This is a genomic window from Paraburkholderia sediminicola, assembly GCF_046027825.1.
GTDB classification, from domain to species: domain Bacteria; phylum Pseudomonadota; class Gammaproteobacteria; order Burkholderiales; family Burkholderiaceae; genus Paraburkholderia; species Paraburkholderia sediminicola_D.
This window is the reverse complement of record NZ_JAQQDU010000063.1, coordinates 1-52,611: the sequence shown is the minus strand read 5'-3', so window position 1 is coordinate 52,611 and position 52,611 is coordinate 1. Positions and strand designations below refer to the sequence as shown.

Annotated in this window: 51 protein-coding genes and 3 tRNA genes; 22 read left to right on the top strand and 32 right to left on the bottom strand. The window is 60.5% G+C overall.

The features are described 5' to 3' along the window. Window positions 1–307: 307 nt before the first annotated feature. A complete protein-coding gene (locus PQQ96_RS28625) occupies window positions 308–1,843 on the top strand; it encodes a hypothetical protein (protein WP_408298883.1) in 1,536 nt (511 codons plus the stop codon). An 843-nt stretch (window positions 1,844–2,686) separates the two neighbouring features. Here PQQ96_RS28625 and PQQ96_RS28620 read toward each other — a convergent pair. From PQQ96_RS28620 to PQQ96_RS28600, 5 genes are all read right to left on the bottom strand, one after another. Then, the gene (locus PQQ96_RS28620) at window positions 2,687–2,881 is read right to left on the bottom strand and encodes a hypothetical protein (RefSeq protein ID WP_408298881.1); all 195 of its coding nucleotides are present in this window, start codon (window positions 2,879–2,881) and stop codon (window positions 2,687–2,689) included. 125 nt (window positions 2,882–3,006) lie between these two features. Beyond that, on the bottom strand, window positions 3,007–3,165 hold the full coding sequence (locus PQQ96_RS28615) for a hypothetical protein (protein ID WP_408298879.1): 159 nt from the start codon (window positions 3,163–3,165) through the stop codon (window positions 3,007–3,009). A 98-nt stretch (window positions 3,166–3,263) separates the two neighbouring features. Further along, window positions 3,264–4,007 (bottom strand): acetoacetyl-CoA reductase, encoded by a 744-nt coding sequence (phbB, locus tag PQQ96_RS28610; RefSeq protein WP_408298877.1) that lies wholly within the window; start codon window positions 4,005–4,007, stop codon window positions 3,264–3,266. Window positions 4,008–4,252: 245 nt separating this feature from the next. Next, window positions 4,253–4,804, bottom strand: coding sequence for a phasin family protein (locus tag PQQ96_RS28605; protein WP_408298875.1), 552 nt, complete (start codon window positions 4,802–4,804; stop codon window positions 4,253–4,255). A 1,153-nt stretch (window positions 4,805–5,957) separates the two neighbouring features. After that, window positions 5,958–6,314, bottom strand: coding sequence for a hypothetical protein (locus PQQ96_RS28600; RefSeq protein WP_408298873.1), 357 nt, complete (start codon window positions 6,312–6,314; stop codon window positions 5,958–5,960). Between the two features lie 195 nt (window positions 6,315–6,509). Between PQQ96_RS28600 and PQQ96_RS28595 the strand changes: the two genes are divergently transcribed. Genes PQQ96_RS28595 through PQQ96_RS28585 form a run of 3 tightly spaced genes read left to right on the top strand, consistent with a single transcriptional unit; the run spans window position 6,510 to window position 7,966 of the window. Further along, complete coding sequence (locus tag PQQ96_RS28595; RefSeq protein WP_408298871.1) at window positions 6,510–6,977, top strand: NUDIX hydrolase; 468 nt, start codon at window positions 6,510–6,512, stop codon at window positions 6,975–6,977. Between the two features lie 45 nt (window positions 6,978–7,022). Beyond that, on the top strand, window positions 7,023–7,679 hold the full coding sequence (locus PQQ96_RS28590; RefSeq protein ID WP_408298869.1) for an MgtC/SapB family protein: 657 nt from the start codon (window positions 7,023–7,025) through the stop codon (window positions 7,677–7,679). Then, window positions 7,676–7,966 carry a hypothetical protein gene (locus tag PQQ96_RS28585; protein WP_408298867.1) on the top strand — a complete coding sequence of 97 codons (291 nt, stop codon included), beginning with the start codon at window positions 7,676–7,678 and terminating at the stop codon, window positions 7,964–7,966. The genes PQQ96_RS28590 and PQQ96_RS28585 overlap by 4 nt, the downstream gene beginning before the upstream one ends. A gap of 510 nt (window positions 7,967–8,476) precedes the next feature. Here PQQ96_RS28585 and PQQ96_RS28580 read toward each other — a convergent pair. From PQQ96_RS28580 to PQQ96_RS28570, 3 genes are all read right to left on the bottom strand, one after another. After that, a complete protein-coding gene (locus PQQ96_RS28580; RefSeq protein WP_408298865.1) occupies window positions 8,477–9,091 on the bottom strand; it encodes an RES family NAD+ phosphorylase in 615 nt (204 codons plus the stop codon). Between the two features lie 9 nt (window positions 9,092–9,100). Then, on the bottom strand, window positions 9,101–9,577 hold the full coding sequence (locus PQQ96_RS28575) for a hypothetical protein (RefSeq protein WP_408298864.1): 477 nt from the start codon (window positions 9,575–9,577) through the stop codon (window positions 9,101–9,103). A gap of 682 nt (window positions 9,578–10,259) precedes the next feature. Continuing rightward, on the bottom strand, window positions 10,260–10,952 hold the full coding sequence (locus PQQ96_RS28570) for a M48 metallopeptidase family protein (protein WP_408298862.1): 693 nt from the start codon (window positions 10,950–10,952) through the stop codon (window positions 10,260–10,262). Between the two features lie 132 nt (window positions 10,953–11,084). On the opposite strand from PQQ96_RS28570, the gene PQQ96_RS28565 reads away from it, so the two are divergent. Continuing rightward, window positions 11,085–11,390: a hypothetical protein gene (locus PQQ96_RS28565; protein WP_408298860.1), complete on the top strand. Its 306-nt coding sequence runs from the start codon at window positions 11,085–11,087 to the stop codon at window positions 11,388–11,390. A gap of 84 nt (window positions 11,391–11,474) precedes the next feature. Here PQQ96_RS28565 and PQQ96_RS28560 read toward each other — a convergent pair. Continuing rightward, window positions 11,475–11,551 (bottom strand) — tRNA-Arg (locus tag PQQ96_RS28560). Between the two features lie 308 nt (window positions 11,552–11,859). After that, the gene (locus PQQ96_RS28555; RefSeq protein WP_408298859.1) at window positions 11,860–12,690 is read right to left on the bottom strand and encodes an undecaprenyl-diphosphate phosphatase; all 831 of its coding nucleotides are present in this window, start codon (window positions 12,688–12,690) and stop codon (window positions 11,860–11,862) included. A 580-nt stretch (window positions 12,691–13,270) separates the two neighbouring features. Here PQQ96_RS28555 and PQQ96_RS28550 point away from each other — a divergent pair. The 3 genes from PQQ96_RS28550 to PQQ96_RS28540 all read left to right on the top strand — a co-directional run bounded on the left by PQQ96_RS28550 (window position 13,271) and on the right by PQQ96_RS28540 (window position 15,591). Further along, window positions 13,271–14,179 (top strand): aldose epimerase family protein, encoded by a 909-nt coding sequence (locus tag PQQ96_RS28550; RefSeq protein ID WP_408298857.1) that lies wholly within the window; start codon window positions 13,271–13,273, stop codon window positions 14,177–14,179. A 195-nt stretch (window positions 14,180–14,374) separates the two neighbouring features. Then, complete coding sequence (locus PQQ96_RS28545; protein ID WP_408298855.1) at window positions 14,375–15,100, top strand: peptidoglycan DD-metalloendopeptidase family protein; 726 nt, start codon at window positions 14,375–14,377, stop codon at window positions 15,098–15,100. Window positions 15,101–15,264: 164 nt separating this feature from the next. Beyond that, a complete protein-coding gene (locus tag PQQ96_RS28540) occupies window positions 15,265–15,591 on the top strand; it encodes a hypothetical protein (RefSeq protein ID WP_408298853.1) in 327 nt (108 codons plus the stop codon). Between the two features lie 7 nt (window positions 15,592–15,598). Here PQQ96_RS28540 and PQQ96_RS28535 read toward each other — a convergent pair whose 3' ends face one another. Together PQQ96_RS28535 and PQQ96_RS28530 are read right to left on the bottom strand one after the other, a co-directional pair. After that, window positions 15,599–15,766: a hypothetical protein gene (locus PQQ96_RS28535; RefSeq protein WP_408298851.1), complete on the bottom strand. Its 168-nt coding sequence runs from the start codon at window positions 15,764–15,766 to the stop codon at window positions 15,599–15,601. Between the two features lie 674 nt (window positions 15,767–16,440). Then, window positions 16,441–17,169, bottom strand: a complete 729-nt coding sequence (locus PQQ96_RS28530) for a pentapeptide repeat-containing protein (protein WP_408298849.1) — start codon at window positions 17,167–17,169, stop codon at window positions 16,441–16,443. Window positions 17,170–17,277: 108 nt separating this feature from the next. Here PQQ96_RS28530 and PQQ96_RS28525 point away from each other — a divergent pair, with 108 nt between their 5' ends. Together PQQ96_RS28525 and PQQ96_RS28520 are read left to right on the top strand one after the other, a co-directional pair. Then, window positions 17,278–17,586 carry a DUF2288 domain-containing protein gene (locus tag PQQ96_RS28525; RefSeq protein WP_408298848.1) on the top strand — a complete coding sequence of 103 codons (309 nt, stop codon included), beginning with the start codon at window positions 17,278–17,280 and terminating at the stop codon, window positions 17,584–17,586. A gap of 98 nt (window positions 17,587–17,684) precedes the next feature. Continuing rightward, complete coding sequence (locus PQQ96_RS28520; RefSeq protein ID WP_408298887.1) at window positions 17,685–19,007, top strand: MATE family efflux transporter; 1,323 nt, start codon at window positions 17,685–17,687, stop codon at window positions 19,005–19,007. Between the two features lie 88 nt (window positions 19,008–19,095). Here PQQ96_RS28520 and PQQ96_RS28515 read toward each other — a convergent pair whose 3' ends face one another. After that, entirely contained in the window at window positions 19,096–19,266 is a 171-nt protein-coding gene (locus tag PQQ96_RS28515) for a hypothetical protein (protein WP_408298846.1), read from the bottom strand. Window positions 19,267–19,421: 155 nt separating this feature from the next. Here PQQ96_RS28515 and PQQ96_RS28510 point away from each other — a divergent pair, with 155 nt between their 5' ends. From PQQ96_RS28510 to PQQ96_RS28490, 5 genes are all read left to right on the top strand, one after another. Further along, a complete protein-coding gene (locus PQQ96_RS28510; RefSeq protein ID WP_172315757.1) occupies window positions 19,422–19,595 on the top strand; it encodes a hypothetical protein in 174 nt (57 codons plus the stop codon). Between the two features lie 114 nt (window positions 19,596–19,709). After that, on the top strand, window positions 19,710–19,949 hold the full coding sequence (locus PQQ96_RS28505) for a hypothetical protein (protein ID WP_408298844.1): 240 nt from the start codon (window positions 19,710–19,712) through the stop codon (window positions 19,947–19,949). A gap of 94 nt (window positions 19,950–20,043) precedes the next feature. After that, a tRNA-Pro gene (locus PQQ96_RS28500) sits at window positions 20,044–20,120 on the top strand. A 338-nt stretch (window positions 20,121–20,458) separates the two neighbouring features. Further along, on the top strand, window positions 20,459–20,917 hold the full coding sequence (locus PQQ96_RS28495) for a SixA phosphatase family protein (RefSeq protein WP_408298843.1): 459 nt from the start codon (window positions 20,459–20,461) through the stop codon (window positions 20,915–20,917). A gap of 174 nt (window positions 20,918–21,091) precedes the next feature. Further along, on the top strand, window positions 21,092–21,904 hold the full coding sequence (locus tag PQQ96_RS28490) for a GNAT family N-acetyltransferase (RefSeq protein WP_408298841.1): 813 nt from the start codon (window positions 21,092–21,094) through the stop codon (window positions 21,902–21,904). Window positions 21,905–22,000: 96 nt separating this feature from the next. Here PQQ96_RS28490 and ppx read toward each other — a convergent pair whose 3' ends face one another. Continuing rightward, window positions 22,001–23,626 (bottom strand): exopolyphosphatase, encoded by a 1,626-nt coding sequence (gene ppx / locus PQQ96_RS28485; protein ID WP_408298839.1) that lies wholly within the window; start codon window positions 23,624–23,626, stop codon window positions 22,001–22,003. A gap of 202 nt (window positions 23,627–23,828) precedes the next feature. On the opposite strand from ppx, the gene ppk1 reads away from it, so the two are divergent. Then, entirely contained in the window at window positions 23,829–25,892 is a 2,064-nt protein-coding gene (ppk1, locus tag PQQ96_RS28480; protein WP_408298837.1) for a polyphosphate kinase 1, read from the top strand. 106 nt (window positions 25,893–25,998) lie between these two features. On the opposite strand, the gene phoR is transcribed toward ppk1, so the two are convergent. From phoR to PQQ96_RS28425, 11 genes are all read right to left on the bottom strand, one after another. Further along, window positions 25,999–27,312, bottom strand: coding sequence for a phosphate regulon sensor histidine kinase PhoR (gene phoR / locus PQQ96_RS28475; protein ID WP_408298835.1), 1,314 nt, complete (start codon window positions 27,310–27,312; stop codon window positions 25,999–26,001). Between the two features lie 147 nt (window positions 27,313–27,459). Further along, the gene (phoB, locus tag PQQ96_RS28470; RefSeq protein ID WP_028199153.1) at window positions 27,460–28,161 is read right to left on the bottom strand and encodes a phosphate regulon transcriptional regulator PhoB; all 702 of its coding nucleotides are present in this window, start codon (window positions 28,159–28,161) and stop codon (window positions 27,460–27,462) included. A 26-nt stretch (window positions 28,162–28,187) separates the two neighbouring features. After that, window positions 28,188–28,892 carry a phosphate signaling complex protein PhoU gene (phoU, locus tag PQQ96_RS28465; RefSeq protein WP_408298833.1) on the bottom strand — a complete coding sequence of 235 codons (705 nt, stop codon included), beginning with the start codon at window positions 28,890–28,892 and terminating at the stop codon, window positions 28,188–28,190. Window positions 28,893–28,920: 28 nt separating this feature from the next. Next, on the bottom strand, window positions 28,921–29,769 hold the full coding sequence (gene pstB / locus PQQ96_RS28460; protein WP_074282688.1) for a phosphate ABC transporter ATP-binding protein PstB: 849 nt from the start codon (window positions 29,767–29,769) through the stop codon (window positions 28,921–28,923). Window positions 29,770–29,786: 17 nt separating this feature from the next. Continuing rightward, window positions 29,787–30,683 carry a phosphate ABC transporter permease PstA gene (gene pstA / locus PQQ96_RS28455; protein WP_408298831.1) on the bottom strand — a complete coding sequence of 299 codons (897 nt, stop codon included), beginning with the start codon at window positions 30,681–30,683 and terminating at the stop codon, window positions 29,787–29,789. Next, entirely contained in the window at window positions 30,680–31,681 is a 1,002-nt protein-coding gene (pstC, locus tag PQQ96_RS28450) for a phosphate ABC transporter permease PstC (protein WP_408298830.1), read from the bottom strand. The genes pstA and pstC overlap by 4 nt, the downstream gene beginning before the upstream one ends. Window positions 31,682–31,824: 143 nt before the next feature. Continuing rightward, on the bottom strand, window positions 31,825–32,856 hold the full coding sequence (pstS, locus tag PQQ96_RS28445) for a phosphate ABC transporter substrate-binding protein PstS (protein WP_408298828.1): 1,032 nt from the start codon (window positions 32,854–32,856) through the stop codon (window positions 31,825–31,827). Window positions 32,857–33,216: 360 nt separating this feature from the next. Continuing rightward, window positions 33,217–34,575, bottom strand: coding sequence for a phosphoglucosamine mutase (gene glmM / locus PQQ96_RS28440; RefSeq protein WP_408298826.1), 1,359 nt, complete (start codon window positions 34,573–34,575; stop codon window positions 33,217–33,219). 27 nt (window positions 34,576–34,602) lie between these two features. Continuing rightward, entirely contained in the window at window positions 34,603–35,415 is an 813-nt protein-coding gene (gene folP / locus PQQ96_RS28435; RefSeq protein ID WP_408298885.1) for a dihydropteroate synthase, read from the bottom strand. Window positions 35,416–35,585: 170 nt separating this feature from the next. Further along, window positions 35,586–37,475 (bottom strand): ATP-dependent zinc metalloprotease FtsH, encoded by a 1,890-nt coding sequence (gene ftsH / locus PQQ96_RS28430; protein ID WP_074282683.1) that lies wholly within the window; start codon window positions 37,473–37,475, stop codon window positions 35,586–35,588. A 188-nt stretch (window positions 37,476–37,663) separates the two neighbouring features. After that, window positions 37,664–38,326, bottom strand: coding sequence for an RlmE family RNA methyltransferase (locus PQQ96_RS28425; protein ID WP_074282682.1), 663 nt, complete (start codon window positions 38,324–38,326; stop codon window positions 37,664–37,666). A 182-nt stretch (window positions 38,327–38,508) separates the two neighbouring features. Here PQQ96_RS28425 and PQQ96_RS28420 point away from each other — a divergent pair, with 182 nt between their 5' ends. Then, entirely contained in the window at window positions 38,509–39,039 is a 531-nt protein-coding gene (locus PQQ96_RS28420; RefSeq protein WP_408298824.1) for a YhbY family RNA-binding protein, read from the top strand. Window positions 39,040–39,203: 164 nt separating this feature from the next. Here the strand turns inward: PQQ96_RS28420 and PQQ96_RS28415 are convergent, their stop codons facing one another. From PQQ96_RS28415 to gloB, 7 genes are all read right to left on the bottom strand, one after another. Further along, a complete protein-coding gene (locus PQQ96_RS28415) occupies window positions 39,204–39,713 on the bottom strand; it encodes a DUF4149 domain-containing protein (RefSeq protein ID WP_408298822.1) in 510 nt (169 codons plus the stop codon). Between the two features lie 20 nt (window positions 39,714–39,733). Beyond that, window positions 39,734–40,210 (bottom strand): transcription elongation factor GreA, encoded by a 477-nt coding sequence (gene greA / locus PQQ96_RS28410; protein ID WP_097389983.1) that lies wholly within the window; start codon window positions 40,208–40,210, stop codon window positions 39,734–39,736. Window positions 40,211–40,361: 151 nt separating this feature from the next. Beyond that, window positions 40,362–43,616, bottom strand: coding sequence for a carbamoyl-phosphate synthase large subunit (carB, locus tag PQQ96_RS28405; RefSeq protein ID WP_408298820.1), 3,255 nt, complete (start codon window positions 43,614–43,616; stop codon window positions 40,362–40,364). A 154-nt stretch (window positions 43,617–43,770) separates the two neighbouring features. Next, on the bottom strand, window positions 43,771–44,934 hold the full coding sequence (gene carA, locus PQQ96_RS28400) for a glutamine-hydrolyzing carbamoyl-phosphate synthase small subunit (protein WP_408298818.1): 1,164 nt from the start codon (window positions 44,932–44,934) through the stop codon (window positions 43,771–43,773). A 428-nt stretch (window positions 44,935–45,362) separates the two neighbouring features. Then, window positions 45,363–46,604 (bottom strand): MFS transporter, encoded by a 1,242-nt coding sequence (locus PQQ96_RS28395; RefSeq protein ID WP_408298816.1) that lies wholly within the window; start codon window positions 46,602–46,604, stop codon window positions 45,363–45,365. A gap of 201 nt (window positions 46,605–46,805) precedes the next feature. Beyond that, window positions 46,806–48,500, bottom strand: a complete 1,695-nt coding sequence (locus tag PQQ96_RS28390) for a transglycosylase SLT domain-containing protein (protein WP_408298814.1) — start codon at window positions 48,498–48,500, stop codon at window positions 46,806–46,808. 157 nt (window positions 48,501–48,657) lie between these two features. Next, window positions 48,658–49,449 (bottom strand): hydroxyacylglutathione hydrolase, encoded by a 792-nt coding sequence (gene gloB / locus PQQ96_RS28385; RefSeq protein WP_408298812.1) that lies wholly within the window; start codon window positions 49,447–49,449, stop codon window positions 48,658–48,660. A gap of 19 nt (window positions 49,450–49,468) precedes the next feature. Between gloB and PQQ96_RS28380 the strand changes: the two genes are divergently transcribed. The 5 genes from PQQ96_RS28380 to PQQ96_RS28360 form a co-directional block, all read left to right on the top strand. Next, window positions 49,469–50,320, top strand: coding sequence for a class I SAM-dependent methyltransferase (locus PQQ96_RS28380; protein WP_408298811.1), 852 nt, complete (start codon window positions 49,469–49,471; stop codon window positions 50,318–50,320). Further along, on the top strand, window positions 50,317–50,763 hold the full coding sequence (gene rnhA, locus PQQ96_RS28375) for a ribonuclease HI (protein WP_120303346.1): 447 nt from the start codon (window positions 50,317–50,319) through the stop codon (window positions 50,761–50,763). Before PQQ96_RS28380 ends, rnhA begins: the two co-directional genes overlap by 4 nt. Before the next feature lie 80 nt (window positions 50,764–50,843). Further along, window positions 50,844–51,578 (top strand): DNA polymerase III subunit epsilon, encoded by a 735-nt coding sequence (gene dnaQ / locus PQQ96_RS28370; protein WP_408298809.1) that lies wholly within the window; start codon window positions 50,844–50,846, stop codon window positions 51,576–51,578. Between the two features lie 48 nt (window positions 51,579–51,626). Beyond that, window positions 51,627–51,701, top strand: a tRNA-Val gene (locus PQQ96_RS28365). Between the two features lie 158 nt (window positions 51,702–51,859). After that, the coding region (locus PQQ96_RS28360) for a tyrosine-type recombinase/integrase (protein WP_408298808.1) at window positions 51,860–52,611 on the top strand (752 nt) is incomplete at its 3' end.

Below are 52,611 nucleotides of genomic sequence, written 5' to 3'. Positions count from 1 at the left end.
ACCTGAAGTGGCCGTACGGATTTCCGGTTAACTATCCGCGCCCACTTCGGAGTCGTCTCATCACAGAGTGCTTTCAAACGCCATTCCACGCCTTCCAAGGTTGTTAATTCAAGGAAGATAGAGTTGCGTCGTCCCACATCTCGCATTAGCAATTTCCCTACCATTGACGTTGCTTCGCGTTAACCTAGAATCGACTAACGTGGTACGACCTCGTAAAAAATATTGCGCGATCCGCTGGCACGAAACTCGCGTCCGGCCAACTTGCTCGTCGCGATTCACTCGCTGCCCACCCTAGACGGAGAAGGACATGCGTAACAAAGCGTCGTCATGGTCGTTACTGCTTTGCATGTTATTAATTTCTCAAAGCCCCATTGCAGTAGCGTCATCCCCAAAAGTTCAAATTCTGAGAACAGCAACAAGTTCTCAAAACAACACCGCGAGCTCACAAAGTAACACTACGGCGGCTTCCGCCCCTGGGGAAATACCGTCTGATCAAGATGCACGCCTAACGGTCGGAGCAGGGTACGATTCGACGAGCGGCGAAGTTCATCCTGCCTGTATAAACCAAACTGATGCGGACTTGCCCGCGCCCGATTCGACGGGGCAACGCGGCAATATGCTACTCAAGTACGTTACCTCTGAGGACGACGTCGCTAAATCTCTGGGAATCTCAGTTAACGCCTCCTTTGGTTTTGGTTTGTATAGTGGCGATGTAAATGTGCAATATCTGGATAGTGGAAAGATCAACCAATACACGTCCTATTTGTTAGTGACTTCTTCGAACGAAAATTCCAAACAAATGTTGCGCCGCTACACCCTTAACAGCGCGGCAAAAGCGGCGTTAAAGAAAGGAATTGAGGCCTTTGTTGAGCTCTGCGGCGATCAATTCGTGAGTGGAAAGATCACGGGTGGAAGCCTCACCGGAATGATCACCGCGACTTCGACGACGCAGCAGGAGCAAACGGATGCCGCCGCAACGCTCCAGGCGGCCGGATGGGGCGGAAGTATTGATGCGAGTGTCCAAAGTAAGTTGAGTTCGTATGAAAGCAATGGTCGACTGAGCGTCGAGATTATCCGAAGCGGACCTGCCGATCCGTGGCCGCACGGAACCGTCGACCAGATGATTGCCTATGCAGAACAATTTCCCACTGAGGTCCAGTCCGGCCAGCGTCAAGCGTGGATCATAGCTTACACCACAACCACCTATAATGAGATTCTCTCCAACTGGAATACTCCGGCTGGACAATTGAATTTTTTTAATCGGGAAAGCCCATATTTAAGTGCGCTCAATTCTGCCATGGACAATTTCACGTATATTCATCAAAATCCAGAGCAATTCGGGCCAACAAGCGATTCGAAGGTCATAAATGAAATATCTGCGCTAAATCAAGAAATTTCACGGGTTCGAGCGGCGGCGCAAGCTTGCGTAAACAACTCAGCATGCGATCCTCTTACTCATATCGCCATTCCTTTACCACCGGATCGTGCTCAGCCTTGGATCAAAATCGACTCAACGATAAACATACCGACTCTCTACGACACGGCCATGGGCAATGACCTCAAGGTTGTTCAAGTCCAAGGGGCTTGGTACACGCAGTGTGCTAATCACGATGCCGGAGTCTTTGACGCCTACACGACAAACGAATTAATGTTTAAAAATGTCAATACAGGAGCGATCGAGTTTTCCGGGGTTTACCCACATCCAATGGTTATTCCACCGAACACGCAGGTCTTCTTCAGAATCACGGATAAATGGCCGTCGGATAACTGCTCCCTTCCGCCGCCAAACGATTTCAAGCTGCGCATATTTACACCGGTTTTCTCCGATGACTATGCACACTGAAGCCGCTCGTTCAGTCGCAAACTCTGCCTTGGAGCATCTGTGGTTTCGACGGGGCAACGCGCCGTAAGGAGACGTAGGACGCCTCAGCGCGAATGCCTCCTTCTGGCCGACGCCGGAGGTTTGGCGACTCACGTTAGTCGCCTACCCAACCTCGGCACGAACTTCCCTTGCCTACCCGCTTCTGCCCTTCAACACAGCACGGCCGCACGGGCCGTTGTCAAGGTGCAACGGTCGTTAGTACAGTCAGGCTGACGGGTAAGTGTTCGACCGTTGCAGTCATCCGTGGCCCATCGGGTTCCGCACTCCACGAATGGCCGCTGACGGACGAAGCCCCAACGCAATGCGCCCTTCGAGATGCGAGCTTCATCAACCAGCGACGTTTGCCAACCGGCATTCGACGTGCTTGAAGGTATGGGTCTACGACGGCTCTTCGCCCCGAACCGGGGAAGGGAGAGACTCAAGCAGTCTCTCAAGCCTTGCCCGCTGCTGCGGAGTCAGCCCTCGTGTAGCGCTCACCTGCTGGACACGTCCGCGCCAGTAGGTCCGGCTGAACAGTGAATCTGCGCCATCCGCTGACAGGATCCGTTCGAGATGGGCAATCGCGTCCTCGGCTGTTTGGGGTGTATAAGGGCTCCCTGTCTCTCGGGACCCTTTTTTGATTATTGTTTTCATCCACGTCTCTCATGTGGTGACCGACTGGGTCCGGTCCGTACGCCTGGCTCTTGCAAACAATCAATGCGGGCTTGCCCTCGCTGAACAGCGACCATGCACACCCCGGAACCGTGACGCGCGCCGGCCGACGCCTCGGCTTGACCTATCACACGCACCCGGCACCGGGAATGGTTAGCAAAGCTCGGCGGTGGCGACCCACGTCATCTTCTCGAACTGCCCGAGAACGGTGTGCAGCGATCCGGAGAACGTTTCGGCAAACGATATCGTCATGTCCTCGAAACCACGCTCGCGGTTGGTCGCAATTCGGACGCGCTCCACGTCACGGGCGACCGGCATGAGCACCTGCCAGACTGCGGCGACCCGCATGCCGCCGCTCCTCGTACGAACCGTGATTCGATGGCCTGCGCCCTTTAATAGCCCGGCAATTTCGGGTGTCATCCTCCAACCCTCTCTCTGATGTGTTTGTCTGGTTATCCGCACGGGCGTTGCGATCACATCCGCCCATGCGTTTGATGCCACGACTCGTGATGATTCATGTGTCGTAGCATTCTTGCCCGCATCCGCTCCCGGCGATAGTGACCAATCACCATGAGCATCGCGATACTGATGGCCGAGCCCCCAATGATCAGGCCCATCCAGGTTTCACTCATGACACATTCCTCTCATGGAAAGCACAAGGGTGTTGCGTGAATGGTTCACGCCGGTTCGTGCGGTGTCCCTGCACGAACCGACAGGCGCGCGCCTCGGGTTACTGCATGTGCTGGCCGCCGTTGATTGCGATATTGGAGCCGGTCACGAAGCCGGCATCGTCCGAGCACAGGTAAAGCACGAGCGCCGCCACTTCTTCGGGCTTGCCGAGACGCCCCATCGGGATATGCGGCAGAACCTTCGTATCGAGGATCTCCTGCGGAATCGCCGTGACCATTTTCGTCGCCAGGTAGCCCGGCGAAATCGTGTTGACGGTGACCCCTTTGCGCGCCACTTCCAGCGCCAGCGATTTGGTAAAACCGTGCATGCCAGCCTTGGCTGCGGCGTAATTGGTCTGGCCGACCGAGCCTTTCGAACCGTTCACGGACGAGATGTTGACGATGCGTCCCCAACCGCGTGCGACCATGTCTTCGCACACCGGCTTGGTCATGTTGAATACGGAATCTAGATTGGTGCGAATGACCGCGTCCCAGTTGACCTTGTTCATCTTCCTGAGTGTCGTGTCCTGCGTGATCCCCGCATTGTTCACCAGAATGTCAACAGGGCCGACTTCAACCTGAATTCTGGCCACACAGTGCTGGCATGAGTCGTAGTCGGCCACGTCGACCGGGTACGCGCGAAAGTTCCGGCCTTGCGTTTCCATGCTCGCCAACCATTCGGCTGCGCCGGTGTTGTTCGGCGAGTGCGTGACTACAACCGCGTAACCCGCGTCATGCAGTTTCGTACTGATCGCTTCTCCAAGGCCGCCCATTCCGCCCGTTACTACAGCGATTCGTTTCGTCATCCTTTCCATCCGTGATCGTAATATCTGCGAGGATCATCAATACCCAATGGCCGGCTCGCACAACCCGCCATTGCTTTGCCACAGTGCATTGCCGCCTCCAGAATTGCGGGAGGCGGCAATGCACTGATTGAACTGCGCGGGTTTTTGTAGGCTTGTGGTATTGCGCGAATGGAGTCTGGTGCGCCGGCGAGCTATGACATGCCGCGCCGGCGGACCGCTCTAAAAAATCCAGATGCCCTGAATGATCAGGCGCGCGTGCCCGACTGCGACGCAACGTTCCTGCTGGCTCCGGCGGCCATCGCGGAGACATTGGCCTGCGCGGTTTCTACGACGCTACGGACCGACTTGCGCACCGTTTCCGCCGTGTTGCTGGCCGTCGAAAACGCCGACTTCACGGCGACGACAGCCGTCTCTGAACCCGCCGGCGCATGCTTTGCCCAGTTATCGATGCGGGCCAGTACGTCGCGGCTGAACTGGTCATACTGCGCGTCGATAATCTTCGCCGAAGCGGACTGGACCGCGACCGCAATGTCGTGGACATGCTGCTGGTACGACAACGTCTTCCCGGCAGCGGACTGGACAAGGCGCAACGGCGAAACCAGCCAGTCTGCGCCCGCCGCGTCGGGGTTCACTTCCCGCAGACGCGTGACGCTTTCTGACAGAACGGAGCGTCCCGCCTGCAAGTTCAGTTCGGCCAACTTCTGCACCCCTTCAAACGCTTCGCTGGCCAGCGAAAAGAAAGCCGAAACATTCGACTTGTAAAATTGCATCAGCTCTTCAGACGAAAATTCGTTCATTGATTCTCCTGAATTAATGTTTGAAACACCCGCTCCGCCGGTTGCGCACGCCATTAATTTTCTGGCTGCAGATCGAGCCGGATTTTCGATTTGAAATCTATCATTAGTATTACGAATTTATTGTGGTGCAGTCCAACCCGGATCGAAACCTCATGGCCCTGACATCCAACAGACGAAACATTGCGCGATTCTGACGACCGCGTCGCGGCCGCCCGGTTATGCGTGACACTTGATTGGTCCAGCCGTGCCGATGGTGTGGACATTTTCAGTTACGATAGATTCGGTGTATGTAGTTACATAAGAACAGAAATTAGAGTGTTTATTCTAACCAGTAAATGTTAAATCAAAATGCCGGATCGCTAGGTAGATACCCCTATTTTTCGTGCGCAACCACGCTCGTGGTTGTTGTCTGATCACTTTCGACGTTCGACCGTCCGGGTGAGAGCCCGAGTGAGTGGCTCTTCCTAGCCGCACTGAGCCCGATGACGACCGGCTCAGGCCCACCCTGACCCGCCCTTCGAAATGAGAACGTGCGTGTCCGGGATCCGTCGTTCAGTGGGCGCTCGACCAGCGTCTGAAATTCAGATGAGACAGCTGATTGCTTCAGAAACAGGAATGTGTAGGACGGAACCGACGTCAGCGCTCCTGCGCGGCGTGTGTGTTTGAGCCGCAGGAATGTCTGCGGTTTTTTTATGTATCCGGAATCGCTCCGGCATTTGCGCGAGCCATCCGGCGCCGCCAACTCCGACGGCACAAACGGCCGGCGCGGACTTATCGAAGGGAAAACGGCGGCCTCGGGCGTCGTCGACCGTCGATATGGGCTTTTGCATATTCAACGGCAAACCTGCATGCCGCGCTCTCGGATGCGAAGTAACCAAGAATGCCAAATGTTTCGCGTTTGCCGTTGCGGTGCGTGACTATCGCAGTTGCTGCGTAGCCTGGGATGGAAACCGGAGCAAGAGGCATGATCGTCGATGCCTTGTATTCCACGGGATCAGCGTGCATGGCATGTCGCTCCTTGTCGTCATTCGGCGAGCCAACGATTGCGCCTCAATTAGTTCATCGTAGGACAATTGTGTGACGATTAAAAGGTGCAGGATCGGCGGAGATCGATAGATTGGAGCGCGTCGCGGCCGTCTCTCTCCTCGCGCGTTCACTCACGATCGCCGTTTGACTGGTGGTCCGACGAGCTATCCGGTCCTTTCCCCCGCGATTTCTTCGCTTGACGCAGCGCCGCTCCGATCTGACCGGCGATGTCCCGGATGGACGAGCGCACGTACCAGGGCCACCACGCCAGGTGATAGAACCACACGAACGCTGAGCGATACCCCCGGAGCCATTCCTGGCGAATACCGGTTGAAGGAAAGCTCTCAAAGGTGCGGTGTCCGAGCGCCATCACGCCGACCGTCATCCAGACAACAGCAATCACGAAAGTGGGAGTGGACAGCAAGCAGGCGGCAAGGAACAGCGCGAGCGGCAAGCAGAGAATAAGTGGCGAGCGAGTTTTCATGTCGTTTTCGCGCCAGTAAAATCATTTCGATTTTTCAGCTTACAACAATTTGCGCGGCGCAACCGCCAAGGTTTTCTGTCATTTTTGAACCGCTAAGTACGGAAGTCCATGGTGGGCTATTCTGCACGTTGAAAACATTCAGCTGATTCACAATCGGCTCTAAACACAGAAGCATCACCTCGTAGACTAAATAGCATGAAAGATCGATCCACAATCGTATGCGTACGGGACAGCAAGGTGCTTCTGGTCGCCCGCGCACGCTCCCGGTGGTCGCTGCCCGGCGGTACGATAAAGCGGTCCGAATCGCCGCTGGAAGCGGCTCGTCGCGAGCTGGAAGAAGAGACTTCACTCGCTGGGATGGAGCTTACGTACATGTTCCAGTTTGGCGGTCTCAGCAAACGGCATCACGTTTTCCGTGCCGATATTCCTCGGGACGTGGCTCCCGAGGCGCGTAACGAAATTTCGCGTTGCCGGTGGTTCAAGCCGGGAAAAATTTCAACGCTAGTCGCGAGCATACCGACGCGGGAAATCGTCGATCTTTTTTGCGCGCACGAAAATCGCGCCGAAACTTCGCCGGAGGTCATCGGAAAACCGGATGGGAGCGTTAACCGGACGGCCCAACCGTATGCCAACGTCGTTGACACGGCTTCGCAGCAGGCGTAACACCAAACTACTAAAAGGCAAAGCGTGATAGGGAATATCGAGCTTTTGTCGCGCCTCGGCCTGGCTGCGCTCCTTGGGAGTGTGATCGGCTTTGAGCGCGAAAGATTGAACTGGGCGGCAGGCTTGCGGACGCACATGCTTGTATGCGTTGGCTCGTCGTTAATCATGCTCGTCTCCGCGTTCGGATTTGCCGATGTGCTGGGCGAGAAGAGCGTTGTGCTCGATCCTTCCCGGATGGCCGCCCAAGTAGTGTCCGGCATCGGTTTCCTGGGAGCAGGGGCGATCCTGATGCGAGGAGAGATCGTGCGCGGTTTGACGACCGCCGCCAGCCTCTGGTCGGTCGCAGGAGTCGGTCTCGCAGTCGGTGGCGGCATGTACACCGCAGCCATTGGCGCGACAGCCATTATGCTGATCATTCTCGCCGGGGTGAAGCCACTGGAACGTCGCTTCATTGCGGTCAAACAGGAGCGCAGCATACATCTGCTGGCCGAACGTGGCAGCGTATCGCTCGACAGTGTTCATACCGCCCTGGGGGCGGGAAGTGTTCGGGTCAAGCAGTTCATTGTCCAGCAATCGGAAGACGATCCTGAGCTCGATAGCGTGCAGATCGGGCTGTCGCGTGCGAGGGATAGCGAATTCGCCACGATTTGTATGCGGCTCGCCGCAATGCCCGGAGTTCGCGAGCGCCGCAATGGCGAATGAAAGCTGAGCAGGCCATGACGCGTACTTACGAATATCACGGTTACACCCTTGTGGTGGCCATCGAATCTGACTTTAGCTGGCCGGTGGGTGGCAATGCTGCTGCGCGCGTAGGCTACGTGGCGATAGTCAGAATTTTCCAGGCAGGCACCGCTGTAGCAGTGTTTTCACCACCGCGCTTCGGTGAGGCAGGTGGTCGCCCGTTTGCGACGGAAGCGGAGGCCTTGATGGGCGGTTACAGCGCAGCACGGCGAATCGTCGATGATCTTTTTAGTCACGAGAGTCATTAGCAGCGGCCGGGCGCTAACGGCGCGAGCTATCGGTGAGAACCGGCGGCATAACAATGTCCGTGGGAGTCCAGCTTTGAGACATTCGGTTCGCGCGAGCCACAGTCCCATCACGGCCGACCCCAAACCTGCGACGTTGTCGCCATTGATCGTTCTGCATCCGGCAGAAGTCGGCCCACAAGGGACAATGGCGCTTCTCTGAAGCGACCATTCAAAGGTAGGTATCCTTTTGTACCGCTTCCGGTTTTTCATTGTGGCGTCGAACTGCGGGCTGCCTTGTCGACAAATAGATCGATCACAGCCGTGGGCGCCGCGTGATTCGCCATCAAACCGTCGCAACTGGATACCGCTTCGGAGCACACTGGCAGCGAGCTGCAGGTCGTCGAGGATCACTTCGAGTTCGATGGCGGCCCGTGGCTTTGGCGAACAAAACCAAGGGGCTTCTACATGCATCTCGATGATTCGTGCGGCTTTTGCCACTGTTGAACGGCGACTAATTTCACACGCACATGGCTACGCCGGGACGACGTTGAATGCGGTTATCACGTTAGAGCTTCCCGGAACCAACGCAAACGGGGTGCTCGTAGCCTTAAAAAGCATGGGTTCAGCCCTCTCGAAGAGAACCACAGCGTGTGCTCCGTTGTCATTACGAGAGATATACCGGATTCCGTCAACCATCTGCGGATGGTCATGAATGGCTTGCGACCAGGCCTGTGGGATGTCGTAAGGTATACAGGTGTTAATACGTCCGTCGAGGTTGAGGAGGCGAAGTGGTGGGCCGTAGAACGGCACAACAGTGAGGGGCGCGTTTAAAAATGTGTGGACGTGCTGTGGGTCCAGGTCCTGTCTCGGGACCTTGAACTCACCAGCCACTGCCATCGCGTTGTGCAGCACGGACTCAGCAAATGCACATTGCAGCGTAAACGCGAGATAACAGGTGCCATAGCTATGGTCTGGAGCGTCGAAACGGTTCGTACCTCGACGGCCAAAGTGAGGCTCTCCGGAGTTGTAAGCCGATATTCGAAATAACGACTGAGACGGAATGGCCTCGGTCCGGAGGGGTTGGCCGTGAAGTTGCGCTACATCTGCAGGAGAGGGTCGGAGAAAAGGGATCGGCGGTCGGGCCACTGGTCGCCCCTATCGGCTGGGCTGGTCGGCCGCCAGCGCTTCGACCTTCCATCGCAACCGGATGTCGTCCCGGGCGTCGCTCTTTTCCAAGGCTTCAAGCGGGGAAATCCCGCCAAGTGCGGCATTGGGAAGCGTGAAGAAATAGAAAGCGCTCCAACCGCTCCTCGGAGAGAGTCTCCGCGTGACGTCCAGCAGACTGCGAAGCCTGGCTGACGACCGGGCGTAGAAGGCAGGCAAATAATTTTCCCCGTCGACCTCAACCGCACACAACGAAGCCACGTCCGGAAGACTTTCCCTGGGATGGGCATCGCGCAGAAGCTCCAGCAGTTCCAGAACAGGCAGAAGCTCGCCAGTGCGCACAAGCTGGCGGCGCCAAGGCAGCGCCCGAGCCTCGTATTCGTCTAGGTTTAGGGTCGCCGAGGCCGACGAGCCCATGCTTGCTGTAGCCGACAGCGCGCCGTCGTCACGTTTGCCCTGGTTAACCATCCTCATCTCCAGCAGGAATGCATTCTAGGATTTTACGCTCCGCGATGCGGCTCCGTGCGTCCGGCAGGACACGGAACCGGACCGTGAGCGGTAGTTGTATCACCAGTTTTAATATATACCGGACGCGCTGATATAGTTTGACAGGCTGACGCTACTGTCCACTCGCGCCGACTGTCTCCCTGATCACGCCCCGCGAACGACCGCCCATCAACGCTCATGCAGACCGACCGGTGGCATTTTTCCCGTCCCGAGCCGGCAGAAAACTATCTGAATCTGCTGGGTCTGGGCGTGTCCTCAGCGTGCACATCGTTTGCCCGCCTGTGCATGGGGAAAACCGAGTTTCTCAAGCCGGACCAGTCTCCAGCAGCCCAAGCGCTCGCCTAGCGCGCCGATGCCGCGCTCCCGTTGGGCAGGCCGGTCCATGATGCTTTGCGCCGACTACCATATGCCACGGACTGCCAATCGGAAATCGTAGCGTGATCTGCGCACTTTGCCAGCGATCTGACTCGCCTTGCCGATTGTCTCTTCTTGGCCGACTGCTGTCCGACGCGGTCGGCAGAAACAGACCCTGAACGCTCCTTCGACCAGGGTGACCTCGCTTAGCATTTCCTTTGGCGAAAAATGCTCGTCGGCCACATTGCCAACGCCGCAGAGTTCGCCTCGCGAGAATAGTTAGACAACGCTAGTCGTTAGTGTCGCTTTCGTGCGCCTGCCGTCTCTCGTTACGTTCGCTAGGATCTTTGTCGTCCGAGGGGCCCAATATCTCACTAGGAAGATGACCTGCGCGCGCGATAACAGTGTATTCAAGAATTGCAATGCACTGCGCCAGCAAACGGTCCACCCGCATGTCCTCGTCGTGTAGCACTGCGTGCGCAAGTCGCATGCTGCTGAGCCAATCTGTCAGAGATTTCTCGTGATAGATACGCCGATATATGTTGCGCATGAAGCGCCACGTGGATGGGTCGACTTCAGGTAGCGGATTTTTCATACCGATCTCCATCCGTGGATCAGCCGGGTCCGAACGGCGCCACGGATACTCGGCGCGGCCGCATGTTCCCCGACTAGTATATCGGGCCGGGCCGGAAGTAACTCTCCTTAGTGGCTGGTTAAACTCCCTCGATCTCGACGCCACGTTCACAAGCCAGGCGCATCGACGCTCAAAATCGGGCATTGCCCGCTCGACGCGGCGCCAGAACTCCAGCGTGTGATGACGTTCGTGAAGATGGGCCATTTCATGTACGACGACGTACTCGGCGATACGTGCCGGCAGTAGAATCGTTTTCGAGTGAAAGTAAAGCCGGGAACTCCGAGGCCACCGTATCCGCCTTCGGCAAAGGATTGAATGGAGTTCGTCCGAGATTACCCTGTGCGCCAATTAGCGCCGGGTGCCCGATATCAACATTTGTAACTATCTCAACTGTAACTATGGGTTTTTTTGCCGGAAAATCTATGGGCCACCATGGAAACCACCCCGCCCCTGCAATCGGCTAGCCCCCTCGGAGGGGGTATGCTGGAGAAAAGAATTCTTTCATCGAGCGACGGAGTGGCGCTGGCGTGGACCGTCACAATTCCGTTCACATCGAGATTGAAGCCCGTTCAAATCAGCCAGCTCAGGCTGCGCGAAGCGGGTATGAACGCCAACTGCACTGCGTGCGCCACTGGGATTGGCGCGGGTTTCGACCGTCTGGTCAAAATTAAGCCAATGGTGTTCGCGGATTTCTGCGTGCTCGCTAGCGCGCATTGCGTCGATATCGCGCCAAACGTTGTGGTGACGTTTGGCGAAGTGCGCGCGAGTCAGCTACGAGCGCGTTGACCGAAAATGCCTACACCGCGCCTACACGGACTCCATAAAGGAAAAATCCCGGTCACGATGACCAAGCTAAGTGCTTGATTTTATTGGTACGGCAGGAGGGACTCGAACCCCCCACCCTCGGCTTAGAAGGCCGATGCTCTATCCAGCTGAGCTACTGCCGTAATGACGTGAGGCGATGCTACACGAACGTGTACAACGTGCATCGCCCGCAATGAGAACCCTTGTCGGGCATTGGAACCTGTGCAATATCACTGCCACAGGGTTCGTGGGATACCGAAATTCTAACTGACCGGGCCGGGGACTGGAAATCTGATCCAGTGCGCGGCACCCCTGACGGGCAGTCACCTCGCCGCATCACAAAACAAACGGGCCCGGCGAGTTGAGCCGGGCCCGGATTATAACCGATCGCTTCTTACCTGCGAGTTGCCCGCCGCCACTCACCACGCAGTAGCGGGCGTGTCGAACACAATCAGACCGGCTGCGGATGCAACATGAACCAGCCGAGGAATACGATCCCCGCGATCACGCAGTACACGCCGAACGAAGCCAGACGTCCGCGGCCTTCAAAATAGCGCATCAGAAAACGCACGCTGAGATACGCAGCGATGGCGGTCAGCACGCCGCCGAGCAGTGCATCGGCGAGCTGGCCTGGTGCATGGAACAGTTTCGGCAATTCGAGCACGCCGGCCGCCAGGATGATCGGCGTGCCGAGCAGGAACGAGAACTCAGCGGCCTTCTCGGTCGTCAGACCGGCCGCATTACCGGCGATCATCGTCAGACCGCTGCGCGAGAAACCGGGAATCAACGCGCCGATCTGCGCGAGGCCGACGAAAAACGCCTGGCGGAAAGTCAGTTTCTCCGGCGCCAGATGCGTGCGCGAACGTTGCAGGCGATCGCCGAACCACAGCAGCACGCCGTTCACGATCAACGCGATTGCAACGATGCGCAGATCGTGAAACAGCCGTTCGAGGCGTTTCTCAAGGATCAACCCGACGAGGCCCGCCGGAATCGTGCCGATGATAAGCGCCCACATCATGTGCGCGTCATCGTTGCGACGGCCGCCGAACGAAGCGAAGAAACCTCGCACCAGTTCGCACCAACGCTTGCGGAAGTACCATAGCAGCGCGAACGCCGTACCAAGGTGCAACGCGACGAGGAACGGCAGCAACTGCGGCGCATGCTTGTCGATATGCATACCGAACAGTGCGGGCACGAGCAGCGTATGGCCGAGGCTGCTGACCGGGAACAGTTCGGTGACGCCTTGCAGCACGCTCAGAAAAATTAGAAACGACAGGTTCACGCGGCGGCCCTTGTAAGGAAAATGTCGGAAAACAGCGCGCCGCAATAGAAAATAGACGGCGCGTCAAAAGCGCACCGATTATGCCTGGCTGCAAAGTCAGCGCCAAGCGTTTGAACCGCATTCGGGGAAATATTGATGCGCTGCGTCACAACTGGAAACCGTTGTTACGCCGCAGAAAAGGATACGGGGCGCCGTCGGAGACCGCGCTGCCATCATGCGAAATTCAATGCGCGGGACGCGCGAGGCTCATGCCAGGCCCGCGTTGACGGCTGCCCAGCAGAGGGTGAAGCAGACGGTGGGATCAGCGCTCGAGCTTGTAGAAGAAGTAGACGGTGCTTGCTGCGAACATGCCGAACAGCGCGACACCCATGGCCATTGCGAGATCCATAACACCTCCTGATCCAGTCTCGCCCGGTCGTCGAAATTACCGGGCAGTCAGGGGATTATCGGCAAGGATCGGGCTTTAGCGACACCCGCAATTTCCCGAGAAGGGTTTCCCCGTAGCGTAAAGCAGCGCAAAATCGTTCTCTCGCGAGCCGCCATGCGGCCCGTTCAAACTCTCTCAACCAGCCCATCGACCATGCCCCTCTCCCCGCAACAGGACATTCTCGAGATCGCCCAGGACGCCTCTGTGCTCCGTTTCGCGCCGCAAGCCGGCGGCCGTCTTCTTTCGTGGATCATCGACGGCGAAGAGGTGATCCATTGGCCCGAGAACGCCGACTGGAGCCAACCCGCCAGGATTCGCGGCGGCAACCCGCTGCTGTTTCCGTTTCTCGGCCGGCATCGCGTCGACGGCAAGATCGGCTTCTGGCGTGATGCACAAGGCACGGTGCGCGAATTGCCGATGCATGGTTTTGCACGCGACCTGCCCTTCGAAGCCCACGCCGACGTGCACGGCGCCGGCTTGCGCATGACCCTCACCGACAGCGAGGCAACACGCGGCGGCTATCCGTTCGGCTTCCGTTTCGAAGCGGTCTACCGGCTCGTCGATACGCATACGCTAGAAGTCACGCTGAGCACCACCAATACGGGCGATACGCGGCTGCCCTACTACGCCGGTCATCACTTCTATTTCACGCTGCCGCACACGCAGCGCGCCGAGACCTCGCTCGAACTGCCGCGCACCGAACGGTGCTATCAGCAAGAGGATGGCTCGATCAGCGCGGCCGAGCCGGGCGCAGCGCGCTACACGCTCGACGAGGCGCGTATTCTCGACCGCTTCCATTGCCTCGTTGGTGTGCCGGACCAACCGGTGCGCCTCGCCGCGCCCGGCCTTAACCGGCTCATCACGATCGATCTGCAGCGGCCGGACTCGGTGCCCTGGTACGCGGTAACGACATGGACCGAGGCCGCGAACTCGGACTTCTACTGCGTCGAGCCATGGCTGGGGCTGCCGGACGCGATCCACAACGGCATGGGACTGCGCTGGCTGGAACCGGGACAAAGCGAGACGGCCGCACTGCGCATCAGTGTCAGCACGCTGCGCTAATTTCAGGTTGTCCAGGCAATACAAGGCGAGGGCGAGGTGAAGGATTACGCGGCGTTTCGCCGCGTTCCCGGCCGTGTGTGCCATCCTCTGCGTCCGTTTTTCGGATGCTGCAGCGCAAAACCGTTAGAATCGGACGCTTTGCATCCACCTGCCGCGTGATCGGGATCGGCGCGCGGCAGCGCTTTGCGAGGTCCAATGCGTAACACAAGAAGAATGATGAAACGGCTCGCCTGCGCGTCGTCGCTGGCGGTGCTCGCCGCCTGCGGGTCCGCTCCGGTGGGGCCAGGCTTTTACCGCGTCGAACGGGGCGACACGCTGTCGAAGATCGCACGCAGCAACCGGCAATCGGTGCAAAGCATCGTGCGCTGGAACAACCTGACCAACCCGGACAGCATCGAGGTCGGACAGGTGCTGCGCGTCACGCCGCCGGGTAATGGTGCCGCGACAGCGTCCACAAGCGGAGCGATCCGCAGCAGCGGTGCAGGCAGCGCAAGCGCTTCTTCCGCGCCGCGCCCGGCACCGGCCGACAACGCACCGACGTCGGCGCCGGCTTCGTCGATCTCACTGGTATGGCCGGCCGACGGCACGGTGATCCGGCGCTTTGACGGCGCCAATTCGAAGGGCATCGATATTTCGGCGGCGGCGGGCACGCCGGTGATCGCTGCAGCGCCGGGCACGGTGGTCTATGCCGGCAACGGCTTGCGTGGCTACGGCAACCTGCTGATCATCAAGCACAATGCCGAGTACCTGACCGCCTACGCGCACAACCGCGTGCTGCTGGTGAAGGAAGGTCAGTCAGTCACCCGCGGCGAGAAGATCGCCGAAATGGGCGACACCGATACCGACCGCGTCATGCTGCACTTCGAACTGCGCTATCAGGGCCGCTCCATCGACCCGTCGCGGTCGTTACCGCCTCGCTAGCCGGTTTGTTGGGTGCCGGTTGGGCCGGCTCCCCCCGCTCCGCGACATCAGGCACGCGCCCTGCAACCACAGTCGAGGGAACCGCGCGTACTATAAAACGCTCAATCCTATGCATGACGTGGCTTCGTGCCACGTCTCCCCCCGTTATCTGTAAGGAATCTGCAATGAAGAGCGCATTGGCGTCCGTCGCGATGGCTGCGGCGATCGGCCTCGGCCTGCTTACGCTCGGCAGCCTCGGCGGCTGCTCGAGCACCACCACGATGACCTACCTGCCGAGCGGCGATACAGGCTTTGCGATCAACTGCAGCGGCAGCGACGCGAGCTCAAGCTGGGCCGAGTGCTACAAGCGCGCGGGCGAAGTCTGCGGCAACTATGGCTACGACGTCGTTTCGAAAGACGTCGACAACGGCGCCACGTCGGGCGGCACGGTCGCGGGGATTTTCGGCGCAAACGTGAAAAACCGGTCGATGGTGGTTCACTGCAAGCAGTAAATACAACTCAGCGACACGAGACGCGGCGGCTCCTGGCCTGGCGACGCCGCCAGCGTCCGGAGCGCGGATCGATGTGTGCAGCGAACGCGAACAGCACGCCGAGCGCAATCGGCCAGATGCCAAGAAAAATGATCAGCCAGGTCACGATCAGCGAAAGGAAAAGGTAATCTTTCATGATCCGCGACGCGTGTGAATCCGCAATGACGCCAGATTGAATCGGCAATGACCGGGCGAAAAAAAAGCCCGGCTCGAGGCCGGGCTAACGGGGGTTCGGCGCATATCGGCAAAGGACCGGTTCACCATGCGCCAGAACGGAATCTAACAACCCGCTTTTACAAGCGCAATCGATTAATTGCGTGAGCAATGTGACGCGACGCACGGAGTCCGCATTACGTGAAGGGAAAATGTCGGAAATAAGCGAGGTCACTACCCTTATCTATCCCGCATGAAACGCCATACAAACGGCGAATCAGAATCCGTGAACTGTTCGCAAGGCCTTATGAATCAATCATCTGCCTGCACAACGCCGGAAAAGCCTGACAAAAGCCCTTTGGCCGATTTCCGCTAGCCGCGCCCAGTATGATCCGGACGCTTTACGCAATGCGAAGCTTTAGTGCGCCAACGCACCATACTGATGTATTAGCGAATATTAGGCGGCGCAAATAAGCAATCGCATTTCTTCACAACAAATTCGCGAATGGCGAATACATTAAAAATCTTCAAATCCACCGACAAATTGAAAAGTTGAAAACCGGCGCCATTAATTAATCGAACAATACGATGATATGCCCACGCATCCATTCGTTCAAGCTGGCCGAATGGCCAAAAATCGGCCAGCTAAAACCGCGATCACATGACGCGCAAACCCAGTTCGGTCACCAGCACCGCCGCCTGCTGATGCGAAATCGTCGCGCCTTTGAAAAGCGCCGCCTCGACGAGGCGTACACCACTCAGATCGGCCTCGCGAAGGTCCGCGCCATCGAACCGCGCGCCCTTCAGATGGGCATCCTTCAGACTACCGCCATCGAAGATCGCTTCGCGAAAATCGACCCCGGCCAGATCGGCGTCGGAGAAGTCGAGTTGCTGTAACGTGGCCTTGCGAAACGACAGGCCGCGCAAATGCGCGCCCACCAGCAAGGTTTCGACGAAGCTCAAGCCCAGCGCCGTGCACGCTTCGAAATTGGCGCCAGTCAGCTTGCAACTGTGAAACGACGCTGAGGCCAGCTTGGCGCGCCGCCAACTCGTATTGTTCAGATCGCTCGACTGGAACGCCGCGTCGACCAGATCAGCGGACGCGAAATCCGCCTGGCGGCCCCGGCAACGGACCCAGCGGGTGTGCGACAGCGTCGCGCCAAAAAACGACGCCTCGACGATCGTGCAGCGATGAAACTCCGCACCGCGCAGATCGAGTCGCGACAGATCGGCGCCTTCGAAATCGCAGTCGGTGAAATGGAGCGGCTCTTTATTCCCCGCCAAGCTCGCAGCAATGAGGCGCTCCACGTCGGAGCGCGTGAGTGTAGCGTCGCTCACCACGTGAGCGTGTGCGCCCGAAGCCGGCGCCGTTGAATCCAGTGACATGAAGGTTCAGAATCAATTTCGAGAAACCCTAAGCGTACCGGAACGCGCGCCGCCCTGGCGGTCCGCGCCGATGGTTTATAGTAACGGCCCCGTCTGAACCCGCTCACGATGACTTCCAACGACGCCACTCATAGCCCGCTGTACGCCAAGCTGCTCGCCGAAACCGCCAAAATCGGCTGGACCGAACTCGAACGCTTTTTCGCGCGCGGCATGTTGCTGCGCGTTGCGCGCGACATCGATCTGGTGAGCGTCGCCGAAGCCATCGCCAGCGACGACACCACCCAGGTCACGCAATGGCTGTCGTCCGGCCTCGTCGAGCGCGTGCAGGCGGAAACCGCCGCCGATTTCGCCGCGCGCGATCCGGATCTGTGGGCGGTGGTCGTCTCGCCGTGGGTGTGCGTGCAGGAACGCAGTTGAGCGGCAGCGCGCACGCCCCGAAGGAAGGCCCCAGCCCCGAAGGTAGTCCCCTTGGGGGATCGGCGGACAGCGCGGCCGCGACGGCGCCCGCCGTCCCTGTGCGCTGGCACCGCCGGGTGCTGACGCTGGCGTTTCCCATCGTCCTCGCCAATCTCACCCAGCCGATTCTCGGTGCGGTCGACACCGCCGTCGCCGGCCATCTGGACGGTGCGTCCTATCTCGGTGGCGTGGCGCTCGGCGGCCTGTTCTTCAATTTCGTGTTCTGGGGCTTCGGTTTCCTGCGCATGGGCACCACGGGCCTCGTCGCGCAAGCGCACGGCGCGGGGGATCACGCCGAGTTGCGCAACAACGTCGTACGCGCGCTGTTGCTCGCGGCAGTGATTGGCGCAGCGGTGCTTCTGCTGCAAGTGCCGCTGATCGGCTACGCATTGCGCGCGATCGGCGGCAGCGACGCGGTGCAGCGCCACGCGCAAATCTACTGCCACGCACGCATCTGGGCCGCGCCGCTCGCGCTCGGCAATTATGTGGTGCTGGGCTGGCTGCTCGGTACGCAGAAGGTGCGGCTCGCGCTGCTCTCGCAAGTGTTCATCAACAGCGTGAACATCGCCGCGGTGCTGTTGTATGTGTACGTATTCGATTGGGGCGTGGCCGGCATTGGCGCGGCCACCGCCACGGCCGACGCGCTCGGCTTCGTGCTCGGCGCCGCGTTGTTGTGGCACGGCAGGCCGCGCGGTTTGCCTGCGCTGAAGCGCGCCGCCCTCTTCGACGCTACCGCGCTCAAGCGGCTGGTGGTGCTGAATCGCGATATCTTCGTGCGCACGCTCTGTCTGCTGTCGTCGTTCGGCTGGTTCGCGCATCTTGGCGCGAGGCAAGGTGACGCCACGCTCGCCGCCAACGCGTTGCTGCTCAATTTCCAGACCTTTATGGCTTATGGACTCGACGGTTTCGCGCACGCTGCCGAAGCGCTGGTTGGCGCGGCGATCGGCGCGCGCGACCGGCACGCGTTCACGCAGGCCATCAAGGTGACGGCGCTATGGTCCGTACTCGGCGCGCTGGGCTTCTCGCTGGTGTACTGGGGCGCGGGCTCATGGATCATCGAAGGTCTGACCAATCAGCCCGCAGTGCGCGCCACGGCCGAGACTTATCTGCCATGGGCCGCGCTCTTACCGGTAGTCTCGGTATGGGGTTTTCTGCTCGACGGCGTGTTCATCGGCGCGACTCGCACGCGCGAGTTGATGATGTCGATGGCGGTGTCGTTCGCGGTGTTCGTGGCGGCCTCATGGGCCTTGCTGGCGCTGTACGACAATCACGGTTTGTGGGCCGCAATGCTGATCTTCATGGCCGCGCGCGGCGTCACGCTCGCGCGCTATTTGCCAGGTGTCGTGAGAGGCATGGCAGGCACGGCAGGCGTGGCCGCCTAGCCGCTGCCTCAGCACCCGGCGTGCATGCGCCGTCTGTTTTTGTATCAGGGCGCGTGCACGGCTTGCATCGCCGCAGGTGGACTACGCCTCAAGGCGAGGCCGGCGTCGGCGCCATGACGGGCGGACGGTCGTCGGTCGGTACCCCGTGGTAGTCGGCGGGATCTTTCGGCGGCGGACCGCCATGATGCCCGGAAGGATCGTCGGCACAGCCGGCGAGTCCGGCAGCCAGCATCAACGCAATCAACAAAACGCGGTTCATAGACTCTCAAGACAGAATAAAAATATCGGCAACGAAGCGCCGAGAGTCTACCTGTAATTCGCATTCGACGGCGCCGCCCCGGACCGTCTCCCGCCTGCCATTTTGTGACGCGTGAGCTAATATAAAGGCACAGTTGTGTGTCATAGGAGACTGCCATGGACGCTGAATCGATCGCAGGTCTGATCGGACTTGCCGTAGGTCTGCTCGTGCTGCTCGCCCTGTCGATTTTCGAATCGAGAACCTATAGGCGCGAACACGACGGCGAAGGCATGCTGCATCACTGGGTCACACACCAGCACATGCCGAACTGGATGCGTCGCCGGCATTGAGGGGATAAACCCGCGGCTTGTGCGCTTGCGCACATTCCGAACGATTAAACGGTTGATACGCTGCGCTCGCACACTCGAACAACATCAATGACGAAGCGCAAGGGATACGCCGCCATGAGTCGGAATGATGCAAGCCGCCTGGAGAAAATCGTTTGGGAAATCCGGCACGTCGCGCTGCACGAAGGCGACGCGCTAACCATCGACGGCACGATTCTCGCGCTGGCCGATTGCCTTGATCGCCGCGAGGATCTTGCCGCCGACGACCGCCGCGCGATGATGCAGGCCGCGGCGCTGTTGTGGCGTGCCGGGTTCAATCTCTCCGACGCGCAAACCCGCGCGGCGAGCGCGCACTGACGCGACACTTTCCCCTGTCCGCCGACCTTTTTTCACCCCGACGCAATTCGTGGTTGACTCTGGCACCCAATGCCACGTAGAATCTCGGATTCGTCGGAGCGTAGCGCAGCCTGGTAGCGCATCTGATTTGGGATCAGAGGGTCGAAGGTTCGAATCCTTTCGCTCCGACCACGAAAAGCAATACGAAACCCGCGTCGCCTTCGGCTTCGCGGGTTTTTGCTTTCTGGGCGTCAAGCGCTGATGGGCCTGTGCGAACCCGGGCTTATCGCCCGATGGGTTTGATGAGGTTCATGCGGATTACATGCAGCCTTAACGAGCGTTGCACGCGCGCTGGGTACCCTGCACCTCGACATTGCTGACAACCCATCCGCCGGGATAGACGCCGGCATACGCCCGCGCTTATACGATCGGCCCGAGCCAACGCCTTGCGGCCTCACGCGCCCGCATGCGACAGTGATTGAAAACCCGGCGTTGCCCTCTACGCCGCAACCAGAGTCAAGGAGACACGCATGAATCTGATCCTCTGGCGTCACGCCGAAGCCGAAGATTTCGCCGCCAACGATCTCGCTCGCGCGCTCACCACGCGAGGCCGCAAACAGGCGCAAAACGTCGCCAAGTGGCTGCGCACCCGTCTGCCCGACGACGCAGTGGTCCTCGCGAGTCCCGCGGTACGCACGATCCAGACCGCCGAAACCTTGAGCGACCAGTATCGCGTGGTGCGTGAACTCGCGCCTAACGCCAGCGCGACCGACGTGCTCAACGCCGCCGGCTGGTCAAAAGGCATCGCCCCGACCGTCGTGATCGTCGGCCATCAACCGACGCTCGGCCACGTTGCGGCACGCCTGCTCGGCAACAGCGAAGCAAGTTGGCCACTGAAGAAAGCCGGCCTATGGTGGATCGAAAGCCGTGAACGCAACGGCGACGACCAGGCTGTGCTGCGCGCGGCGATGAGCCCCGATCTGATCTGATCTGGGCCGGTCGCGCGGATACAACACTCGCACGCGTCACGCCCGACATTACAAGCCGCGCGCAGGCAGCTTACGGGCAGTCATCCAATCGTCATGGCATTGCCATGCGAGCGTCACCAGGCGTTACTACATTGGCGAAAAAAGAAATCTCCCTTTTTTCGACCAGGACGCCACATGCGAGAACTGCCGACGCCTACCCTGCCCCTGGCTTCGATCTTCGAAACGCGTCGCCTGCCGCACGCCGAAGAGACGGTCACCGCCCAGCATCGCCTGCAAGTCACGTGGGCGCGCACCGACGAGGACCTGCGCGAGGCCCAGCGTCTGCGCTACCGCGTATTCGCCGATGAAATGGGTGCACGTCTGACAGGTCCGGCCGGCCTCGATGTCGATTCGTTCGATTCGTACTGCGATCATTTGCTGGTGCGTGATCTCGATACGCTGAAGGTGGTCGGCACCTATCGCGCACTGCCGCCGCATCAGGCCGCCCGCATCGGCCGCCTGTATGCCGAGAGCGAATTCGACGTGTCGCGTCTCACGCACCTGCGCGCGAAAATGGTCGAAGTGGGCCGCTCGTGCGTACACCCGGACTATCGCAGCGGCTCGGTGATCATGTCGCTGTGGGCAGGGCTTGCCGCCTACATGAAGCACAACGGCTACGAGACGATGCTCGGATGCGCGAGCGTCGCGATGGTCGACGGCGGCCACTACGCGGCGAATCTCTACTGCTCGCTGCGCGACAACGCGCTGACGGCGCCGGAATATCGCGCGTTCCCGCACACGCCGCTGCCGGTCGAAGAATTGCAAACCGGCGCCGAGGTCGCGCCGCCACCGCTGGTAAAGGGCTATCTGCGTCTCGGTGCGAAGATTTGTGGCGCGCCGGCGTGGGACCCTGACTTCAACACGGCGGACTTTCTGACGCTATTGCGTCTGACGGATATCAATGCGCGTTACGCGCGACACTTCCTCGGTGACGCGTCGCCGCGCTGAGCCAGGAGCACACCACCCGGCTAGTTCAACCGTCGACGATAGGCATAAAAAAACCCGGCACATCCGCCGGGTTTTTTTATTGACAACGCAGGCTTCTCAATCGTCCGTGTAAACCACACGATATGGGATGCCAACTTTCTCCCACTCCGCAGCCTCCTGGGTCAGGCTGTAATCCGTCAGCGGATTGTTAGCCACCCACTCGTTCGGCAGACGCACCTCATACCCACCGTTGACCTGCGCGACCGCGATACCCGGCAAGCCGACATCGGCACGCCGGCGGCACAGCAGCGCCGCGAGCCGCAGACAGAACAACAGCGGCCATTCCACTTCGCGCGTTTGCGACAGTTTGCCGAGTTTCCCCGCGTGACCCAGCACCAGTGCGGCGAGCCGCGCCTGGTCGGTGCGCGAAAACCCCGGCATGTCGGCATTGCTGGCGATATAGGCCGAGTGCTTGTGATAGGCGCTATGGGAAATCGACAGCCCGATTTCGTGCAAGGCCGCAGCCCAGCTAAGGAACATGCGGTTCTCGACGCGGCGTTCCTCATCCGGCTCGGCGAACTGGTCGTAAAAGCGTATCGCGAGTTCACCAATACGCCCGGCCTGCGCGCGGTCCACGCCATAGCGGCGCATGAAGCCTTCCGCCGTCACCGTGCGCATATCCTCGTGCTGCGAACGGCCCAGCAGGTCGTACAGAACGCCGAGGCGCAACGCGCCGTCTGTTGTATCGACGTAATCCACGCCGAGCTCTTCGAACACCGCGATCATGATCGACAGACCACCGGCCAGCACCGGAACGCGATCGCTCTTCAACGCGATCAGCTTCAGACGATTGACGTTCTCCGCCTTGATCAGCGCGCGCTTGAGCCGTTCGAGGCCGCCACGCGAGATACCGTGCGTCACGCCCGGATCGTTGAAGCCGTTCGCCTCGACCAGTTCGGCAAGCGCCCGTGCGGTGCCGGATGAGCCAATGGCCTGCTCCCAGCCGGTTTTCTTATACTCGGCGGAAATGATCTGAATTTCACGGCTCGCAGCGAGTTCGGCCTGGCGCATCGTGTATTCGTCGACATTGCCTGCCGGGAAGAACGCACGGCTATGGCTCACGCAGCCGATATACAGGCTTTCCATCTTGATCGGGGTGTAGTGCGAACCGATGATGAACTCTGTCGAGCCACCGCCGATATCCACCACGAGGCGCTTGCCCGCGCTCGCGGGCACGGAGTGTGCTGCCCCTGCATAGATCAGACGCGCCTCCTCACGCCCGGCGATCACCTCAATCGGGAAGCCGAGCGCGGCTTGCGCCTCACCGAGAAACTCGCCGGCGTTCTTGGCGATACGCAGCGTGTTGGTGGCAACGGCGCGCACATGATCGGGATGAAAATCGCGCAGCCGCTCGCCAAAGCGTTTGAGCGCGTCCCAGCCTCGCACCTGCGAGGCACGATCGAGCATCTTGTCGCGCGACAGACCGGCGGCAAGGCGCACAGGTTCACGCAACGCGTCGACCTGATAAATCTGACTGCCCGCGTCGGTTTCCTCGACCCGGCCCACGATCAGCCGGAAGCTGTTCGAGCCGAGGTCGACGGCAGCGAGGAGTTGTGGAGTATTGACCATCGAGTAAGCGAACTCCATGCGCGCATGCGCAGCGGCGTTGGATGCAAAAGGTGCCGGATGTCCACTCGGTGCCTTGGGCGCCTTATGACCAGCCGGGCTGTTCAAAGACGCCATTCTAAGCGTACCGGACTTCACGATGTCACCTCGCAGTGAAGGGTGTGCGCCATGGTCCCATATGCACTGCGTCATAATTACGACACGCAACGAATCCAGCGTAGAATTTATAACTTCAAGATTGTCATAACAACGTCATCATACTGTGAGAATTTCCGAGCGTCTTTGTCCGCCCCTTCCCGAAATTCCATTCTCGCTGCCGATGTCCATCCGCTACCCCTTATTGAATCGCGAGCTGGGCATTCTGGGTTTCAACGAGCGTGTGTTGGCACAAGCTGCCGACCCAGCCGTCCCTTTGCTCGAACGCCTGCGTTTCATCTGCATCACCAGTAGCAATCTTGACGAATTCTTCGAAGTCCGCATGGCCGGACTGCAGGAACAGATGCGTGACAATCCGGGCGCGCTGTCCCCGGACGGTATGTCGCTGCAGCACGTGTATGACCTCGTGGTCGAGCGGGCGCAGAGGCTCGTGCATCGCCAGTACACCATGCTGCACGACACGGTGCTCACCGCGCTCGAAGCAGAAGGCATCTATTTTCACGGCACGGAAGCGTGGAACGAAGCGCAGACCGAATGGGCGCGCAAGTACTTCTTCGACGAACTGCTCCCGGTGCTCACGCCGATCGGCCTCGATCCGGCCCACCCGTTTCCACGCGTGCTCAACAAGAGCCTGAACTTCGTCGTCGAACTCGAAGGCAAGGACGCGTTCGGCCGCCAGGCGATGATGGGCATCGTGCAGGCGCCGCGTGCACTGCCTCGCCTCGTGCGCATGCCGCAGGCGCTGTCGGGCTATCCGCATGGTTTCGTGCTGCTGAGCTCGTTGCTGCAGCGCTTTGTCGGCGAGCTGTTTCCAAATCTGGTGGTGCGCACCTGTAACCAGTTTCGCATCACGCGCAATAGCGAACTATTTGTCGACGAAGACGAAATCACCAATCTGCGTGTCGCGCTGCAGGGCGAACTGCCCGCACGGCATCTGGGCAATGCGGTGCGGCTCGAAGTGTCGGCGGAAACGCCCGCACATGTCGTGCGGCGCCTGCTCGACGAAAGCGGCCTGACCGCCAAAGATTGCTATTTCGCCGACGGCCCCGTCAATCTGGTGCGGCTGATGCAGTTGCCGGAGATGGTGGACCGGCCCGACCTGAAATTCGTGCCGCATATTCCTGCGATTCCGCCGCAGATCGCCAACAGCGCAAGCATGTTCGACGTGATCGATCAGGGCGACGTGCTGCTACATCATCCGTACGAGAGCTTTCAACCGGTGCTCGAGTTGCTGCTGCAGGCGGCGAAAGACCCGAACGTGATGGCGATCAAGCAGACCATCTATCGCACCGGCACCGATTCCCCGCTGATGGACGCGCTGATGCAAGCGGCGCGCAACGGCAAGGAAGTGACGGTGGTGGTCGAACTGCTGGCGCGCTTCGACGAAGAAACCAACATCAACTGGGCGTCGCAGCTTGAAGCGGTGGGCGCGCACGTCGTGTACGGCGTGGTGGGCCACAAGTGCCACGCGAAGATGATGCTGATCGTGCGACGTGTGTCCTCAGGCGGCAAGACCACGCTCAAGCGTTACGTGCATCTGGGCACCGGCAACTATCACCCGCGCACCGCACGTCTGTATACCGACTTCGCCCTGATGACCGCCGATCAGAAGATCTGCGAAGACGTGCACCACGTGTTCCAGCAACTGACCGGCATCGGCGGCGAACTGAAGCTGCATGAGTTGTGGCAGTCGCCGTTCACGCTGCATCCGAAACTGGTCGATGCGATTCGCGCGGAAGCTGATAACGCGCGGGCAGGCAGGAAGGCACGCATCGTCGCGAAGATGAACGCGCTGCTCGAACCGACTGTGATTGCGGAGCTGTACGAGGCCTCACAGGCGGGCGTGAAGATCGATCTGATCGTGCGTGGCGTCTGTTCGTTGCAACCGGGCGTGCCGGGCCTGTCGGAGAACATCACGGTGCGCTCGATTGTCGGGCGCTTCCTCGAACATCACCGCATCTTCTACTTCTACGACGGCGGCAAGGAACAGGTGTATCTGTCGAGCGCCGACTGGATGGACCGTAACTTCTTCCGGCGTGTGGAAGTGGCGTTTCCGATCAACAACCGTCGCTTGAAGCGGCGCGTGATTGCTGAAGGGTTGTCGGCGTTTCTCGGCGACAACCAGTCCGCGTGGCTGATGCAAAGCGACGGCCACTATCGGCGCCGGCGGCCGGGCAAATCCTCGCGCAATGCGCAGATGAGCCTGCTGGGGAAATTCTGTTCGTAGCTTCGTGATGGCCTGATCGTGTTTGCGCGCCGCTGAACTGGCGGTGCGCATAAAAAAGCCCGCCTTGTTTATTCAAGGCGGGCTTCTTTTTTCCAGACCGACGTTCTCAAGCCGGCGCCGGTTGCCGACGCGCCGTGCGATACACCGGGAAGCGCACGGTAAAGGTACTGCCACGGCCCTCTTCGCTCTTCACGTCGAGTTGCGCATCGTGCCGTTGCAGCACATGCTTGACGATGGCGAGGCCGAGGCCCGTCCCCCCGGTATCGCGAGAGCGGCTGCGATCGACGCGATAGAAGCGCTCGGTGAGCCGTGGAATGTCCGCAGCCGGAATGCCAAGACCACTGTCGACAACAGAAAACGTCGCGCTCCCACCGCTCGCGTGCCAACTCACCCTGATCGCACCGCCGTCCGGCGTATAGCGGATCGCATTGGTCACGAGGTTGCCCAACGCACTGAGTATTTCCGTCTCGACGCCGGTTACAGTGAGGCCTTCGTCGGCATCGAACACGATCTTGTGATGGTCGCTCGACAGGTTTTCCGCGTCGTCCCTCAGATGCCGTAGCACAGCGCGCATGTCGATCATCTGATCGCTCGGCGGCTTGTTGTCGCCTTCGAGCTTCGCGAGCACCAGCAAGTCGTTGACGATATGACGCATGCGCGAAGCCTGCTGCTCCATCAGTTCGAGGTAGCGCGCACGCTCGGCTTCGCTTAACGGCAGTTCTCGCATCGTCTCGAGGAAACCGGAGAGCACCGTCAGCGGCGTCTTCAGTTCATGCGAGACATTGGCGACGAAATCACGCCGCATCGCATCGGTGCGCTCCAGCTCGGTGATGTCCTGCGAGAGCACCAGCTTGCGATTCTCGCCGTATGGAAATACCTGAACGGACAGCACGTTCTGGCGCTTTTCGCCCATGCCGCGCATGATCAGCATCTCTTCGTAGCGCTGTGAATTCAGATAGCGCACGAAATCCGGCTGACGCACCAGATGCGTGATGTGCTGGCGCAGATCGCGTTTCGCATCGAGTCCGAAATGAAGTTCGGAGATCGCGTTGCACCACTCGATCTGATCGTGATCGTCGAGCATCGCCACGCCGTTGGGTGAAGCCTGGATCGCCTGGATGAAACGCGAATGCTGCTGCTCGACCTGGCGCACCTGTGCATGCCAGCGTTTCGCGAGCTTATGCAGACGGTAATAGATTTCGCCCCAGATGCCGGGTGCGCTCGGCACTTCGCCGTAGACTGGCGCGTCGAGCAAATGCCACAGACGTTGTTTGTGAAAGGTGCTGAAGAGGCTCTGCGCGACCAGCATGACGATCGCGAGGATCAGCCCTGCCTTGACGTTCACGAGTGCGCCGACCACCACGCACAGAACAGCCAGCAGCACGACCGACACGATGGAGCGCGCCCAGATGATGTTCATGTTCTAGCGATCGAAGAGAAAACCGTACACGCCGGGATCTGAAAACCGCGGCGCCTGACGTAACCGATGTGGCGTACGTGACATCCATGACGCGCGTGGTGGCTTGGACAACGCCACTCGCAACGTCACTCGCGCTACCGCAAAAAGTCAGGCACTCTTCGCAAGCCGGTAGCCGCTGCCGCGTACCGTCTCAATCATAGCATCGCAGCCGGCCGGCTTGAGTGCCGCGCGCAGACGCTTGATGTGCACGTCGACCGTGCGCTCTTCGACGAACACGTGATCGCCCCACACCTGATCGAGCAGTTGCGTGCGGCTGTGCACGCGCTCCGGGTGCGTCATGAAGAAGTGCAGCAGACGGAATTCGGTCGGGCCGAGATCGAGTTTGATCTCGCTGCCTTCGGCGTGCGCGGCCACCCGGTGTGTTGCCGGGTCGAGCTTCAGGCCGTTGATCGCGACCAGATCCTCGGTGAGCTGCGGCGCGCGGCGGCGCAACACCGCCTTGATACGCGCCATCAGTTCTTTCGGCGAGAACGGTTTGGTGACGTAGTCGTCAGCACCGATTTCCAGACCGAGCACCTTATCCTGTTCGTCGCCACGCGCGGTCAGCATGATGATCGGAATATGCTTGGTGCGCTCGTTGTTGCGCAGATCGCGAGCGAACGCAATGCCCGATTTGCCCGGCAACATCCAGTCGAGCAGCACGAGATCGGGCAATACATCGCTGATCAGGTTCTGCGCCTGCTCCGCGTTGTACGCGCGAATCGGGCAGTGTCCGGCGTGTTGAAGATTGACCGAAATCAATTCGGAAATGGCGGGCTCATCTTCAATGACGAGAATGCTGCTGGGCATCGGCACCTCTGGTCCTTATCTCTGGATTAACTGAGTGCTTCGCGTTCGAGCGCGTCGCGCGACTTGTGCCGCACGTCGGTGCCCTTGACGATGTAGATGATGAATTCGGCGATGTTCTTCGCGTGGTCGCCAATCCGTTCGATCGCCTTGGCGATGAACAGGAAATCCAGACCCACCGAAATCGAACGCGGATCTTCAGTCATGTACGAAATCAGCTTGCGCACGAAGGCGCGGAATTCCTCGTCGATCGCTTTATCGTCGCGCATGATCTGCGCGGCGGCGACCGTGTCGAGTCGTGCAAATGCGTCCAGCGCGCGGCGCAGAATCGACACCGCCATTTCGCCCGACAATTTGATCTCGGCGATATTGATGCTGCGCGAGGCCCCGTCTTCCATCAAACGCTTGGTGCGCTTGGCGATTTTTTCGGCTTCGTCGCCGGCGCGCTCGAGATTCGTGATGGTCTTCGAAATCGCGATCAGGAGGCGCAAGTCACGCGCGGCCGGCTGACGGCGCGCGATGATGTTGCTGCACTCTTCGTCGATCTCGACTTCCATCTTGTTCAGGCGATCTTCGGCGGCGATCACCTGCTCGGCGACGTCGAGGTCGAAGTTGTTAAGCGCGATCATCGCGTTGACGATCTGCGATTCGACCAGGCCGCCCATTTCGAGCACCTTCGAAGAAACGAGGTTCAGGTCGGCGTCGAACTGGCTGGACAGATGCTTATCGGACATGTCGTACTCCGTTATTTTGCGCGGCGGCTTAGCCGAAGCGGCCAGTGATGTAGTCCTCGGTTTCCTTGCGGACCGGCTTGATGAAGATCTTTTCGGTGTCGCCGAATTCGATCAGTTCACCGAGGTACATATAGGCAGTGTAGTCCGAACAGCGCGCGGCCTGTTGCATGTTGTGGGTGACGATCACCACCGTGTAATCGCTTTTCAATTCGGCGATCAGTTCTTCGATGCGGCCCGTGGAAATCGGGTCAAGTGCGGAACACGGCTCGTCGAGCAGCAGCACTTCAGGACGGATCGCGATACCGCGTGCGATACACAGACGCTGCTGCTGGCCACCGGACAAACCGTAGCCGCTCTGGCCCAATTTATCCTTCACTTCGTTCCACAGCGCGGCCTTGGTCAGCGCCCATTCCACGCGGTCGTCCATTTCCGAGCGCGGCAGCGTTTCGAACATCTTTACACCGAACGCGATGTTGTCGTAGATCGACATCGGAAACGGCGTCGGCTTCTGGAACACCATGCCGATCCGTGCGCGCAGCAGCGAAATATCGCGCTTGGAGGTCAGCAGGTTTTCGCCGTCCATGAGGATCTCGCCCTCGGCGCGTTGTTCCGGATAGAGCGCGTACATCTTGTTGAGCGTGCGCAGCAAGGTGGACTTGCCGCAACCCGACGGGCCGATGAACGCGGTCACCTTGCCTTCGGGAATCCGCAGGTTGATGTTCTTCAGCGCGTGATACTTGCCGTAGAAGAAGTTCAGGTCGTTGATCTCGATCTTCGGGCTCGACGGGACTTGAGCCTGGCCGCTTTGAGCGGGATCGAAGCCGGCGGGCGCCGTCGGACGGGCGGCCTGATTGAGTTGAGTTTCTGCCATATTCATCGGATTACACTCCGCCCTTACTTATTCGAAAAGATCGATCGCGCGAGGATGTTCAATCCCAGCACCGCGAGCGTGATCAGGAAGACACCGGCCCACGCGAGCGATTGCCACTGCGCAAACGGGCTCATCGCGAACTTGTAGATCGTGACCGGCAGGTTCGCCACCGGCTGGTTCATGTCCATCGAGAAGAACTGGTTCGACAACGCCGTGAACAGCAGCGGCGCCGTTTCACCGGCAATGCGCGCGACGCCGAGCAGCACGCCCGTGACGATACCGGCGATCGAAGCCTTCAGCGTGATCGACAGTACCATCTTCCACTTCGGCGTACCGAGTGCGAAAGCGGCTTCACGCAGCGCATTCGGCACCAGCTTCAGCATGTTTTCGGTGGTGCGGATCACGATCGGAATCTGCAGCAAGGCGAGCGCGAACACGCCGGCCCAGCCGCTGAAGTGACCCATCTTCGCCACCACCAGCGCGTAGACGAACAGACCGACTACGATCGACGGTGCCGACAACAGAATGTCGTTAATGAAACGCGTGAGACTAGCGAGCCAGCCCTTCTGACCGTACTCGGCGAGATACACCCCCGCCAGAATACCGATCGGCGTGCCGACGAAGGTTGCAAGCCCAACCAGCATCAGGCTGCCGACGATCGCGTTGGCGAGACCGCCACCATCGGTGTTCGGCGGCGGCGTGGATTGCGTGAACAATTCAATCGACAGGCCGCCGATACCAAGGTGCAGCGTCGTGTAAAGAATCCACACGAGCCACAGCAAGCCAAACGCCATGGCTGCGAGCGACATGGTCAGCGCAACCGCATTCTTCGCGCGGCGACGGCCTTGCAGACGCACGCGCATCGCTTCGAGCGCGGCTTCGTCGTGTGAACCCGGCATATTCAAGGTGGACTGGCTCATTTCGCGCCCTCCCCTTTTTCGAGGCGAAGCAGCATGATTTTCGAAATTGCCAGTACCACGAAGGTAATCACAAACAGAATCAACCCGAGTTCCATCAGCGCCGACGTATGCAGGCCCGGATCCGCTTCCGCGAATTCATTGGCGAGCGCCGAGGTAATGCTGTTGCCCGGCGAAAACAGCGAGACGTTGTCGAGCAGATTGGTGTTACCGATCACGAACGTGACCGCCATCGTCTCGCCGAGCGCGCGACCGAGGCCGAGCATCACGCCGCCGATCACGCCGCTCTTGGTGAAGGGCAGCACGATCTTCCACATCACTTCCCAGGTCGTGCAGCCGATGCCGTACGCCGATTCCTTCAGCAGGACCGGCGTGACTTCGAACACGTCACGCATCACCGAGGCGATGTACGGAATGATCATGATCGCGAGAATGACGCCCGCGCACAGAATGCCGATGCCGATCGGCGCACCCTGAAACAGCGCGCCGACGACAGGGATGCCGCCGAGCAGCGTGCCGAGCGGTTTTTCGAACCACGTTGCGAAGATCGGCGCGAAGACCAGCAGACCCCACATGCCGTAGACGATCGACGGAATTGCGGCGAGCAGTTCGATGGCGATACCGAGCGGACGGCGCAGCCACGCGGGTGCGAGTTCGGTCAGGAAAAGCGCGATGCCGAAGCTAACGGGCACCGCGATGATGAGTGCAATGAGCGAGGTCGCGATCGTGCCGTAAATGGGCACCAGCGCGCCGAATTGCTTGCTAGGTGGATCCCAGTCGGCGGTCCACAGGAACGCGAGACCGAACTGCTTGATCGACGGCATGGAGGCCACGACCAGCGAAACGATGATGCCGCCGAGCAGCAACAGCGTGATGATGGCGGCGAGGCGGGCAAGGCCGCCGAAAATGACATCGCCGGCGCGGCTGGGCGCTTTCTGCTGAGAAGCGCTGCCGGGCGGTGTCGACCTCGCCGCGCCAGACGCTAATTGGATATCGGACATGAGAGCCTGATGGACCTGTTTCCAGTTGCCGTATGACACCTGTCATGCGGCGGGTAATGCTGGCGTAATGCCGGGGTAATGCCATTGGCCATCCTCGAATGAGGACGGCCAATGTAGTGCTAGCTGCTTACCGACTAAAACGCTCAGTCAGCGATCGGCTTGCCTGCAGCATCCTTCACCTGCGCCTTCCACTTCGTGCGGATTTCCGCCGTTACCGACTCCGGCAACGAGATGTAGTCCAGATCGTTTGCAGCCTGGGTGCCATTCTTGAACGCCCAGTCGAAGAACTTCAACGTTTCCGTGCCTTGCGCCGGCTTGTCCTGCGCCGTGTGCAGCAGCACGAAGGTCGCGCCGACGATCGGCCATGCGTCCTTGCCCGGCTCGTTCGTCAGAATCTGATAGAACGACTTCGACCAGTCAGCACCCGCAGCCGCGGCCTTGAACGTTTCCGTCTTCGGCTCGACCACAGCGCCCGTCGAGTTCTTCATGGAGACGTACGTCATGTGGTTTTGCTTCGCATACGCCCATTCCACGTAGCCGATCGCGCCCGGCAGACGTTGAACGAAAGCTGCGACGCCGTCGTTGCCCTTGCCGCCCGTGCCCGTCGGCCAGCTGACCGTTGCGCCTTCACCAACCTTCGCCTTCCAGTCTGCGTTGACCTTCGACAGGTAGTTCGTCCAGATGAAGCTCGTGCCCGAACCGTCAGCGCGGCGAACCACGGCGATGTCGGTATCCGGCAGCTTGACCTTCGGGTTCAGTGCAACGATCGCCGGATCGTTCCACTTCTTGATCTTGCCCAGGTAGATGTCGCCGAGCACTTCGCCCGACAGCGTCACATCACCGGCTTTCACGCCCGGCACGTTGACAACCGGCACCACGCCACCGACAACCGTCGGGAACTGGAACAGGCCTGCCTTCGCGAGTTCATCGTCCTTCAGCGGAGCATCCGAGCCAGCGAAATCGACAGTCTTCGCTTCGATCTGCTTGATACCACCCGACGAGCCGATACCCTGATAGTTGACCTTGCCGCCGCCCGACTTCACGTAGGCATCAGCCCACTTCGTGTAGATCGGTGCTGCGAAGGTGCTGCCCGCGCCGGTGATGTCTGCGGCTTGCGCTGCGATCGCGAAAAGCGCGCCAGCGACGCCAGCGAACACGGTGTGCATCAATTTCATGAGACCTCCAAGGGTGTGAGCGGTGTGAGCGAATAACACGAACACCGCGAAGCTTAGGGTCTCTTTATGACAGTAACGTGACTAACCGTGAAACAGATGTGACAGTATGATTACCAGATGAAAGGCGTTTTGACGGACAAATTGCCGGTTTAGCGGATTTTCAGGCGTCGCTCTACAGATTAGGCGATAAAAATGGGACGCGAACGTTTGCGTGCGGGGAGCGGGTGCGGCGGGGATTTGATGCGGGGTAGCGGCGGACATTGCCAGCGGCTAAGCCGGCGGAGACCGTCTACCTGGAAAAGTGCAGCGGGACGACCAGATCGTCGTCCCGCCTGACTGGCCTGCTTTGAAGCGCGTGACTTAAGCGGTCGCCTGCTTCACTGCTGCAGCGATGGTTTCCGCATGCTGAACGGCGTCGCCGACATTCTCCGCTTCCACCATCACGCGCAGAACGGGTTCGGTGCCCGAGGCCCGAATGAGCACGCGACCGCGGCCGTTCAGCGCCTCTTCGGCCTTGCTGATGGCGCGGCGGATCACGTCGCTGCCCTTCCAGTCCGCGCCGGGCTGCATCTGCACGTTGATCAGCTTCTGCGGGAACAGCGTCACGCCCTGGAGCAACTCGGCGAGCGTTTTGTCGCTGCGCTTCATCGCGGCCAGCACCAGCAGCGCCGACACGATGCCGTCGCCGGTCGAATGGCGGTCAAGGGAGAGAATATGGCCGGATCCTTCTGCACCGAGTTGCCAGCCATGCTCACGCAACTGCTCGAGCACGTAGCGGTCACCCACTGCCGCGCGGACGAATTTCACGCCGGCTTCCTGCAGCGCAACTTCAACCGCCATATTGGTCATCAAGGTGCCGACTGCGCCTTCCACCTTGCCGTCCGTCGCCATCCGGTCTTTGACCAGCACGTACAGCAGTTCGTCGCCGTTATACAGGCGGCCGGCCGCATCCACGACCTGCAGCCGGTCGGCGTCGCCGTCGAGTGCGATGCCGAGGTCCGCGTGGTTCGCGCGCACCGCGCGCACCAGCGCGTCCGGAGCGGTCGCGCCAACGCCGTCATTGATGTTGAAACCGTTCGGCGCGACGCCGATCGGAATGACATCGGCGCCGAGTTCGTGGAACACGTGCGGCGCGACGTCGTACGCGGCACCGTGCGCGCAGTCGATCACCAGCTTCAGACCGCGCAAGTCGAACGCCGCCGGGAAGGTGCTCTTGCAGAACTCGATGTAGCGGCCGGCTGCGTCGTCGAGACGCCGCGCCTTGCCGAGTTGCTCGGAGGCCGCGCAGTCGAGCGGCAGTTCAAGGCGTTCTTCAATCTGCGATTCCACTTCGTCGGGCAGCTTGTTGCCGTCGGCGGAGAAGAATTTGATGCCGTTGTCATAGTACGGGTTGTGCGACGCGCTGATCACGACGCCCGCGGCAAGCCGCAGCGCGCGCGTCAGATAGGCGATACCCGGAGTCGGCATTGGACCGGCCAGCATCACGTCCACGCCCGCTGCTGAAAAACCTGCTTCGAGTGCCGCTTCGAGCATATAGCCCGACACGCGCGTGTCTTTACCAATCAGCACCGTGGGCCGCGCCCCCGTCCTGGCCCAGCGATCCGCGCCCGCAAGCACCTTGCCGGCGGCGTAGCCGAGCCGCAATACAAATTCCGGTGTAATCGGGCCCTCGCCCACTTTGCCCCGAATCCCGTCCGTTCCGAAATAACGACGTGCCATCTTTTATGTTCCTCCTTGGCTTTGGGTTCAACCGAGTGCGCGGCTGCAATTCGCCGCGTCGCGCATGGCTGCCCATACTTTTAATGCATCCACTGTCTGCGCGACGTCGTGCACGCGCAGAATTGCCGCGCCGCGTTCGGCGGCACACACCGCTGCAGCGATGCTGCCCGCGACGCGCTCCGGCGCCGGGCGCCCGACGACCGCGCCGACCATCGACTTACGCGACATGCCGGCGAGAATGGGGTACGGCGGCTCGGCCTGCGGCGCTGTGTCCGGCAGGTGCGCGAGCAGCGCGTAATTGTGTTCGACCACTGCCTTGCCGAAGCCAAAGCCCGGATCCACGCTAATGCGCGCACGGGCGATGCCCGCCTGCTGCAGCGTCGCCACCCGTTCCTCCAGAAACTGCCGAACTTCGCTCACCACGTCATCATAAGCGGGCTCACCGAGTTGCATGGTTTGCGGCTCGCCGAGCATATGCATCACACATAGACCGCATTCGCTATCGCGCACGGCATCAATCGCACCCGGCATCCGGAAGCCCCAGATATCGTTGATCAGGTCGGCACCCGCCGTCAGTGCGTGACGCATCACTTCTGGCTTATATGTATCGATCGACAGCGGCACATTCGCGCTGCGCAGTTGCTCGACAAGCGGGATCACCCGCTCCAGTTCTTCGTCGAGCGGCACGGGCGGCGCACCCGGGCGAGTCGACTCACCGCCGATGTCGATGATGTCCGCGCCATCGAGCAGCATGCGCTCGGCCTGACGCAGCGCATCGCCGCGCATCGCGTACTGACCGCCGTCGGAAAAAGAATCGGGTGTGACGTTCAGGATGCCCATGACCAACGGGCGTTCAAAGCTCAACTTGAAGCGGCCGCACTGCAGCGGTTCGGGGAGGGGAAGAGAAGGAAATTCGACTTTCGACACGTAGCGGTCAATCACGTAAAACAGATAAATGCAAAACGGGCCGGTGTGAAACACACCGGCCCGCACTTTCTTCTGGTCGCCTATCAGGCCGGCGCGGTCGCGCTGCCCGGTTTGACCTCAGTGCCCGGGCTACCGCCCGACGAGGCGTCGCCAACCGACGGCGGCGAACTCTTTGGCGAACGCGGCGGACGGCCTGCCATGATGTCGTTGATCTGATCGGCGTCGATCGTTTCCCATTCCATCAGCGCGGCGGTCATCGCTTCAACCTTGTCGCGATTCTCGTCCAGCAGGCGCTTGGCGAGGTTGTACTGCTCGTCCAGCACGCGGCGGATTTCCGCGTCGACCTTCTGCTGCGTCGCTTCCGAAATGGTCCGCGTGAAGCCACGGCCAAACGGCGTTGCGTCGTTTTCGTCGTCGACGTAGACCATCGGTCCGAGCGCGTCGGTCATACCGAAGCGAGCCACCATGGCGCGGGCCGTAGCCGTTGCCTTGTTGAAGTCGTCCGACGCGCCGGTGCTGATCAGGTTCAGGAACAACTCTTCCGCGACACGGCCACCGAACAGGATCGCGAGGCGGTCCAGCAGGTAGTCCTTCGAATACGTTTCGTTGTCATGCTCCGGCAACTGCCACGTGACGCCCAGCGCACGGCCACGCGGGATGATCGTGACCTTGTGCACCGGATCGGCCTTCGGCAACAGCTTGGCGATGACCGCGTGACCCGACTCGTGATACGCCGTAGCACGCTTCGATTCTTCGCGGATCACCGCCGACTTGCGCTCCGGACCCATGAAGATCTTGTCCTTCGCGTCTTCGAAATCCGCCATCTCGACGATGCGCTTGCCGCGACGCGCAGCAAACAACGCGGCTTCGTTCACGAGGTTCGCCAGATCGGCGCCCGAAAAACCCGGCGTGCCGCGTGCGATAACCGCTGCGTCGACGTCGTTCGAAATCGGCACCTTGCGCAGGTGAACCTTCATGATGTGCTCGCGGCCGCGGATGTCCGGCAGACCGACGTACACCTGGCGGTCGAAACGGCCCGGACGCAGCAGCGCCTTGTCCAGCACGTCCGAACGGTTCGTGGCAGCGATCACGATCACGCCCGAGTTCGCTTCGAAGCCGTCCATCTCGACCAGCATCTGGTTCAAGGTCTGTTCGCGTTCGTCATTACCGCCGCCCATGCCGGCGCCACGATGACGGCCGACCGCGTCGATTTCGTCGATGAACACGATACACGGCGCATGCTTCTTGGCCTGCTCGAACATGTCGCGCACACGAGCCGCACCGACACCCACGAACATTTCCACAAAGTCCGAACCCGAGATGCTGAAGAACGGCACCTTCGCTTCACCGGCGATAGCCCGCGCCAGCAGGGTCTTACCGGTTCCCGGCGGGCCGACCAGCAGCACGCCGCGAGGAATACGCCCACCCAGCTTCTGGAATTTCTGCGGGTCGCGCAGGAAGTCGACCAGTTCAGAGACTTCTTCTTTGGCTTCGTCGCAACCGGCGACGTCGGTGAAATTGATTGCGTTGTTGTTTTCGTCGATCAGACGTGCACGGGATTTACCGAACGAGAACGCACCGCCTTTCCCGCCTCCCTGCATCTGTCGCATCATGTAGAACCAGAACCCGATGATCAGGATCGTCGGTCCAAGGTAGTACAGCGCGGACACCAGCGCATTCGGTTCGTCATCAGCCTTGCCGCTCACCTGAACGCCATACTTCATCAGATCGCCGACCATCCAGATGTCGCCGGGCGACACGATCTGGTACTTCTGGCCGTCTGCTGGAGTGACCGTGAGGTTCCGCCCCTGGACAATGACGTTCTTGACCTTGCCGTTCTTCGCGTCGTCCATGAACTGCGAATAGGAAACGCCTTCCTGGACACGGGGCTTGTCGAACTGCTTGAACACCGTAAACAGCACCAGTGCGATAACCAGCCACACTGCTGCTTTCGAAAACATATTGTTGTTCAAAGCACCACTCCTTCACTTAGACGGGCGCCTACATTTGCCTTGCGGCACCACGAAAGCATTCTAATCCAGTCCGCAGACCCCTGCCATAAGGTTTCGCTACCACATAAATAGCGTAGCGGACCATCACGGCGCCAATTTCCGGCGCCATGGGCACCTATCGGCAGATGCGGGACCTTCCTGCAGCGCGCCTATGCGGGCCGCTTGAGATGCTTACCCAAAATAAATGTTTCTGACGACTTATCCCGCGAGGCTTTCGGCTTGCGGGCCGCCACCACCTTGAACTGGCGCTTAAACTTTTCGACAATCTGGCTATAACCGCTGCCATGAAAACATTTGACTAAAAGGGCGCCATCCGGCTTCAGGTGGTTTTGCGAGAATTCCATCGCGATATCGCACAGATGCTCGATTCGCGCGGCATCCGCCACCGCCACTCCCGACAGGTTGGGCGCCATATCCGAAATTACAAGGTCAACCTGGCGCTCCCCGACCAATTCTTCCAATTGGAGGAGAACCGAGTCTTCGCGGAAGTCGCCCTGAATGAAATGGACGTCGGCGATCGGCTCCATCGGCAGCATATCCAGCGCGATGATCGTGCCGTCGATGCCGCCCTCGCGCTCGGCGTCGCGCTGCGAGCCCTTGGCGAGCTTGTTACGGGCATACTGACTCCAGCTGCCAGGCACCGAACCGAGGTCGACAATCACCTGACCTGGCCGGATGAGCTTGTCCTGCTCGTCGATTTCCTTCAGCTTGTAGGCTGCGCGGGCGCGATAGCCCTCCCGCTGCGCCATTTTGACGTACGGGTCGTTGATGTGATCATGCAACCACGCCGTGTTGAACTTGTTTTTTGCCATTAAAGGTGAACTCTTGCTGCGAAATGTGGCGCTTTAGGGGATAATACGCGGTTAATTCGCGCGGCCACCGCCAAAACTGGCAGTCATCCGCGATTCTGTTGTTCTGACGCGCCGCCCTGCGCTATTGGCCGAATCTCTCGGAAATGCAGGTGCCGCCATTTTAGTCGAGTCTCCCACTTTCCATGCCAGCCCTCAAAGTCTCTTCCGATCAACGCGCCGAATTGCGCTCCCAGGCACATGCGCTCAAACCGGTCGTGCTCGTCGGCGCCGAAGGCTTGACCGACGCTGTGCTGTCGGAGATCAAGGTCCACCTTGGCGCCCATCAACTGATCAAAATCCGCGTGTTCGGCGACGAACGCGAAGAGCGCATCGCCGTCTACGAGCAGATCTGCGACCAACTGAACGCTGCGCCGATCCAGCATATCGGCAAGCTGCTGGTGATCTGGAAACCGGAAGCCGCAGCACAACCCGCGGTGAAGGCCAAGCGCGGCGCCCTGCCGAGCGCCCGCGAAGCGGCTGTTGAAGCCAAACCGGGTAAAGGCCGCGCCCCGCGCGTGGTCACGGTGGTGAAACCCAGCGAAATCCCGATGCGCAAGCCGAAGGCAAAAGCTGTCGTGGTGCGCGGCAATGAACGTGTCACGCAAGGCGGCAACGTCAAGCGCGCCAAAAAGCGCCAGACCAGCGCGAAGCGTGCGCATCAGTCGTCGAAGTAAGCGAATGATGAGGGGTGCGGGCGGTGTCCGCACCTTGGCGTGAACTGCTCGGGCAAACTGCCTGGGTCATGCCGCCAGGGTCATGCCGTTTGAATCACGCCTGAGTCACTCTTTGGACCACACTCTACAGGCAAACCCGCCTCAGCAGGCCAGAACCACGCCACTTAACTGGCTACGTTCCCTGCAGCGCTGCGAGTGCCCTGCTCCGCTGTCACAACGCCGAAGCTCGCCGGCAGCTTCCACACCAGCGCCACACCCAGCAGGCTCTCGATCAGATAAAACAGACTCGAGACGCCGTGCAGGATGCCAAAGCGCGTCGCATAAGCCGAATGCCCGACATCACTACCCGCTTCCAGCGCGGCGATGCGCAGTGCATTCATGAACGGCTGCAACGCAAAGTAACCCACCAGCACGCATACCAGCATACCGGCGATCAACCAGCGCAAGCGACGATACGCGTCGCTGCCGCGGCGAACCAGTACGTTCGCCAGACCCAGCAGCAAAATGCCGCACACCGCGCCCAGGATGCCCTCGATACGAAACAGTTGCGCCGCCACGGCGCCCGCCGTCACCCGGTCGAGCGACGTGAACAACACCGGCGCGACGGCATAGCCGATCGTCAACAGACTACCGACCCACACCACCGTCAACAGACGGAACAGTCGATGCGGCATCAAGGACACCGGGGCCGCCTTCAAACGTAGCTAACCGCGATGATTTCGTACTCGCGCACGCCGCCCGGCGCCTGCACCGATGCAACGTCGCCTTCCGACTTGCCGATCAACGCGCGCGCGATCGGCGAGCTGATCGAGATCAGACCGTGGTCGATGTCCGCTTCGTCGTCGCCGACGATCTGGTATTTGACCTTCGCGCCCGAATCGAGGTCTTCGAGTTCGAGCGTCGCGCCGAACACGACACGGCCGTCCGCCTCCACCTTGGACGGGTCGATGACCTGCGCGCCGGCCAGCTTCGATTCGATTTCGGCAATACGGCCTTCGACGAAGCCCTGCTTCTCCTTCGCCGCGTCGTATTCCGCGTTTTCCGACAGATCGCCCTGGGCACGCGCTTCCGCGATCGAATTGATCACCGAGGGACGCTCAACCGATTTCAGGCGCTGCAATTCATCGCGCAACATTTCCGCGCCGCGCTTCGTCAATGGAACAGTGCTCATAAACAACTCTATGCAAAAAACAGCCGTAAAAAAAATCACCGCGGTTAAGTGCATTCCGCAAGGGCCGGAGCGCGGGACCAAACCCGGCCCGCAGCACCTGCGGAACGCCGCTTAACCGCGGCACTTACATCTTGGACAGGTATTCGAAGCCTTAGTTTAGGCGAGCGTGAAGACCTTGTAAATCATAGACTTCCAGGTTCTTCAAATAGCGCAAACCTTCTACCGCGGCCCGTGCACCGGACATCGTCGTGTAGTACGTGACCTTGTTCGCCTGGGCGCTCATGCGGATCGAACGCGAGTCGGCGATCGCCGCGCGGGTTTCGTCGACGGTCGTGAAGACCAGCGCGATTTCGCCGTTCTTGATCATGTCGACGATGTGCGGACGGCCGTCCTTCACCTTGTTGACGACCTTGACCGGCACGCCGGCCGCTTCGATCGCGGCAGCCGTGCCCTTGGTCGCGACGATCGGGTAGCCGAGTTCGTGCAGCATGCGCGCGACTTCGACAGCCTTCGGCTTATCGGCGTCCATCACGGTCAGCAGCACCGTGCCCGACTCCGGCAGACGCGAACCCGCCGCGAGTTGCGACTTGAACAGCGCTTCGCCGAACGTCTGGCCCACACCCATCACTTCACCGGTCGAACGCATTTCCGGTCCGAGCACAGGATCGACTGCCGGGAACTTGACGAACGGGAACACCGCTTCTTTCACGCTGAAGTACGGCGGGTCGATTTCCTTCGTCACGCCCTGATCGGCGAGCTTCTGGCCGACCATCGCACGCGCTGCGATCTTCGCGAGCGGCAGGCTGGTCGCCTTCGACACGTACGGCACCGTACGCGATGCACGCGGGTTCACTTCCAGCACGTAGATGACGTCTTCCTTCGAGCCATCCGCCTGCGGCACCTGCTGGATCGCGAACTGCACATTCATCAGGCCGATCACGTTCAGCGCCTTCGCCATTGCGCCGGTCTGGCGCTTCAGCTCAGCAATGGTTTCCTTCGACAGCGAGTACGGCGGCAACGAGCAAGCCGAGTCGCCCGAGTGAACGCCCGCCTGTTCGATGTGCTCCATCACGCCGCCGATGAATACGGCTTCGCCATCGGAGATGCAATCCACGTCGCATTCGATCGCGTCGTTGAGGAAGCGGTCGAGCAACACCGGCGAATCGTGCGAGACCTTCACGGCCTCGCGCATATAGCGCTCGAGATCGCGCGGCTCGTGGACAATTTCCATGGCGCGGCCGCCCAGCACGTACGACGGACGCACCACCAGCGGGTAGCCGATTTCCTCGGCGAGCTTCAGGGCTTCGTCTTCAGCACGCGCGGTACGGTTCGGCGGTTGACGCAGGCCGAGGTCCTGCAGCAGCTTCTGGAAACGCTCGCGGTCTTCCGCGGCGTCGATCATGTCCGGCGACGTGCCGACGATCGGCACACCGTTCGCTTCGAGATCGAGCGCGAGCTTCAGCGGCGTCTGACCGCCGTACTGAACGATCACGCCGACCGGCTTTTCCTTGTCGACGATTTCGAGCACGTCTTCGAGCGTCAGCGATTCGAAGTACAGACGGTCGGACGTGTCGTAGTCGGTCGAAACGGTTTCAGGGTTGCAGTTGACCATGATCGTTTCGTAGCCGTCTTCGCGCATGGCGAGCGCAGCGTGCACGCAGCAGTAGTCGAACTCGATACCCTGGCCGATCCGGTTCGGGCCGCCGCCCAGCACCATGATCTTCTTGTTGTTGGTCGGATTCGCTTCGCACTCTTCCTCGTAAGTCGAGTACATGTAAGCGGTTTTCGTCGCGAACTCGGCCGCGCACGTGTCGACGCGCTTGTAGACCGGGCGCACGTTCAACTCGATACGGCGTTGACGCACTTCTGCCGGCTTCGCGCCGAGCAGCTTCGCGAGACGCCGGTCCGAGAACCCGCTTTGCTTCAGATACTTGAGCTCTTCCTTCGACAGGCTTGCCAGCGTACGGCCGGCCAGCGCCTTTTCCTTCAGGACGATCTGTTCGATCTGCGCGAGGAACCACGGGTCGATCGAGGTCTCTTCGAAAATCTCTTCGGCCGTCATGCCGACGCGGAACGCGTCGCCGACATACCAGATGCGGTCCGGACCGGCTTCGCCGATCTCGCGGATGATCTCGTCGCGGTTGACGGTCTTTTCGTCCAGACCGTCCACACCCACTTCCAGACCACGCAGCGCCTTCTGGAACGATTCCTGGAAGGTGCGGCCAATGGCCATCACTTCGCCGACCGACTTCATCTGCGTGGTCAGGCGCGAATCGGCTTCGCGGAATTTTTCGAACGCGAAACGCGGGATCTTGGTGACGACGTAGTCGATCGTCGGTTCGAACGACGCCGGGGTCTGACCGCCGGTGATTTCGTTCTTCAGTTCGTCGAGCGAGTAGCCGACCGCGAGCTTCGCCGCGATCTTGGCGATCGGGAAGCCGGTGGCTTTCGACGCCAATGCCGACGAACGCGACACGCGCGGATTCATTTCGATCACGACCATGCGGCCGTCTTTCGGATTGATCGAGAACTGCACGTTCGACCCGCCCGTGTCCACGCCGATTTCGCGCAGCACGGCGAGCGATGCGTTACGCAGGATCTGATACTCCTTGTCCGTGAGCGTTTGCGCCGGCGCGACGGTAATCGAGTCGCCGGTGTGGATGCCCATCGGATCCAGGTTTTCGATCGAGCAAACGATGATGCAGTTGTCCTTTTTATCGCGGACCACTTCCATCTCGTACTCTTTCCAGCCGAGCAGCGATTCTTCGATCAGCAATTCGCGCGTGGGCGACAGGTCAAGACCGCGCTTGCAGATCTCTTCGAATTCGTCGCGGTTGTACGCGATGCCGCCACCGGAGCCGCCCAAGGTGAACGACGGACGGATCACGACCGGATAACCGCCGCTCCCCGTTTGCACGGCGATGTCGGCCTGCACCTGCAGCGCTTCTTCCATCGAATGCGCGGTGCCCGATTTGGCCGAACCGAGGCCGATCTTGGTCATCGCGTCTTTGAACTTCTGGCGGTCTTCTGCCTTGTCGATCGCTTCCGGCGAGGCGCCGATCAGCTCGACCTTGTACTTGTCCAGCACGCCGTGCGCATGGAGATCCAGCGCGCAGTTCAGCGCGGTCTGGCCGCCCATCGTCGGCAGGATCGCGTCCGGGCGCTCCTTGGCGATGATGCGCTCCACCACTTCCCACGTGATCGGCTCGATGTAGGTCACGTCGGCCGTGTTCGGGTCGGTCATGATCGTCGCCGGATTGCTGTTGACGAGAATGACCTTGTAGCCTTCCTCACGCAGCGCCTTGCATGCCTGCGCGCCCGAGTAGTCGAACTCGCACGCCTGGCCGATGATGATCGGACCCGCGCCGATAATGAGGATGCTCTTGATGTCTGTCCGCTTGGGCATAACGCTCTCGCTAATGTATTCCTGAATTCTTTCCGTCGGCGCGCGTCGTTTCACCGTTGCGCGCGCTCTGCTGTGTGCGGCTCGCCTTGCGTGCGCCTACTGCGCCAATCGCGTTACGAGCCGCGCGCCGCTGGGGCGCCTCACACGCTGCTGCTTATGCCGCTGCGGCCGCTGCGGTCTTGCCAGCCTTCTTCGCGTCCATCAACGCCGTGAAGCGGTCGAACAGATAGGCGATGTCGTGCGGACCGGGCGACGCTTCCGGGTGGCCCTGGAAGCAGAACGCCGGCTTGTCGGTCAGCGCGAAGCCTTGCAACGTGCCGTCGAACAGCGAGATGTGGGTGACCTTGGCGTTGGCCGGCAGCGTGTCGGCGTCAACCGCGAAGCCGTGATTCTGCGACGTGATGACCACGCGGCCGTCGTCGAGATCCTTCACCGGATGGTTGGCGCCGTGGTGGCCCGTCTTCATCTTCATGGTCTTCGCGCCGACGGCGAGGCCCATGATCTGGTGGCCAAGGCAGATGCCGAAGGTCGGGATGCCGCGCTCGATCAGCTCCTTGGTGGCACGAATCGCGTAATCGCACGGCTCCGGGTCGCCCGGGCCGTTCGACAGGAAGACGCCGTCCGGGTTGAGCGCGAGCGCGTCAGCCGCGGAAGCCTCTGCGGGCAGCACCGTGACGTGGCAGCCGCGCTCAGCCAGCATGCGCAGGATGTTGTACTTCACGCCATAATCGAACGCCACCACGCGATACTTCGGCGCGTTCTGCGTGCCGTAGCCGGAGCCCAGACGCCATTCGGTCTGGGTCCATTCGTAGGTTTCCTTGGTCGACACGACCTTCGCGAGGTCCATACCCGACAAACCCGGGAACGAACGCGCGAGCTCGATTGCCTTCGCCTCGTCATCCGAGCCGGCGAGAATTGCGCCGTTCTGCGCACCCTTGTCGCGCAGCACGCGGGTCAGCATGCGGGTGTCGAGACCGGCGATGGCGACCACGCCTTCGTCTTTCAGATATTGCGGGAGCGTGCGCTCCATGCGGAAGTTCGATGCGAGAACCGGCAGATCACGGATGATCAGGCCGGCGGCATGGACTTTCGTAGCTTCGACGTCTTCGGCATTCACGCCGACGTTACCGATGTGCGGATACGTGAGGGTCACGATCTGGCGCGCATAGCTCGGGTCAGTCAGGATTTCCTGATAGCCGGTGATAGCGGTGTTGAACACGACTTCGCCGATCGTATGCCCGGGGGCGCCGATCGAGTAACCACGAAAGACCGTGCCGTCGGCGAGTGCGAGCAAAGCGGGAGAAAATGACGGCAACACGGGAGACTCCTTGGGGAACACCCTGTTGCCGACCTGTCTATCCGACTGCGAGCCGCAGCGAAACGCATCGACAGGATGCGCGCGCAGACTCGCTCGCGTACTGCTGGTGACGTCGCAAGGGGCGCGATGGGTCCATTGTGTGGACGGATCGGCCGGGGTGCGGGGCGTCAACAGCGCGCGGCGGATGAACGGTATGGGAGAGGTAGGCGCTAGGGTGCGGGTTGATAAGCTCAAACCTTGAAATTATAGCGTGAAACTACCCTTCCCTCCAAATCCGAGATGGCGAGGTGGCATAGCAAGGCATGAACCAGAACGGGTCAAAGCCTTGCTGTACCTGGCTCGGAAACCGATGGACAAAATTTGTACGGGACAGAATCGGGATAGGCCCGGTAAATATTACGCCGCCCCGCCAACCCTCCGCAACGGCCTCAAACCTGCTGTTCGGCGCGCACGTGCGCCGGCTGAGGGCGCGTGCGGCTAGGCAATACGAACCAGATCGCGCTCAACACTTGCAACGCCACCAGAATGCCCCAGGCGGTCAGATGCGCCGCCGCCGGGTAATGTCCGCCACTGGCCGGCCAGCGCGACAGCACGGCGCCGACGCCGATCTGGAAGCAGAAAATCAGCAGAAAGATGATCAGCGTCAGCGTGGTATTCACCCGGCCGATCATCTGCGCCGGGAAGTGCCGCGCCATCACGGCGTAGCTGAGAATGCCCGTACCGCCAAAGACGCCGTACGCCGCCCACAGCAGGCTCGCGGGCAGCGGCACGCTGAACATGATCAGCAGTTGGGTGACGACGAACAGCGCCATACCGATGCCGCAGAAAAGGTTCAGCGAGATACCGCGGCGCTCCAGGCTGCGCGCCGCCGCGCCGAAGCCCACGCAGCCGGCCATCATCGCGAAGCCGAGAACCGACACCAGCGCGGCGGCTTCACGCGGCTCGAAGCCCTGCACATCGCGCAACCAGGCACCGACCCACAGCGATTGCATCGCGTAGAACACGCCCTGGGTGACGACCGAGAACGACGCGATCTTCCAGAATGCCGCGCTCCTCAGGATGTGCAACGTGCCTTTGAACTGGGCACCGAGGCTGGCCTGGTGATGGGTTTCCTTGGTGTCCGGCGTGAGGGTCCACTGCGCCACCGCCACCAGCACCGTCAGCAGACCCAGACCGACGCAGACCGCACGCCAACTGGAGAAGCCCAGTACCCACGTGAGCGGCGAGCCGACCATCACGCCACCGAAGCCGCCGATCGCCATCACCAGTCCGTTCATCAGTGGCAGCCGTGCCGACGCGAAATGCTGCGCCAACGCCTTGAAGGCGCCACCGAGGCAGACGGAGACACCGACGCCGATCAGCAGGCGCCCAACCATCATCATGCCGACGCTGTGCGCCGCGCCGAACACCCAGATTCCCAGCGCGGCAAATAGCAAGGTGACCGCCGTCACCCGACGCGCGCCGAAATGATCGAGCAGCACGCCAGCCGGAATCTGCGCGCCCGCGAAGCCGAGGAAATACAGACTGGTCAGCAAACCGAGATCAGTGGCCGACAGTCCGAGATCGTGCGTGATGAACGGCGCAAAGCCGAGATTGACACCGCGAAACACGTACGACACGAAGTAACCAGCGGAAAACAGCAGAAAAACGCGCAACTGGGTCGACGACATGAGTTTTTAAATGAGCGCCTAACAAGGCCGAAGCACGAAAGATAAATGAAATGCGCGAAATTCGCTTGAATTGCTCTGCAGAATGAAAAACGCCGTCACCCAAGGTGACGGCGTCGGAATAACACGGTGCGTGATCGGAGCGCAATTCATGCGCTGCCCCCGCAACGCATGTGGTCACTACCGTGGGTGCCGCTTTTTGGTCTACTTACCCTTCTTCGCGTTGGCCGCGGTCTTCGGGCGGCTGTCTGCCGCGGCCTTCGACGCCTTGCTGGACGTGGAAGCCGACACCTTCGTCACCTTGCCCTTGCTGGCGCTGGACGTTGTCGGCTTGCTCGCTTTACCCACCGGGTCAGACACCTTCACCACGGCGGTGCGGCCACGGCCCTTCTTCTTATCGTAGCGCGAATCGCTCTTCGTGTCTGCGACGCGGGTGCCGATCTTCTCGACACCGCCGCCCTGCACGTCCGTCGCGATGCGCTCCGGACCCGGTTCGCTCGGCATCGCCTTACCAACTGGTACGTGCAGCACGATCACCTGGCCACGCGAAACCTGATCGCGATGCGTGCGATTCCACGACTTCAACTGACCAATCGAGACGCCGTAACGCACTGCGATGGCGGCCATCGATTGATTGCGGCGCACGCGGATCAGCATTTTGCGGGTGTCGGGGACGTCCGGCTCCATGGCGAGCACGGCGCTTTCCGCGACGTCGGCGCTGATGTCTTCGTCGTCGTCCGAAGCACGCGGCACCACGATCGTGGAGCCCGGCTTCAACCGCATGCCGACCGGAATCTTATTCACTTCCATCAGCGTGTCAGCGTCGACACCGATCTTTTGCGCGATCGCCGCCGGCGCAGCACGTTCGGTGACCGTGTACGTAGTCCACGACGACAGCGAACCGGTGTACGTCTTCAGATTGCGTTCGAACGCGCTCGCATTGTCGAATGGCAGCAGAATTTGCGGCTGCGTGGCACCGAGAATCACCGGTTTTCTGAACGACGGGTTCAGCGAGCGGAATTCATCTGGAGAAAGATTCGCGAGCTTCGCCGCCGTGTCCACGTCGATGTCGTGCGAGGTCGTGACCGTCACGAAATACGGGTGGTTCGGAATCGACGGCAGCGTGAGCCCATACATTTGCGGGTTCATCACGATGTTCTTCACCGCCTGCAGCTTGGGCACGTAGTTACGCGTCTCGTTCGGCATGCGCAGACTGAGGTAGTCGGTAGGCAGCCCCGCCGCTTCGTTGCGGGCGATCGCACGCTGTACGTTGCCCTCGCCCCAGTTGTAAGCGGCGAGCGCCAGTTGCCAGTCGCCGAACATATCATGCAGACGCGACAGGTAGTCGAGCGCGGCGCTGGTCGAGGCCAGCACATCGCGGCGTTCGTCCTGCCACATGTTCTGCTTGAGGTTGTAGGTGCGGCCCGTACCCGGCATGAACTGCCACATGCCGGCGGCTTTCGCCACCGACAACGCCTGCGGGCTGTACGCGGATTCGATGAACGGCAGCAACGCGAGCTCGGTCGGCATATGGCGCGCTTCGAGCTCTTCGACGATGTGGTACAGATATTTCTGCGAGCGCTCGGTCATGCGCTGCACGTAGTCAGGGCGCTGCGCATACCAGTTGACCTGCATGTCGACGAGGTCGGTCTGCAGATCCGGCATTTGAAAACCACGGCGAATACGGCCCCACAAATCGGCGTCCGGGCTCGTCAGCTGGTCGACCGAACCCTGGTCGACGTTAATCGTCTCTTTGGCGGTGGCTGTCTTGCGAAGGGCGTCGGCTACGGCTTGCTGACTGGCGGGGTTTGTTGCGGTGGTGGAACTATTCGTCGCCGGTCCCTGACTCGCGCAAGCGGCGAGTGTCAGGACCAACAACGCACTAAAGATAAATCGCATGAACGTCTCGGCTTCCACAAGGGCTGGAATTTGCAGCCGATAGTACGAAACGGCAACGTTTACGTCAATCGGAAAATGACGAAAAAAATCAAGGAAATCTTGGGCTTGGCGTATTTTTGCGATTCTTCGCGTGAGCAATACCCTGATGCCGATCAGGTCAACGGAAGCGGTTTTTCCATTCGCGCATCAGCGTAAATGCCGTCAAACGATCAGGCACTTTTTCGTGCAACTGTTCTTGCAAGGTAGCTTGAATCGCCGGATTGCCGGCGCGCAAAAATGGATTCACGGCGCGTTCGTGGGCGATGGTGGTGGGCAGCGTCGGCACGTGGCGCGCGCGCAATTCGCTCGCTTTGTCACGCCAGGCTTGCAGTTCGGCGTTGCCCGGCTCGCAGGCGAGCGCGAAGCGGATGTTCGACAACGTGTACTCGTGCGCGCAGTGAACCTCGGTCGCGCCCGGTAACGCGGCGAGCGAATCCAGCGACGCCAGCATCTGCGGGGGCGTACCCTCGAACAAGCGGCCGCAGCCGCACGCGAACAGCGTGTCGCCGCAAAATACGTGCGGCGTGCCGCGCGGGTCGGCCGCCTGAAAATAGGCGATATGACCGCTCGTGTGACCCGGCACGTCGAGCACGCTGAATTCGAGCGCGGGCGCCGCAATCGTCACGTGATCGCCATTTTCAAGACGATGCGTGAGGTGCTGGATCGCTTCACCGGCGGGGCCATACACGGGAACGGCCTGGCCGTTCAGCAGATCGGCCACCCCACCGACATGGTCTTGGTGATGGTGCGTGAGTAAAATAGCGCTCAACTGCCAACCCCGTTTCGCCAGATAGGCGCGCACAGGAGCAGCCTCACCCGGATCGACGACCACCGCATGACGCCCGTCGGAAACGACCCAGATGTAATTGTCTTCAAACGCCGGGACCGGTACGTACTCGAGCGCATTCATAGGCGACGCATTCTTTGATATGACTGACCGAGCAATTATAGACTGGCCTGCCTGGACCGACTCACCACCCGGCCGCTACGTACTCGAGTGGGAACAGACCCAGCTCGATCGCGTGGTGTCCGACGTGTTCGGTTACCATGCGCTGCAACTCGGCCTGCCTCAGCTCGACGCCCTGCGCGAAAACCGCATGCCGTGCCGCGGACTCGTGCTCGACGCAGCGAGCGGCGCGAGCGCGCCCTACGCTTTTCCGCGCGGCCTCGGGCGTGCCGGGAATGGCTTGGGGGGTGGCGCCGCGCAGGGTTTGCCCACGGGTTTGCCGGCGCCGGCCGGGCGCAGCGCCGTCTGGTGCGACCTGCTCGACTTGCCGTTTGAAGCACAAAGCGTCGACCTGATCGTGATGCCGCATACGCTGGAATTCACAAGCGACCCGCACCGGCTGTTACGCGAAGCGGAGCGCGTGCTCATGCCCGAAGGCCAACTGATCATTCTCGGCTTCAACTCGCTGTCGCTTTGGGGCGCGCGCCAATCGGTCGGCAAGGTGACTGGCCGGCCGTTCGTACCCGCGGCAGTCGACCTGATCGCCTTCACGCGCTTGAAAGACTGGATCAAGCTGCTGGGTTTCGACCTTGAACGCGGGCGCTTCGGCTGCTATCGTCCGCCGCTCGGCAGCGAACAATGGCTGTCCCGCTATGGTTTCATGGAAGCCGCCGGCGACCGCTGGTGGCCGATTTTCGGCGCCACCTACATGATCAAGGCGATCAAGCGCGTGCGCGGCATGCGCCTCGTCGGTCCGCTGAAAGTGAAGAAACCTGTCCTCGCCGCGGGCCTCGCGCCCGCCGCCACACCGAACACACGCAACCACACTCAATGACTTCCGACATCATCGACATTTACACCGACGGCGCCTGCAAGGGCAATCCCGGCCCCGGCGGCTGGGGTGCACTGCTGCGCTTCGGCGACCAGGAAAAAGAACTGTTCGGCGGTGAACCCAACACCACCAACAACCGCATGGAACTGATGGGCGTGATCGGCGCACTCGAAGCGCTCAAGCGTCCCTGCAAGGCCGTCGTGCACACCGACTCGCAATACGTGCAGAAAGGCATCAGCGAATGGATTCACGGCTGGAAAAAGAAAGGCTGGATCACTGCCGCGAAACAACCGGTGAAGAACGCCGATCTCTGGAAGCGGCTTGATGCGCTCGTCGCGCAACACGAAATCGAATGGCGCTGGGTGCGCGGTCACAACGGCCACCCGGAAAACGAACGCGCGGATCAACTGGCCAATCGCGGCGTCGCGTCACTCGCGGCAATGTGAAGCGGGCTGTAAAACCCGCAGCGGCACCAACGCGTGTGCCCTTCTTTTTTTGCTGATTTTTTAGAGCAGGCTAATCCGACATGCGTCAACTCATCCTCGATACCGAAACCACCGGCCTGAATGCACGAACCGGCGACCGGATCCTTGAACTCGGTTGCGTCGAAATGGTGAACCGCCGGCTCACGGGCAACAACCTGCATTTCTACATCAACCCGGAACGCGACAGCGATCCGGGCGCACTGGCGGTTCACGGGCTGACCACTGAGTTCCTGAGCGACAAACCGAAGTTTGCCGAGATCGCCGATCAGATTCGCGACTTCATTCAGGACGCGGAGCTGATCATCCACAACGCGCCGTTCGACATCGGCTTTCTCGATGCCGAATTTGCGCTGCTGGGTTTGCCGCCGGTGAAAACCTACTGCGGCGAGATCATCGATACCCTGGCGCGCGCCAAGCAGATGTTCCCGGGCAAACGCAATTCACTCGACGCGCTGTGCGACCGCTTCGGCATCAGCAATGCTCACCGCACCCTGCACGGCGCACTGCTCGACTCGGAACTGCTTGCCGAGGTTTATCTGGCGATGACGCGCGGCCAGGAAAGCCTCGTCATCGACATGCTCGGCGATTCGCACGGTGGCAGCGACGCGCACGCGCCGCGCATCGCGATCGACTCGCTGAATCTGGTTGTGATTGCCGCGAGCGACGACGAAGTCGCCGCGCATCAGGCCGTGCTCGACGGGCTCGACAAAGCGGTCAAAGGCACGAGCGTGTGGCGCCTTGATCCGTCACCGGCCGCGGATGAGCAAACCGCTTAAAAAGTACTAGACGAGTTGAAAAATCCCTGACATAATTCGGCTCTCTTCGGGTGGTTAGCTCAGCGGTAGAGCACTGCCTTCACACGGCAGGGGTCACAGGTTCAATCCCTGTACCACCCACCAGATTCGCGTGACCCGCAGAAATAAAGGCCCTCAGACGAAAGTCGAGGGCCTTTTTGTTTGCACCAAAACTGGCGAATTTTGCCTTTAGGGCGGAGAAGCGGCGGAGCGGAAAATTAGCCCAGACAACACATGATGACAATCACCGTCTGGAGCATCGCATGGCAGCAATCTGGAAACGCGGCAACTATTGGCGAGTAGAAATCCGGCGCCTTGGCCAACCAAAGCAGAATCGCACATTCGACACGAAAGCCAACGCTGAGGCTTGGGCGCGCCAAATCGAAACGAAGATGGACCGTGGTGAGTTCGTCGACCTGGAAGAGGCCGAGCGAAATACGCTCGGAGATCTGCTGCTGCGTTATAGCGAAAAAATTTCGCCGCAGAAGAAAGGCGGCGATCTGGAAATTATCAGGATCCGGAAGCTGCGCGCCGAACCCATCGCCAAAATCAAGGTCTCCGAGCTGCGTAGCAGACACATGGCTGAGTACCGCGATCGTCGGCTGGCTGGTGATTCGAAAACGAAACCTGTTTCCGGTTCGACCGTCAACCGCGAACTAAATCTGCTAAGCCACGTCCTCAATATTGCAAACAAGGAATGGGGTGTTCACGTTGCCGTAAATCCGGTCTCGGCAATTGGTCGCCCCAAAGAGAATCGCGCGCGCTATCGCCGGTTGCGCCGGTCCGCCGGACAAACTCCCGGCGAAGAAGAACGACTGCTGGCAGAACTCGAATTGAAGCCGCGCACCGCGACAGGCACGTATGACTCGGGCGGGTGCCGCAATGAATACGCCCGTCCAACCGTGATGCTGGCCATTGAGACGGCCATGCGCCGCAGCGAACTGCTCGGACTGCGCTGGCCTGACGTACATCTGACCGACCGCCACGTCCGACTACATGATTCCAAAAACGGCGA

Bases quoted from the DNA above. Each gene is read 5' to 3' on its own strand.
- PQQ96_RS28625 (WP_408298883.1), top strand. From the start codon at position 308: ATGCGTAACAAAGCGTCGTCATGGTCGTTACTGCTTTGCATGTTATTA.
- PQQ96_RS28620 (WP_408298881.1), bottom strand. From the start codon at position 2,881: ATGCGGGTCGCCGCAGTCTGGCAGGTGCTCATGCCGGTCGCCCGTGAC.
- PQQ96_RS28615 (WP_408298879.1), bottom strand. From the start codon at position 3,165: ATGAGTGAAACCTGGATGGGCCTGATCATTGGGGGCTCGGCCATCAGT.
- phbB (WP_408298877.1), bottom strand. From the start codon at position 4,007: ATGACGAAACGAATCGCTGTAGTAACGGGCGGAATGGGCGGCCTTGGA.
- PQQ96_RS28605 (WP_408298875.1), bottom strand. From the start codon at position 4,804: ATGAACGAATTTTCGTCTGAAGAGCTGATGCAATTTTACAAGTCGAAT.
- PQQ96_RS28600 (WP_408298873.1), bottom strand. From the start codon at position 6,314: ATGAAAACTCGCTCGCCACTTATTCTCTGCTTGCCGCTCGCGCTGTTC.
- PQQ96_RS28595 (WP_408298871.1), top strand. From the start codon at position 6,510: ATGAAAGATCGATCCACAATCGTATGCGTACGGGACAGCAAGGTGCTT.
- PQQ96_RS28585 (WP_408298867.1), top strand. From the start codon at position 7,676: ATGAAAGCTGAGCAGGCCATGACGCGTACTTACGAATATCACGGTTAC.
- PQQ96_RS28575 (WP_408298864.1), bottom strand. From the start codon at position 9,577: ATGGTTAACCAGGGCAAACGTGACGACGGCGCGCTGTCGGCTACAGCA.
- PQQ96_RS28565 (WP_408298860.1), top strand. From the start codon at position 11,085: ATGCTGGAGAAAAGAATTCTTTCATCGAGCGACGGAGTGGCGCTGGCG.
- PQQ96_RS28550 (WP_408298857.1), top strand. From the start codon at position 13,271: ATGCCCCTCTCCCCGCAACAGGACATTCTCGAGATCGCCCAGGACGCC.
- PQQ96_RS28545 (WP_408298855.1), top strand. From the start codon at position 14,375: ATGCGTAACACAAGAAGAATGATGAAACGGCTCGCCTGCGCGTCGTCG.
- PQQ96_RS28540 (WP_408298853.1), top strand. From the start codon at position 15,265: ATGAAGAGCGCATTGGCGTCCGTCGCGATGGCTGCGGCGATCGGCCTC.
- PQQ96_RS28535 (WP_408298851.1), bottom strand. From the start codon at position 15,766: ATGAAAGATTACCTTTTCCTTTCGCTGATCGTGACCTGGCTGATCATT.
- PQQ96_RS28530 (WP_408298849.1), bottom strand. From the start codon at position 17,169: ATGTCACTGGATTCAACGGCGCCGGCTTCGGGCGCACACGCTCACGTG.
- PQQ96_RS28525 (WP_408298848.1), top strand. From the start codon at position 17,278: ATGACTTCCAACGACGCCACTCATAGCCCGCTGTACGCCAAGCTGCTC.
- PQQ96_RS28515 (WP_408298846.1), bottom strand. From the start codon at position 19,266: ATGAACCGCGTTTTGTTGATTGCGTTGATGCTGGCTGCCGGACTCGCC.
- PQQ96_RS28510 (WP_172315757.1), top strand. From the start codon at position 19,422: ATGGACGCTGAATCGATCGCAGGTCTGATCGGACTTGCCGTAGGTCTG.
- PQQ96_RS28505 (WP_408298844.1), top strand. From the start codon at position 19,710: ATGAGTCGGAATGATGCAAGCCGCCTGGAGAAAATCGTTTGGGAAATC.
- PQQ96_RS28495 (WP_408298843.1), top strand. From the start codon at position 20,459: ATGAATCTGATCCTCTGGCGTCACGCCGAAGCCGAAGATTTCGCCGCC.
- PQQ96_RS28490 (WP_408298841.1), top strand. From the start codon at position 21,092: ATGCGAGAACTGCCGACGCCTACCCTGCCCCTGGCTTCGATCTTCGAA.
- ppx (WP_408298839.1), bottom strand. From the start codon at position 23,626: ATGGCGTCTTTGAACAGCCCGGCTGGTCATAAGGCGCCCAAGGCACCG.
- ppk1 (WP_408298837.1), top strand. From the start codon at position 23,829: ATGTCCATCCGCTACCCCTTATTGAATCGCGAGCTGGGCATTCTGGGT.
- phoR (WP_408298835.1), bottom strand. From the start codon at position 27,312: ATGAACATCATCTGGGCGCGCTCCATCGTGTCGGTCGTGCTGCTGGCT.
- phoB (WP_028199153.1), bottom strand. From the start codon at position 28,161: ATGCCCAGCAGCATTCTCGTCATTGAAGATGAGCCCGCCATTTCCGAA.
- phoU (WP_408298833.1), bottom strand. From the start codon at position 28,892: ATGTCCGATAAGCATCTGTCCAGCCAGTTCGACGCCGACCTGAACCTC.
- pstB (WP_074282688.1), bottom strand. From the start codon at position 29,769: ATGAATATGGCAGAAACTCAACTCAATCAGGCCGCCCGTCCGACGGCG.
- pstA (WP_408298831.1), bottom strand. From the start codon at position 30,683: ATGAGCCAGTCCACCTTGAATATGCCGGGTTCACACGACGAAGCCGCG.
- pstC (WP_408298830.1), bottom strand. From the start codon at position 31,681: ATGTCCGATATCCAATTAGCGTCTGGCGCGGCGAGGTCGACACCGCCC.
- pstS (WP_408298828.1), bottom strand. From the start codon at position 32,856: ATGAAATTGATGCACACCGTGTTCGCTGGCGTCGCTGGCGCGCTTTTC.
- glmM (WP_408298826.1), bottom strand. From the start codon at position 34,575: ATGGCACGTCGTTATTTCGGAACGGACGGGATTCGGGGCAAAGTGGGC.
- folP (WP_408298885.1), bottom strand. From the start codon at position 35,415: ATGGGCATCCTGAACGTCACACCCGATTCTTTTTCCGACGGCGGTCAG.
- PQQ96_RS28425 (WP_074282682.1), bottom strand. From the start codon at position 38,326: ATGGCAAAAAACAAGTTCAACACGGCGTGGTTGCATGATCACATCAAC.
- PQQ96_RS28420 (WP_408298824.1), top strand. From the start codon at position 38,509: ATGCCAGCCCTCAAAGTCTCTTCCGATCAACGCGCCGAATTGCGCTCC.
- PQQ96_RS28415 (WP_408298822.1), bottom strand. From the start codon at position 39,713: ATGCCGCATCGACTGTTCCGTCTGTTGACGGTGGTGTGGGTCGGTAGT.
- greA (WP_097389983.1), bottom strand. From the start codon at position 40,210: ATGAGCACTGTTCCATTGACGAAGCGCGGCGCGGAAATGTTGCGCGAT.
- carB (WP_408298820.1), bottom strand. From the start codon at position 43,616: ATGCCCAAGCGGACAGACATCAAGAGCATCCTCATTATCGGCGCGGGT.
- PQQ96_RS28395 (WP_408298816.1), bottom strand. From the start codon at position 46,604: ATGTCGTCGACCCAGTTGCGCGTTTTTCTGCTGTTTTCCGCTGGTTAC.
- PQQ96_RS28390 (WP_408298814.1), bottom strand. From the start codon at position 48,500: ATGCGATTTATCTTTAGTGCGTTGTTGGTCCTGACACTCGCCGCTTGC.
- gloB (WP_408298812.1), bottom strand. From the start codon at position 49,449: ATGAATGCGCTCGAGTACGTACCGGTCCCGGCGTTTGAAGACAATTAC.
- PQQ96_RS28380 (WP_408298811.1), top strand. From the start codon at position 49,469: ATGACTGACCGAGCAATTATAGACTGGCCTGCCTGGACCGACTCACCA.
- rnhA (WP_120303346.1), top strand. From the start codon at position 50,317: ATGACTTCCGACATCATCGACATTTACACCGACGGCGCCTGCAAGGGC.
- dnaQ (WP_408298809.1), top strand. From the start codon at position 50,844: ATGCGTCAACTCATCCTCGATACCGAAACCACCGGCCTGAATGCACGA.